Source organism: Micromonospora sp. CNZ280 (assembly GCF_011759515.1).
On the sequence record NZ_JAAOYP010000003.1, the window covers coordinates 115,079 to 172,749 of the forward strand.

The following is a 57,671-nucleotide window of genomic DNA, read 5'->3' on the forward strand; positions in this document are numbered from 1 at the left end:
TGGACCACGCGATAGCCGGCCTGGTCGATGTCGGCGGGCAGCTCCCGCGGCGGACCGCTGACGGTCACCCGCACCGGTACGCCGGCCGCCCGGGTCCGCTCCGCCAGCTCGTCCACCCGGGCCAGCCCGACCCGGTCCCCGTCGGACGGTGCGCGCAGGACGTCCAGCGTCGCCCGCAGTTCCCGCATCGCGGCGCCGCTGGCCTCCTGGATCGCCAGCAGCGCGGCCGACGGTTCCTCGTGGTGCTTGCGGGCCAGGTGCACGGCGATCCCGGCCTGCACCTTGATCACGGAGATGCTGTGGGTCAGCGAGTCGTGCAGGTCGCGGGCGATGCGCAGCCGCTCCTCCCCGGCGCGGCGCAACGCCATCTCCTCGCGGGTGCGTTCGGCCTCGATAGCCCGCTGCTCGACCTGTTCCAGGTACGCCCGGCGCTGCCCCGCGACGAGCCCGGCGACGTTGGCCGCCACGAACCAGCCCAGCAGCAGCGAGGTCCGCTCGACGATCAGCTGCCCGGGCCGGTCGGTGGGCGCGACCGAGACGTCGCGGGCCAGGAAAGCGCCGAGGAAGACGACGCTGGCCAGGACGGCGGCCGCCCGGCGTCCGCGCCAGGCGGCGAGGTAGACGGCGCCGAGGACCGGGAACGAGGCGGCCGCCCCGGGGTGCACCCGGACGTGGAGGGCCAGCATGGCGGCGGTCACCGCGGCCAACGCCACCACCGGGAAGCGCCGGCACACCGCCAGAGCGGCCGCCATGAGCAGGACCAGGGCGACGTCGATCGCCCGCACCGGTGCGGCGTCCGGCGCGAGCGCGGCGTTGCCGAGCAGGAGGCCGCCGAGGGCGAGGCCGCTGAGGGCGTACGGCAGATCCTGGCGCATGATCGAACTGTAGAGCGGCCGTCGTCGGGGAGCATCCTCCTGACGCGGTAGCTGGGGCGTACCGCGGACGCGGTATCGGGAGACGGCCAAGTGTCTGCGGCGGCACGACGCCTTCCCGGTCCGCCGCGGCCAGCATCGAACCCATGACATACCGCTTCTTCACCCCCGCGAGGGCGTCGGCCGCGACCGGTCTCACCGCGGCGGTCTACCGGCAGCTGCGGGACGAGTTCCTCGGGCCGGTGCCCACCTTCCAGGCGCTCTCGCCCGTGCCGGAGGTGCAGGCCGCGACCTGGGCGCTGATGCGCGAGGCGCTGCTCGCCGGGGACGCGTCCCGGGTCGACCGCGAGCTCGTCGCGGCAGCGGTGTCCCGGGCCAACCGGTGCCGGTTCTGCGTCGACGCGCACGTGTTGCTGCTGCACGCCCTCGGCGAGCACGAGCTGGCCGAGATCATCGCCCGGGACGGGACGCCACCGGAGCCGAGGCACGTCGAGTTCGTCGGCTGGGCCGAGGCCAGCCGGAACCCCCGGGCCACCGGCTGGACCAGCCCGTATCGCCCGGAGCTGACCGGCACCCTGCTCGCCTTCCACTTCATCAACCGGGTCGTCTCGGCGCTGCTGGACCCGGATCTGCTGCCCGGTGGCCTGCAACGCTCCCCGCTGGTGCGCTCCGTCGGGGGCCGGCTCTACGCCCGGGCGGCCCGCGAGCCGAAGAAGCCGGGCCGCGGCCTGTCCCTCCTCGCCACCGGCACGACGGCGGCTCCGGCCTGGGCCGGGGACAGCCCGGTCGGCGTCGCGTACGCGGCGTTGCGGGACGCCGCCATCCGGGGCGGAGAGCTGCTGGGCGACGTGGCGCGGCAGACCGTGAAGGCCACCGCGCGGTGGGAGGACGGGCGGTACCCGGCCCGGCCCACGGACTGGGCCGTCGACCTGGTCCGGGACCTGCCCGGCACGGACCGCGTCGGCACCCGGATCGCGTTGCTGGCGGCGTTCGCGCCCAGCGCGATCAGCCCGGGCGACGTCGCCCTGTGGCGGTACTCCCATCCGGACGACGCCGACCTGGTGCGGCTGGTCGCGTACGGCGCGATCACCGCCACCGACCACGTCGCCCAGACCCTGTCCCCGGCTCACCACTAGGAGCTCACCATGCGCAAGGCCTTCGTCATCGTCAGCGTGCTGTCGCTCGTCGCGTTCGGCTTCCAGTTCATCTTCGCCGCCGTGGGCGCGTTCACGAAGCCCGCGGGCGACGACGCGTACGCGCTGCACAGCGTCACCGGGATGGCGGTCATCCCCGTGCTCACCCTGCTCACCATCCTGTTCGCCGTGCTGGCGAAGGCGCCGGGCCGAACCGTCGGACTGGCGGTCCTGCCGCTCGGCCTCGTCGTCGTGCAGGTGCTCCTCGCCGGGCTCGCGAACGGGTTGACCGACGCCGCGGGCGCCAGCACGCCGTTCGGCCTGACCATCGCCGGGCTGCACGCGCTCAACGGCATCATCGCGGTGCACGTGGTGGTCGGCGTCCTCCAGGCCGCGCGGAAGCTGGCCGACCCGACGCCGACCGACCCCGCCCCGGTGGCCGTACCGGAAGGCGAGCCGGCATGACCACCGGCTCGCTGCTCGCGGTCGACCTGGTGATCGCGGTCCTCGCGGCCGCAGGGTGGCTGGGCGCCGGCGGCGCGGCGGCCGCCCGGCGCCGGCCGCTCGCCCTGGGGCTGGCCGCCCTGGCGCTGCTCGCCACGCTCGCCCGGGCCGTCACGGTCACCGCGCTCGCCCGCGCCGGCTGGTGGTTCGCGGCGGAGAAGGTGCTCATCGCCGCGCCGCTGTCGGTCGCGGGCGTGGTCGTCGCCGGGTCGCGGCTGCCGCGGGCCGCGGGCGACGTCCGGTCCGTCGCGGTCCCGCTGCTCTGCGCCGGGTACGCCGCGAGCGCCGGCCTGCTCGTCACGGTCCTGCACGGCTACCCGGCGTCAGCGGGCGTCGGGCTGCTGGCGCTCGCCGGCGTCGTCGCGGCGACCGCGCTCACCTGGCGCCTCCTCGGCGCCCGCCCGTCACCGACGGTGTCCCGGGCGGCCGTCGCGGTGGCGGTCGCGGCGCTGGTGACCGGAACCGGGCTGACCGTCACCCCGGCGCCCGCTCCCGCCGTACCGTATGATCACCAGTACCGGGAGACGCGGACCGCGGGCGAGCCGAACCGGCGGTTCACCCTGACGGCCGGGACCGCCACGGTGACCGTGGGCGGCCGGGACGTGGCGGCGTGGGCGTTCAACGGGCAGGTGCCCGGGCCGGAGCTGACCGCCACCGTGGGCGACGTGCTGGAGGTGACGCTGCGCAACCGGGACATCGGGCGCGGGGTCACTCTGCACTGGCACGGGTACGACGTGCCGAACAGCCAGGACGGGGTGCCGGGCGTGACGCAGGCGGCGGTGCTGCCCGGCCAGGAGTTCGTCTACCGGTTCCGGGCCGACCAGGTCGGGACGTACTGGTACCACACCCACTCGGCGTCCGACGTCGGCGTGCGCAGGGGGCTCTACGGCGTCCTGGTGGTACGCCCGGCGCCGGTGACCGGCGTCGACGTCACCGTGCCGGTGCACACCCTGTCCGGCCTGCCGCTGCCCGCGGCGCGAACGGAGCCGATCCAGCCTGGAGCGCCGGTGCGGCTGCGGCTGATCAACACCGACAGCACGACGCACCGGTACGCCCTGGCCGGCACGCCGTTCCGGGTCGCCGCGATCGACGGTTACGACCTGCGGGGCCCCACGCCGCTGGCGGACACCGCCGTGCTGATCCCGGCCGGGGGCCGCTACGACCTGGTGTTCACCGCACCCGCCACGCCGGTGGCGCTGTTCGTGGACGGACGCCAGGTCTACGCGACCGGGCCGGTGTCGACGGCGACCGACGGGTGGCCGGTGCTTGATCCGCTCGGCTACGGCGTCGCCGTCCCCGTGCCGTGGTCCCGGTTCGACAAGACGTTCACCCTTGTCCTCGACCGCGGCCTCGACCTGCGCGGACTGCTTCCCCGGTACGCGCACACCGTCAACGGCGCGGCGGATCCGGACATCCCGCCGCAGGTCGTCCGCTTCGGCGACGTCATCCGATTCACGATCGTGAACCGGTCCCAGGTCGTGCACCCGTGGCACCTGCACGGGCACCACGTCCTGGTGCTGACCCGGGACGGGAGGCCGGCGACCGGCGGTCCGTTGTGGCTGGACTCCTTCGACGTACGCCCGGGCGAGGTGTGGCAGGTGGCGTTCCGGGCCGACAACCCCGGGATGTGGGCCAACCACTGCCACAACCTGGCACACGCCGACGCCGGAATGACGCTGCACCTGATGTACGCGTGACCCGCGAGCAGTCCCCCCGCGGGTGCGCGCTCGTCGATTTGCGCGGGTGGATGCGGGGCGGGGCACGCCCCGCATCCACCCGCCGGGTCAGCCGATCGGCGTCACCGGCACGTCCCGGCGCACCGTGCCGTACGGCGCGTCGAGTCGGAGCCGCGCGGTGCCGGGGAAGTGACCGGCGGCGTCGACCGCCAGGTCCCAGTCGCCCAGCGGCACCCGCAGCGTGAACGTGCCGCCGGCGTCGGTGACCGCCTCCTCCTCGACCTCCTCCAGCCGCAGGAACTCCACCGTCGCCCCGGCCAGCGGCGCGCCGGTCGTCGCGTCGGTGACGACGCCGGTCACGGTGCCGGGCGGCAGGAACCGCACCGACTGCCCGGAACGCAACCGCTCGTCGTGGTAGCTGTACTCCTGCGCGTGGAAGGAGTCGGCGTCCTCGATGCCGACGGTCGCGCCGTCGCCGCGTCCGGCAGCGGTGTCGGGCAGCAACCGGTGCTGCACGTCGATGCGGCCGTTCTCGTGCAGCACCGCGTCGACGCTGATCCGCTCGCCGTCGAGCAGCATGTCCTGCCAGGAGACCATGAACCGCCGGTTCGGCGCGGTGCCGGCGGTGCCGTGGGTCACCCGGGACGACGCGTCCATGGCCAGGCTGTCCCAGAACGCGTACACCGCGGCGTCCGGGCCGGACGTGCTGGGCAGGAAACTGTTCGAGCCGCTCTGGTGGTCCGACTGCTCGAACGTCAGGTAGCCGTAGCGGGACACGTACGCAGTGCGGTACGGCTGGCCGTACAGCCGGAACTCGAACGGCAGCGCGACCTCGGTCGGCGGCCCGTACTCGCTGGTCGTCACCGTGGTGTCGGCGAAGCTCGGCTCCACCGAGCCCAGCAGGCACTGGTAGCCGTACCCGTCGGCGCCGTCCACCACGCCCATCGGGGCGATCACCGTGATGTCGTTGACGGCGTCGCCGCCGATGATCGTCGGCAGGTAGAGCCGCCCGTCGCGCTGGCAGCCGGGGACGCTGGCGTAGACGTAGGTGGCCACGTCGGACTCGGGGACCTTGGTGAACCGGTACGCCCCGTCCGCGCCGGTGGTCATCCGTACGGTCGGCAGCTCGCTGTGCGCGAGCCAGACATCCGCCCCCCGCACCGGTTGACCGAGCGAGTCCCGGATCACGCCGCTCACCGTGCGCTCGTTGAGCGACAGCCGCACGTCGTGGCGCACCCGCTCGCCGCTGGTGTCCAGCACCACGGTGGACCGGTGGATCCCGAACGTGACCAGCGAGACGTCCACGGTGTACGTGCCCAGCGGCAGGTGCAGCACGTACGTGCCGTCGGCCGCGGCGGTGGTGGTCACCGCGGGCGAGTCACCGGTGACCGCAGAGATCTGCGCGTTGGCGGCCGGTGACCCGTCGGGCTTGCTGACCGTGCCGTACAGCGACCCGGCCGCCCGGAACGTGACCGCGCTGTGCGGGCGCAGCGCCGCCACGTCGCGGGAGTACTCCAACCCGACCGTACCGGTCTGGTTCTCCACGCCCACGCTCGCGCCCGCGCCGCGGGCCACGGCGGCGGAGGTCAGGTCGCCGTAGTACACGGTGACCGCGCCGGTCTCCGACAGTTCGGCGGCGAAGGTGACCCGCTGCGTCTCGTCCTCCCAGAAGGTCACGTTGCGCCACTCGACCACGAACCGCCGGTCCGGCGCGGTGCCGTAGCTGGCGGTCCGCACCGTGGCCTGCGCGTCGACGACCAGGTCGTCCCAGAACGCGAAGACCGACGCGTTCGGCGTGGACGGGTTGGGCACCTCGCGGTTGATGGAGTTGTCAGCGGCCCGGTCGAAGCTGAGGAACCCGTTGGTGGCCACCCACATGGTGGTGTGGTTGCGACCGTAGAACGGCACCGGGAACGGCAGGTTCACCTGCGCCGACTCGTCGTCGCCGGTGAGCGCCAGCGCGGTGGTGCCGGTCGGGAACGGCGCGGTGGTGCCGTTGCACTGGTAGCCGGAGCTGTCCACCTGGGCCGGCGGGTACAGATCGATGGTCTCCGGCCCGTCGACCGTCACCTGCCGGCTGCCCGCGCTGAGGCAACGGCCCGCCCCGAACGTGAGGGTGTACCCGCCGACCGGCACGTTGTCGATCCGGTACGTCCCGTCGGGCCCGGTGACGACCGGGGGCAGCGGCGTGGCCAGCAGCTTCACCGAGATGCCGGCCGCACCCACGCCGCCCGGGTCGCGGACCACCCCGCTGATCGGGTGCCGGGCCAGCGCGACGAGGGTCAGGTCGGCGGTGGCGGTGCTGTCGGCGGTCACGGTGACCGAGGTGGCGCCGTCGCTGAACCCGAACGCCTTGACCGCCACCGTGTAGCCGCCGGGCGGAACGGTGACGGTGTAGCGGCCGGTGGCGTCGGTGGTGGCCACCCGCTCGGTGCGGTTGGGCCCGTTGAGCCGCACCGACGCGCCGACGACCGGTCCGTCGGCCCCCCGCACGACGCCGGTGAGCGTGCCGCGGGGGCCGCGGGGCGCGGCGGCGACCGCGGCGTGCACGTCGAGGCGGCCCTTGCCCCACACCGGGTTGTCGGCCGCGGTGCCGCCGCACTGCGCGTCGGCGACGTCGACCGCGCCGCCGTCGAGCAGGGCCCGGGTCGCCGGGATGTCGCCGATCAGCTCGGGGGTCGCCGACCACAGCAGCGCGACCGCCCCGGAGACGTGCGGCGCCGCCATCGAGGTGCCGTTGTACGCCTCGTAGCGCCCGCCGGGCAGCGAGGAGACCACCGCGACGCCGGGCGCCGCGATGTCGGGCTTGATCTCCGCGGCGGCCGTGCCGCGGCTGGAGAAGTCGGCGATGGCGCCCTCGGCGTCGAACGCCGCCACCGCGTACGCCTGGGTGTAGTCGGCGGGTGATCCGACGGTGTCGCAGTCGGGGCCGCTGTTGCCCGCGGAGAAGACCGGCATGATGCCGACCTCGATCCACCGGCTGACCACCTGGCTGTAGAACGGGTCGCTGTTCGGCGATCCCCACGAGTTGTTGACGATGTGCGGGGCGAGGTCCGGACGGCTGGTGAAGGTGTCGTCGAACGGCGCCATCACCCACTCGCCGGCCAGCAGCAGGGCCAGTTCGGTGCAGCCGCTGCCGACGCAGCCGCGGGCGGCCACCCACCGCGCGCCGGGCGCGACGCCGATCTGGGTGCCGTCGCCGTCGTCGCCGACCATCGTGCCCATGGTGTGCGTGCCGTGGCCGTTGGTGTCGCAGGGCGCGGTGAGGCACTGCCCGTACGGGTCGTACCAGTTGAACCGGTGGTCGAACACGCCGTCGCCGACGTTGCCCCGGTACTGGCGGACCAGCGCGGGGTGGTCGAACTGCACCCCGCTGTCGATGCTGGCGACCACGATGCCCTCACCGCGCACGCCGTACTGCGACCACACCTGCGGCGCCTGGATGCGGTCGATGTTCCACTCGACCGCCGCGGCCGCCTCGGCCCGCTGCACCGGAGTCGGCTCGGGCAGCTGGAAGGTGCGCATGGTGCGTACGGTGCGCACCTCGGGCCGGCGGGCCAGTTCGGCGGCGAGCTTCGCGTCGGCGTCCTCGACGTGGACCGCGTTGACGATCCAGAACGGGCGGTGACCCACCCCGCGCTGGGTGAGCAGCTGCCGGATGCCGCGCTGGCTGCGTTCGGCGAGCGCGGACAGGGTCCGCTGGCCGTACGCGGTGCGCTGGGCGTGGGTGCGCAGCTCGCGGGCCGGGCGCAGGTCGGCGCGCTCGGCCAGCTCGACGATCAGGTCGGCGGTGCGTCCGCCGGCCAGCGCCTGGCGCGCCGCGGGCTGGAGCTTGTCGGCCGCGGCACCGGTCGCGGGAGTGGGAGCGGTGAGCAGTGCCGCGGCCAGCACGCCGGCCACCGCGGCGGCGAGCCGCCGCACGGCCCGGGACCGCGGGGCGGGAAGGGATGGATGCATGGAGGTCCTCGTCTGGGCGTGCGGTGGTGGCGGGCGCGGGTGCGCCCGCCACCACCGGAGAAGGAATCAGCCGACGTGCGTGTCGAGGTACGACAGCGCCTGGTTGGCGGTCAGCCCGGACAGCGCCGGGAAGTTCGCCTTGCCGAGCTCGGTCTCGATGACCGACGCCAGTTCGCCGCCACCGGCCGCCCGGTCGGCTGCCGCGTAGTCGCGCAGCAGCGTCTCCAGCTCGGTGAGCATCGCCGCTGTCACCACGGTGGCGTCACCGTCCAGGGTGCCGACGGTCTGCAGCACCGGTTGCAGCGTCTGCATCGCGTGGGCGGTACGCCGGCGCAGGTCGTCGTCGGCGGTCATCAGCGCGATCGCCCGGTCGCCGCCGTCGGCGTAGATGACCTCGTAGTGCCGCAGCGCCGGGGTGCGCCCGTCGGCGAACAGGTCCCGCACGTGCAGCAGCGCGCCGAGCACCGCGTCCACGCCCGGGCCCTGCGGTTCCAGGCCCTCCGGGCCCACCCCGGTCAGCGAGGTGTCGGCGATGCACAGGCAGTCCTGCCGGTCCTGCTCGTACACGCCGTCGACACCGACAGCGGTCCACGCGGCGGCCGCCTCCTTGGCCTCGGTCGAGCCCTTGCCGTACAGCTTGTTGGCCGACTCGATGAAGCCGACCCGGGAGTCGGTGAACCGGGCCCGCGGGGCCAGGTACGTGGTCAGGGTGCGGTACGCGATCCGGGCCGCCTTCTCGATGCCGATCTTCTGCGACAGCAGGTAGAACGCCTTGTTCTGGATGCCCGAGTTGGTGTGCACGCCACCCATGTCCAGGCAGCTGCGCTCGAAGTCGCGGTAGTGGCCGGGATCGCCGTACGACGGCGGGTCGGCCATGCTGCGCAGCGGGCCGCCTGGGATGCCGGTGCCGACCAGCCAGTCGTTGCTGCCGGTGGCGAACTTCTCCACCGCCTCGGCGAAGATGTCGGAGAAGCTCTCGTTGAGCGCTCCGGACTGGTACATGTACCACAGGTCGGCGGTCTCGAAGGTGACCCCGTGGGTCAGCTCGTGCGCCACCACGTCCAGCTTGGTCATCTCCTCGCCGAACACCATGGTGTCGATGACGTCCGGTATGAACATCGCGTTGCGCATCGGTCGGTCCGGGTTCTGCCGCACCCGCACCAGCGCCCGCAGCTGGCCACCCTCGTCGTCGAAGCTGTCCCGGCCGAAGGTCTGGTGGTAGTAGTCGTAGGTGTGGCCGAGGTTGTCGTACGCCTCGTCCACGTCCTGGATGCCGCTGGGTCCGTCGCCCTCCGCCCGCTTCGGGAACACCGGCACCTTGTCGTCGGAGAGCTTGTTCAGGTCGTAGATGCGCCGGTTCTTGGCGTGCGCGGTGCGCGGCAGCGCGTACACCAGCCGCCCGGTCGCCGCGTCGACGAAGTACGACGTCGACACGCCCTGCCGGGCGTCGGTGAGCCAGACGTGCCAGGCCAGCACGGTCGGCGTACGCCGGCCCGGATCCGCCCCGGCGGGCAGCAGGTACAGCTTCGCCGGCTCCACCAACGACCCGTCGGGCAGCGCGCGGCGGGCGTTCGCCGTCGCGGTCTCCGCGCTGACCGCGGCGCTGACCCGGTCCACGATCAGGTCCGGCTCCAGCGAGTTGGTCAGGAACTCCACCGTGCGGCCGGTGGCGTCCAGGTGCACGCCGACCCGGGAGCCGTAGACCGGCACCCCGCCCACGTGCTGCTCGAACCACACGTGCCGCTCACCGGTCCGCTCGCGCTGCTCGCGCAGCGGCCGTAGCTGGGCGCTCGCGTCGGCCACGCCGAACAGGCCCGAGTTGCGCCGCAGCCAGCCCGGCACGTCCCCGCCCACGCGGCTGGACAGGCTCAGCATCGACGGCGTCCCGCGCCACGGCTCGAACGCGGCGAGCGGTGCCTCGCCCTGCTCGGCGGTGACCCGTGCGAGCGCGGCGGCCACCCCGGCCCGCCGGTAACCGCTGGGTGCGGGCGTCGGGTCGCCCACGAACGGCACCACCCGCTCGGCCGGAGGTCGCGCCGGCTGCGCCGCGGCCGGCTGCCCGACCACCACGCCCGCCGCCACCAGCACCAGGGCGAGCACCCCGGCCCGGGCCGGAGTGGCCAGCGCCCGCGCCCCACGCCGGGGCAGCGCGGCCGCGACCAGCTGGGCGGTCCCGGCCCAGGCCAGGGCGGCCAGCCCGGCGAGCCAGGCCGGCGAGGCGAGGTGCACCAGCGGATCCGTCGCGGTGGCCGCGCCCGCGGCGGACAGGCCCGCGATCAGGGCCGCGTAGCCGCCGGCCGCCAGCGCGGCCGCACCGGGCGAGCGCGGGCGGCGGCGGGCCCGCCAGGCCAGCAACGCCGCCGCGGCCAGCGGGCCGGCCACCAGCAGGGCCAGCTGGGAACCGCTCAACAGCAGGGAGATCGGATACAACCGGCCGCCGGTGGCGCCGATGCTCCAGTCCAGCGGCGCGCCGGTGCTCGCGGCGACCGCGGCGGCCAGGCCGGTCAGGTCGCCGGCCAGATAGGCGCCCACCGGCCCGGCCGCGCCGCCGGCCAGCGACCGCAGCACCAGCCAGCAGACGGCGACGGTCAACGCCGTGGCGAGCAGGGCGTCGCCGCCGGCGACCAGCCACGGTCGCAGGCGGCGTACGAGTACAGGCACGATGAACCTCCCAGTGGACGCGATGGGCAGGTGACGCAGGTTCCCGGACGGATCGATCCTCGTGAGATCCGATCGCGCGAAGGATCATCCCGGCCGGTTGCAGAAAGCCTGCAGACGGCTTGCCGCGCGGCGGCCATAATGGACGGCCGGAGGTGACCAGGTGGAGTTCCGGGTCCTCGGTGCGGTCGAGGCGTACGCCGCCGGCACGTCGATCGATCTCGGCTCCCGCCAGCAGCGCCTGGTGCTCGGGCTGCTCCTGCTGGAACCCGGCCGGCCGGTGACGGTGGACCGGCTCGTCGAGCTCGTCTGGGGGTCCGACCCGCCGGCTTCCGCCCGGGGCACGCTCCAGGCGCTCGTCTCCCGACTACGTGCCGGCCTGCGCCGCGCCCGCGACGCGGCCGACGCCGACCCGCCGGACAGCCGCGAGATCCTGCACACCAGCGGCGGCTACCTGCTGCGGGTGGATCCGGGCGCGGTCGACGTGCACCGCTTCACCGACCTGGTCGCCCGGGCGCGGCAGGCCGACGACGCGCCCGCGGTCGAGCTGTTCGACCGGGCGCTCGAGCTGTGGCGGGGCGACCCGCTGGCCGACGTCGCCCCGACCGACGTACGGGACCGCCTCTGCGCCGGCCTGCGCGAGGTGATGTGGACGGCGGTGGAGGACCGGCTGGAGGCACGGATCCGGCTGGGCCGGTCCCGGGAGGCGCTGGACGAGCTGACCAAGCTGGTCGCCGAGCATCCCTTCCGGCAGCGGCTGCTCGGTCAGCTCATGCTGGTGCTGCACCGGGAGGGACGCACCGACGAGGCCCTGCGGACCTACCGCGACCTGCGGGCCCGGCTGGTCGCCGAGTTCGGCCTCGATCCCACACCGGAACTGCGGCAGCTGGAAGCCGCGATCCTGCGGGCCGACCCCACGCTGGAGGTCGCACCAAGCCGGCCGGCGGGCAGCCGGCCGCGCGGCACCCGCGCCGATCCACCCGTACGGCCGGCCGAGCTGCCACCCGCGCACGGCGTGTTCGTCGGCCGGCGTGCCGAACTCACCACGCTCGACGGCCAGCTCGACGCCGTCCGGCGCGGCGACGGAGCCGGCGTCGTCGTCATCGACGGCATGGGTGGGATCGGCAAGACCGCCCTCGCCCTGCACTGGGGGCACCGGCGCCGGCGCGACTTCCCGGACGGCCAGGTCTACCTGGACCTGCGCGGGTTCAGCCCGGTTGACACCCCGATGCGGCCGGCGGAGGCGCTGCCCCGGCTGCTGCTCTCGCTCGGCGTGCCGGCGGCGGACATCCCGCCCACGGTCGACGCCCAGAGCGGGCGGATGCGCAGCCTGACCGACGGCCGGCGGCTGCTGCTCGTGCTGGACAACGCCTACGACGCCAGCCAGGTCCGGCCGCTGCTGCCGGGGAACCTGGCCGGCCTGGTGGTGGTGACCAGCCGCCGCCGGCTGACCGGGCTCGTGGTGCGCGAGCAGGCGGTGCCGCTCAGCCTGGCGCCGCTGCGGCCGGTCGAGTCGGTGGACCTGGTCGCCGGATGCCTGCGCCGGTCCCGACCCGACGAGCGGGAGGCCCTGGCCGACTACTGCGGGCACGTGCCGCTGGCGATCCGGATCGTCGCCGCCCGCGCGCTGGAGCTGCCGGACCGACCGCTCGGCGACCTGCTGCGGGAGCTGCGGCAGGGACGCCGGCTCGACGCCTTCGCCGGGCCGGACGGTCCGGACGTCAACCTCCGTACCGTCTTCTCCTGGTCGCACCGCTGCCTGTCACCGCCGGCCGCCGAGCTGTTCTGGCGGCTGGCCCTGCACCCCGGCGAGAGCGTCGGCGTCGACGCCGCGGCGGCGCTGGCCGGTCTCGACGTGCCCCGGGTCCGGGAGTTGGCCGCCGAGTTGCACCGGGCCAGCCTCCTTCAGCTGCCGGCCCCGGACCGCTACCAGTTCCACGACCTGGTGGGCGCGTACGCCAGGGAGCTGGCCGAGGCGGCAGAGAACGCGGCGCACCGGCGGCTGGCGTTCGACCGGCTGCTGGACTGGTACCTGCACACCGTCGACGCGGCGGGCCGGGTGCTGCAGCCGCACCGGCCACACTTCGCGCCGCCCGCGCCGGCCCTGGTCGAACCGGTCCGCGTCGGCACCTACCAGGCGGCGTTGAGCTGGTGCGAGAGCGAACGGACGAACCTGCTCCCGGTGGTCCGCGCGGCGGCGTCCGGCGGGGCGTCCGGGCACGCCTGGCGGATCGCGCTGGCCGCCTCGGCGTACTGGTACATCGCCAAGCGCCGGGAGGACTGGCGGGCGGCGACCCGCGTCGGGGTGGCCGCCACCCGTGCCGCCGGTGACCGGCGGGCCGAGGGAGCGCTGCTGGCCAGCCTGGCGACCGCGCTGTGCGAGAGCCGGCGCTACGCCGAGGCCATCGAGCTGTACCAGGAGTCGCTGCGCCTGCACGAGGCCAGTGGCGACCGGGACTGGCGGGCCACCAGCCTGAACAGCCTGGCCGTCGCGCACGCCGAGGCGGGCCGGCCGGACGAGGCGCTGGCGACGTTCGCCCTCGCCCGCGCGGAGCACCGGCTGCGGGGCAACCGGCGCGGTGAGGGTGTGGCGCTGCAGAACATGGCCCAGTGCCACGTCCTGCTGGGCCAGCCCGGGGAGGCGATCGCCCGCCACGAGGAGGCGCTGACGGCGATGCGCGACGCGGGCGACCGGTACGCCGAGGCGATCTGCATCGCCAACCTCGGTGAGGCGCACGCCGAACTGGGCGATCACGACCGGGCGATCCTGCGCTTCCGCGAGGCGGTACGGCTGCACCGGTCCACCGGCAACGAACACGGCAGGGCGCGGACCCTGCTGGCGCTGGGGCGGTCGCTGGGCGAGCTGGGTGACGCCGACCGCGCCCGGTCCTGCTGGCGTCGGGCGCTCGCCGTCTTCGACGAGCTCGGCGACCCGGAGGCCGACGAGATCCGCGCGTTGCTGGGCGGAGCAAGCGAGGTGGTGACGTGACCCTCGACGGCCTCTGTCGGCGGCGGGTGCCGGGCAGAATCGGAGCGAACATGGACGATGCCGAGGATCGAGGAGAGACCGTGGAACGCGTGACGGGTATCGGCGGGTTCTTCTTCCGCGCACACGACCCCGACCGGATCAACCGGTGGTACGCCACCCACCTCGGCGTCGATCTGGCGCCGGAGTCGTACGACGTGTCCTCGTGGTGGCAGGATCGCGGTCCGACCGTGCTGGCGGCAATGCCCTCGGACTCCGAGCATTTCGGCGGCCCGGAGCACTCCTGGTCGCTGAACTTCCGGGTGGCCGACCTCGACGCGATGGTCGCCCAACTGCGCGGTGCGGGCGTCGCCGTCGACGTCGACCCTGAGGAGTACCCGAACGGCAGGTTCGCCAGCCTGCGCGATCCGGAGGGCAACGTGGTCCAGCTCTGGGAGCCGGCAGGGGCCGACAGCCGAGGTCCGTCCTGACCCCACCGTCGGGCCCAGCCGACGACGCCGGAGCGCCACGGCGGGCTGCCGCTTCGTCCGGTGCCTGCCTGGGCACCCCTGGGGCGGGCGCGGTGTTCGTACCCGGCCCTCGGCACGATCACCTCCTCGCGCCAGCCGTGACCTGGCCGCCACGAGACGCTTCACCCACCGCTGAGCCACGGGAGAAGAAGAAATCCGGACGGGCATGTCGAGAACCCGTGGCCGGCTCCGTCCCGGGGGTGAACGCGACCAGAATGGGTCGCACCAGCACCGAGGAGAGAACCAGATGGCCAAGTACCTGCTGCTCAAGCACTACCGGGGCGCCCCGGCCGCGGTCAACGACGTGCCGATGGACCAGTGGACGCCGGAGGAGATCTCGGCTCACCTGAAGTACATGAACGACTTCGCCGCCCGGCTGGAGGAGACCGGCGAGTTCGTCGACGGTCAGGCGCTCGCCCCCGAGGGGACGTTCGTCCGGTACGACGGCGAAGGCCGCCCGCCGGTCACCGACGGCCCGTTCGCCGAGACCAAGGACCTCATCGCCGGCTGGATGGTGATCGACGTCGACAGCTACGAGCGCGCCATCGAGCTGGCCGGGGAGCTGTCGGCCGCCCCCGGTGCGGGCGGGAAGCCGATCCACGAGTGGCTCGAGGTGCGCCCCTTCCTGACCGCGTCGCACACCATCACGGAGTGACCTGATGGACGAGGCCCTGCTCCGGAGCCTCACGCCGACCGTGCTCGGTGTCCTCGTCCGCCGCGGAGCCGACTTCGCGGCGGCCGAGGACGCCGTGCAGGACGCGCTGGTCGAGGCGGTCCGCGTATGGCCGGCCGACCCGCCCCGCGACCCGAAGGGTTGGCTGGTCACCGTGGCCTGGCGCAAGTTCCTCGACGCGACCCGGGCCGACGCCGCCCGCCGCCGCCGGGAGGGCCTCGTCGACGAGGAGCCGGCGTCCGGGCCGGTGCCCGCGGTGGACGACACGCTCCAGCTCTACTTCCTCTGCGCCCACCCGTCGCTGAGCCCCTCGTCCGCGGTGGCGCTCACCCTGCGCGCCGTCGGCGGGCTGACCACCCGCCAGATCGCCCGGGCCTACCTGGTGCCCGAGGCGACCATGGCGCAGCGGATCAGCCGGGCCAAGCGCACCGTGTCCGGCGTACGCTTCGACCAGCCGGGCGACGTCGCCACCGTGCTGCGCGTGCTCTACCTGGTCTTCAACGAGGGCTACTCCGGCGACGTCGACCTGGCCGCCGAGGCCATCCGGCTCACCCGGCAGCTCGCGGCGGCGATCGACCACCCCGAGGTGGCGGGGCTGCTCGCCCTCATGCTGCTGCACCACGCCCGCCGCGACACCCGGACCGCGCCCGACGGCAGCCTGGTGCCGCTCGCCCAGCAGGACCGCCGCCGGTGGGACACCAGGTCGATCGCCGAGGGCGTGCAGATCCTGCAGTCGGCCCTGGCCCGCGACCGGCTGGGCGAGTTCCAGGCCCAGGCCGCCATCGCGGCGCTGCACGCCGATGCGCCCACCGCGGAGGAGACCGACTGGGTGCAGATCGTCGAGTGGTACGACGAGCTCACGCGCCTGACCGACAGCCCGGTCGTCCGGCTCAACCGCGCGGTGGCCGTCGGCGAGGCCGACGGACCGCGCGCCGGGCTCGCGGCGCTCGCGACGCTGGACGACTCACTACCCCGCTACGCGGCGGTGGCGGCGCACCTGCACGAACGCGACGGCGACCTGGCCACGGCGGCCCGGCTCTACGCCGAGGCGGCCCACCGGGCCGCCAACCTCGCCGAGCGTGACCACCTGACCCGCCAGGCCGCCCGCCTCAACACCCGCCGGCGGCGCTGACGTCGACGCTGCCGGTGGTCTCGCCCCGGGCGCGCCGCGGCCTCAGCCCACCGCCGACACCTGCCGGATCGGCTGCCACAGCGGCAGCAGCGCCACCAGCATCAACAGCCCGGCCAGCGGCATGAGGTCCAGGTTCACCGGCGGCAACAGCACCGCGACGAGCAGGGCCACCGGGCTCCACCACGGCAGCCGGCCCGCCCGAGCGGCCAGCGCGGCGACCACCACGATCCCGGCGAAGAAGAACAGTGGCCCGACGTCGTAGATCGCGGGTCGCACCCCGGGCAGCGCGGCGAAGTCCTGCTGCAGGCTCCGCAACTCCTCCTTGTCGGCAGCCATGAACGCGAGCACGATGTCCGCTCCGAACTGGACCACGGATGCCGCCAGCCCGAGCAACGTGGCGCCGACGGCCACGTCGCGGACGGCCCCGGCGGGCACCAGCGCCCGCAGCCCCAGGACCAGCGGCACGAACAGCAGGAAGCCGGCCAGGCCGAGGACGTGGGCGAGTTGCCAGTCGAACCCCGGCCCGTACACGTCGTCGAGCCTGCCGATGGTACGGGCCACGCCGTAGCCGCTCAGCGCGAGCGGCCCGGCGACCAAAGCGAACGTCGCTGCTCTCGTCATGCCGACGATCATGGTCGCGCGCCGGATCCGGGCGCCTCCGGCGGAACCCCGCCCGCGCCCCTGAGAACCCCCGCAGGCGTCGACCCTGACCTTCCAGGAGTCACCCGCGCTCTCATGCCCGCCTTGGGTGCGCGGCGATGGAGTCGCGTCACGTCGTCGCGGTCCGCGTGGTGAGCCGGTGGCTCAGCGTCGTGGCCAGCTGTACGGGCTGGTCAAGTTGGACCAGGTGACCCGCCGCCTCGATCACCTTGAGCTGCGCGCCGGGGATGAGTTCGGCCAGTCGGTGCGCGCGGTCGACCGGTATCCACGTGTCGTCGCTGCCCCAGCCGACCAGAACCGGCAAATCGATGAAGACCTCCGCGTTGTCGCGCACGAGCCGAAAGAAGTGCGTCACGAGGTCGGCGAGCAATTCGCCCTGGACGTCCAACGACACCCGGTGGTCCGCCGACTTCGAGGACTGCCCGTAACCGGGCATGTCCCAGAGGTGGACCGTGAACCGATCGCTCAGCGCCTCGGCGAAGGGGCGCCACAACTGCGAGGACCACGGGGTCCCGTGGCAGAAGACGACGTCCGGGCCGGAACCCGTCCGGCACCGGCGAACCTCACGTCCACGCCACTCGAACTTCTCCGTCAGCATCATCCGCCCAGCCTGTCAGGCGGGCGCGGTAGGTTGACCGGTCATGGCCACGTGCGCGGACGTCCGTCATGAACTCGCCGGCCTCGCCGACCCGGGCCGGGCGGCGGCGGTGAGCCGGTTTCTGCAGATGGTTCCGGGCGGATACGGCGAGGGCGACCGGGCCATCGGCGTCCCCGTGCCGGAACAGCGCAGGGTGGCCGGCCGGTACTGGCGCGACCTCTCCCTGGCCGACACCGGGAAGCTGCTGACCAGCGGCGTGCACGAGGAAAGGCTGACGTCGCTCTTCATCCTGGTGCGCAAGTTCGCCAAGGGGGACGAGAAGGAACGGGGCCGGGTCTTCCACACCGTCCTGGCCAACACCGGCCACATCAACAACTGGGACCTGGTGGACTCGTCCGCGCCGTACATCGTCGGCCCCTGGCTGATCGACAAGGACCGCGGCGTCCTGGATCGGTTGGCCGGGTCGAGCCTGGTGTGGGACCGGCGGATCACCATCATGGCGACCTTCGCCTTCATCAGGGCCGGCGACTTCGACTGGACCTTCCGGCTCAGCGAACAGCTCCTGCGTGACCCGCACGACCTCGTCCACAAGGCGGTGGGCTGGATGCTGCGCGAGGTGGGCAACCGGGACAGAGCGGCGGAGGAAGAGTTCCTGGCGGGACGGTACCGAGCCATGCCACGGGTCATGCTCCGGTACGCGATCGCGAAGTTCGACCCGCAGCGACGCAGGGAGTACCTGTCCGGCGCGGTCTAGGTCCAGCCGGTCACCCGACGAGGAGGAGCACGCTGATCGCCAGCATCACCACCGCGGTGGCGCCGTGGACGCCGTAGACGGCCGCCTTGGGCCCGTTGCTGCGCAGCACGATCAACGCGTCGCCCACGGGTATGCCGGTGGCGGCCAGCATGAACCAGCCCAGCAGGTGGGGCGACCCGTTGGCCAGCAGGATGAGGATGAAGAGCCCGCAGGCCATGTCGCGCACGGCCTTGACGCCCAACCATGCCTGGAAGCTGCGGTCCTCGGTCGGTGTGTCGGGGATGCCGAATCCAGCCGCGGCCTGCGGCGCCCAGAAGGCGCGTGCGCCCATGACGATGACGCCCACGCCGATCAGTCCGGCGAGCACGGTGGCGACGTTGGTGAGCATGGTTGCTTCCTCCCCGGTAGCAGCGCCCAGGAATGCTAGCGGCGCTAGTTGTATTGCCGACGATAGACATACCTTCGACAGGATGTCTAGCGTTGCTAGGATCACATCATGTCCGCCATCAAGCAGCGCCGTGAACGCGAACGCGCTCAGCGTCATCAGCTGATCGTCACCGCAGCCCGCGAACTCGCCGAGGCCGAAGGCTGGGAGGCGGTGACGACGCGAAGGCTCGCCGAACTCGTCGAGTACAGCCAGCCCGTGCTCTACAGCCACTTCAGCGGCAAGGACGCCATCGTCCGCGCCGTCGCGATCGACGGCTTCGGCGACCTCGCCGCCCACCTGCGCCGTGCCCGGCTGGCCAACCCCGAGCCACGGCAGGCCCTGCACGCCGTCTGCCGCGCCTACCTGGAGTTCGCCACCGACCGGCCCGCCCTCTACCAGGCCATGTTCGTCATGCCAACCGACGTGAAGTTCGCGCACGCCGAGACACCACCTCCGCTGCGCGCGGGCTTCGACGAATTCGTCAGCTGCTTCCGCCCGGACAACCCGCGACGCGAACTGTTCGCGGAGGTCATCTGGAGCGCACTGCACGGCATAGCCACCCTGTCGGGCAGTGGCCGTATTCCCGCGGACGGTCAGGAGGAGCGGCTCGAGTTCCTCATCACCCAACTCGCCGACACCCCGGCCTGACCGGCCCACCCCCGAGGTGGGCCGGTTGGATCGCCATCGCTCAGAGCCGAGCCACCAGCCGACCGGCGATCACTTGGCCGGCAGGCCCCGGGCGTAGGTGACGCCCCGGTCGACCCAGCGACGCAGGTCGCCGTCCGCAACGCAGGCCGACGGCTCGACGGTGACCCAGCCGCGCAGGGCCCGGCCGCGCATCCGCGTCGCGTGGGTGCCGGGTTCGGTCAGCAGCCGCTCGGACCGCGCCGGGTCGACCCGGACCATCAGGCCACCCTCGCCGCGGACCACCACGGCCATATTGCCGTTGAGCATCAGCGCCAGGCCGCCGAACATCCGCCGCTCGCCGATCCCGGGCTCACGCCCGAGCAGGCTTCGTACCCGGTTCGCGAGATCCTCGTCGTACGCCATCCCCGCATCCTGGCACCAGGCTGCCCTCGGAGAACGCCGTCCCGGTCCGGGAGGTCTTCCGGCTCCCGTTCCAGCACGCGCAGCTGCGGCTGGTGCTGCTCGCCGTGACGCTGTAGGTGCTCGGCCACTTCGGCGCGTACACCTTCATCCGGCCCTTCGCCGAGGAGCACTCGTCCGCCTCCGCCGCCTTCATCAGCGCGTTGCTCGTCAGGTACGGCGTCGGCGGCGCGGCCGGCAACTTCATCGCCGGCCACACGGTGACCAGGAACCCGCGGCTCAGCTTCGTCATCGCCTGCGCCGGGCTGGTCGCGGCGATGCTGCTGCTGCTCACGGTCGGGCACACCCGGCCCGGGCTGATCCTCGCCGGGGCCCTCTGGGGAGTGTCCTTCGGCGCCGCGAACCTGTGCCAGATCAACCTGATGCTCGGCGCCGCACCCGACAAGTTCGAGGCGGCCATGTCCATCAACACCATGGGATACAACACCTCCATCGCGCTGGGCGCGCAGCACCACCGGACCGACCGGAAAGATCATTTGCCGGGCGGAGCCGGATGACAGTAGGGTCGAATGCGTGACTGCCGGGTCGGCCATGGGCCACGAGCGGACAGGGCACCCGGCTATCTCGTGAGCCGCGGGCGGGCCCGCGGCCCGCCGACCCCGCCGACAGGTCCGCCGCCACGCGCGCATGCTCGCGCGCCGTCCCCGCGCCTCGTGCCGGGTGACCACAACCGTCCTTTCCCTCGCGCCGGCCCGACCACCGGGCGGCGGGCGCGACCTCCGTGCGGCCGCCGATCGGCCCCACGCCCTCGACCGAAAGCAGCGCATGCCCAACGACTTCAACCAGCAGATCATCGACGAGTTCCGGGCCAACTCCGGCCGGGTCGGCGGCCCCTTCGCGGGCAGCCGGCTCATCCTGCTCACCACCACCGGGGCGCGCACCGGAGCCCCGCACACCACCCCGATCGGCTACCTGCCCGACGGCGGGGACCGAATCCTGGTGATCGCCTCCGCCGGCGGCGCGCCGCGGCACCCCGACTGGTACCACAACCTGGTGGCCGACCCGCGGGCCACCGTCGAGGACGGCGTCTTCACCTACCAGGCCCGCGCCGAGGTGCTGACCGGCGCCGACCGCGACAGCGTCTTCGCCCGCGCAGTGGAAGCCGACCCCGGCTGGGCCGCGTACCAGGAGAAGACCACCCGGGTCATCCCCGTGGTGGCGCTGTACCGGGTGGCCGGCGGACCGCCCGACGCCCCGTCCCCCGGCGCCGGCCTCAAGCTGTTGCACGACGCATTCCGGCGGGAACTCGCACTGATCCGCGCCGAGGTGGCCGGCTCCGGACCCCGGCTGGGCGCGCAGCTGCGGATCAACTGCCTGACCGTCTGCGAGGGACTGCACCACCACCACACCATGGAGGACACCGGCTTGTTCCCGGCCCTCGACCAGCAGCACCCCGACCTGGCCGAGACGCTGACCCGGTTGCGGACGGAGCACCGGCGGGTGGCCGATCTGCTGGAACAGCTACGCGGGGTGCTGGCCGACGACACCCTCGACCCGGACGGGCTGCGCCAGCGGGTCGACCAGCTCACCGACGAACTCGAACAACACCTGACCTACGAGGAGGAACAACTGATCCCCGTGCTCGACGGCACCCGCTGAATCCACCGGGCCGAGGCCGACTGCCAGAGGCCGCGGCCCGTGCCCGCGTCGGCCCGTGGATCTGGCGCCGGCGATCTGGACGCCGGCACGCACGACTTTTGCACGTGGAATCGCCGGAAGGGCAAGCCTTCCGGCGATTCCGTGCGTGCTGGGCGCTCAGCTTCCAGCGCAGTAGCTCATCAGGTGGTCGTGGTTGGTCTTGTACTGGTCGTAGATCGAGGAACTGCTGATCTTCAAGAGTGTCTCGTCGTTCGCCCGGAGAGCTCCCCAGCTGTAGTTGTGGCTACCGGTGAAGACGACCTTCCTCCCAGCCTGGCCGGCATATGTGCCGTTGACGAGCAGGTACTTCGAGTGGACACCGATCCCCGCAGACCCCTCATTGCACTCGACCCGCTTGGAGAGCTTCCCGTACACGATGGAGGTAACCGCGCTGTCCATCCCGCCGTCGGTGGCGTCAGAGGCCAGATAGACGGAGCAGCCCGCCTTTTTCAGATCGACCAGCTTCTGCGCGATGTGGGTGCGTTGAAAGATGTACATCGCCACCCGGATCTGGGTGCCGCCGGCGCAGCTGACGTTGTCGAGGATCAGCTTTACCGTGTCCGTGCTCGGGTCGTTTTTGTAGGACGTGCCGGCGGCCTCGCGGCGGGGGAAGAAGTACGTCTTGTACGGGCCACTGGTGAACGTCTTGTAGTAGTGGTCCACCCCGACCGGGGCAGTGCCGTAGGCCACCTGGTCATCGAAGTACGCCTGGTAACTGTTGTAGATGCCGGCGTCTTGCAACGTCACTGCGTTGTTGAAGAGCCTGACCCGTTGCGGAGTCGTCATGTTTGCCGACGTCTGCACCACCACATTGGCGGCTCCATTGATGTTCGAAAACAAAAGGAACTTGTTGTGATTGATACCTTTGTCGCCGTCGTTGTTCAAGTCACGATCAGCGATGCACCCTCGATTCACGGGACAGACCAGGAGCCAGGACGGTTGCGAACGGTCCTCACCAAGGCCCTGACTGAGAGTCGCATACTGACTGGAGCCCAGGGCAAGGTTCTCGGCGTCAATGATCACCCTGACGGCGACGCCCCGCTGCTTCGCCGACACCAGGGCGTTCGCCACATCGCTGTCCGTGATGGTGTACCCGGACATGCGGACCTCAGCGCCCGACACCGTCGCGTCGATGAGGTCGACGACATAATCTCGAATTCGGTTCTGCTCGGCCGTCGTACCGACCGGGTCGTTGAAGATCGCCCCCGGCACGATGGTGACCGCTCCCGCTGGCGGAGGGACAGCGACCGCAGCCACCGGAACGACAACGCTCAACAGCGCCAACCATCGAAGCGTCCAATTACGCATCAAGAACCTCACTTCTGTTAGTAGGTTGAATCAGAAGTCCCCAAATCGCGCAAACTGTATCCGCCATCCGCTCTACTTGCAGTCGCCTCGGATGCACCACGCGCCCACCAAATGCATCACGTCGGGATACCTGCGGAAGCTCATTGGCAATCTCCTCGAGCACACCTGGTCCAGAGAGTGTCGCTATAGCTGCTGCTGATACCCCCGGTGCCAAACAAACCGCCCTCCGGGTTGGTGCTGACCGAGAAATCCCAGTCACTCCAAGCGATCCCATCTCGGTTGGCACCGACGCCAAATCCCCAGCGCCCGACGGAGACAGACGTGCTTTTGTCCTCTCGGCCATGGGAGCGATTGTTGAGCGAGACGGAAGGGAGAAGGTTGCCCCAGGTTGGCAGGCCATTGAAGTTGTTGGTGAAACTCATGATGAGGCTCTGCCGGCCGTTATGTATCTTGTATCGGAAACATACACGCGAACCCGGAACGCAGAGCGACCACGTGAGGCCCACGTGCTTGGAGAGCCAGGGAAAGAGGCCACCATGTCTGGGGATGGGGTCCTTTCCACAGATGCTGATGTACCCCGCGTTTCGGCCCATGCAACGCATCCACTGGTCTTTAAGGAGCGCCTGACGCAACAGTTGGACCAGGGCCCGCTCGTAATCGGCAGCCAACTGACGGCCCTCGGCCCCCCTCCTCATGTTGTCGCAGCCGTCGCAGTAGTGGCCCGTTGCCGAGGAGTATCCACCGCCTCTGCTTCCGCTCCCGTTTATCTCACAGCCGTCACAAAAGTGCGGAGCACTCCCGCCGCCGCCACTCCCGCTGCCGTTTATCTCACAGCCGTCACAAAAGTGCGGAGCACCTCCGCCGCCGCCTCCGCTGCTGCCGCCTCCGCCGCCGCCTCCGCCGCCGCCGCCTCCGCCGCCGCCGCCTGGGTTGTTGGGGCAGTGCACGGATAGGGCGCCGCAGGTGGCCGCGAGGCCGGTGGGGTCGGTGTAGGTGATGGGGTTGTTGGCGGCGTAGGTGTAGGCGGAGATGTTTTGTGGTTCGTAGGGGGTGGCGAGAGGGTCGGGGGTGAGGAAGCGGGCGAGGGTGGGGTCGTAGAGGCGGGCGCCGAGGATGGACAGGCCGGTGGTGTCGTCTTCGGGTTTGCCGAGGAAGCCTCGGTCCATGGTGGTGGGGAGGTTGGTGGTGCGTTGCGCGCCGTAGGGGGTGTAGCGGCGGCGGGTGGTGGTGCCGGTGGTGGCGTCGATGGTGAGTTGGGCGGAGCCTTGTCCGTCGGTGAGGAGCCAGGTGAGGGTGCCGTTGGTGGTTCCTTCGGCGGTTCGTGTGGCGATGGCGGTGCCGGCGGCGGTGTAGTAGCGGGTGGCTTTCGGGGGGCTGCCGGCGGGTTTGTGGATTTCGTGGCCGTCGAGGTAGAGGACGGTTTCGGTGTCGTTACTGCGTTTGAGGATGTTGCCGTCCGCGTCGTAAAGATAGTTGCTGACGGCGGGGCCAGTGACGCTGGTGACGCGGTGTAGTGGATTCCAGCTGAAGATGGTGGTGACGCCGTCCTGGGTGCGGCTGGTCATCTGGCCGGCGTTGTCGTAGAGGTAGCTGCCGGTGGTGGTGTCGCCGCTGGTGACGCTGCCAACCGCGTGGGGTCGCGGGGTGTTGGGGGTGTAGCTCGTTTCGTCGGTGTTGTAGCCGGGGTAGTGGTAGTCGCGGGTGGTGGCTCCGGTGGGGGTGGTGTCGGTGACGGTTTGCAGGTTGCCGATCTGGTCGTAGCTGTAGGTGGTTTGGTAGGGGTCGGGGCCGGTGAAGTCGGATTGCGGGCTGCTGCCGCAGGTGGTGGCGGCGGTGGTCCAGGCCGCGGTGAGCCGGTACAGGTCGTCGTAGGTGTAGCACTGCTGCTGACCGGCGGTGGCCTCGCGTAGGGCGGTAATCTGGCCGGAATTGTCCCGGGTGAATCTGTCGTCCTGCACGGTGTCGGCGCCGCTGGTGGTAGTGATCTTGTTCAACCAACCGGAGCCGTTGGCGTCGGTGTAGGTGAAGGCGCGGGCGACGCTGCCGTCGCCGAGGGTGCGCGTGTGGAGGCGGCCGTAGTCGTCGAACCCGGTGCTGTTGAGGTAGGTGCCCAGGTCGCTGGTGAGTCGGTTGGGTCGGCCGTGACTGGTGTAAGTGAGAGTGAGGGTTTCCGCGGGCAGGCCACCAACAGCGGGATAGGTCACCCTGGTGGGGTGGTCGGCGAGGTCGTAGCCGTAGCTGAAGGTGTAGTCGCCGTTGAGGCCGCTGCCGTCATCAGGGATCGTGATGCGTTTGCCGGTGGCCCGGCCGCGTGGGTCGTAGCCGGTGATGGTGGTGGTGTAGGCCCGTCCACCTGCGAAAGCGGTCGCGGTGGCCGGGTGACCCTTGCCGCCAGGGGCGGTGTCATAGGTCCGCTCGGTCAGCACCGTCGACCCCTGCAGCACCTTGGTCGGCCGGTTCAACGCGTCGTACTGGTAGACGACAGTACTGTCGTTGCCGTCCGTGGCGGTGGCCAGGTTTCCGTTGTTGTCGTAGGTCATTGACGACGAGCCGGCGTCCGGGTCGGTGCTTCTCACCCGCTCCCCAGCCCAGTTATAGGAGTAGTGGGTGTTGTTGCCCAGGGAGTCGTAGACGTCCTTCAGCTGGCCGCTACGGGTGTAGGCGTAGCTGGTGGTGTAGGTGCTCGCACCCTGATGTTCCACCACCTTCACCTTTTGCCCATACACGTCGGTGTAGACGTCGGTCGGACCGCCCGTCGGCGGGGTCACCGTCGTCAACTCCCCACCCGGGTACGCGGTCACCGTGCGGTTCTGCGGCTGCGCCACCCCCATCGACTGTGTCTGTTCGAGAATGGTGCGGCCGGCCCAGTCCGCGACCACATCCGTGTACGACCACATGCTCGACACGGTCGGGTTGACCATTCCCGACCCGACCGGACTCAACGAGTACAACGGGCCGGACGTGCCGGCCACGTTCCCCGACGAGTCGTACCGGGTCACCGCGAGGATCATGCCGGTGCCCGACGGCGCCGGAGTCTGCGTCTCCCGCAGCCGGCCCAATCCGTCCGCGTACGTCACCGACGTCAACACCACACCCGCTGACTGCAGACTTTGGGTGGTCACCTTCAACGGCGTCCCGGTCGCCACATCCGGCACCCCGGTGGATGAGTCCGCGACCGGAATGTCATAGCTGAACGTCAACGACGCCTGCCCGCCCGGATACGCAGCCGCCTCCGTCGGCCGGAACACCTGCGACACTCGACCCACCGCGTCCATCACCACATAGCTGGTGTTACCGTTCGCGTCCACCGTCTTCCAAGGCAAACCGAAGAACCGCGAATAGTAGGTCGTCGTCGACATCGCCGTGCCCGGGCCTGCCCCGTCCGGGTCCGGACCCGTGACCGTCACTCCATTCAGCGGCCACGACGTCGCCGGCTGGTAACTGGTGGTTGTCGCGTTGCCCTTCGGGTCCCACACCTTCACCGTCCGGCCAGCGTCATCGAACTGGCTGCGCACCGCCCGATACTGCCCATCCGCGGTGTAGGTGCGCACCTCCGTCGGATTACCATCGGTCGGCTTGTTCGACGCCAGGCTGGTCGCCCCGTCATAGAACGTGGTCGTGTACCGGTCCTGATGCAACGCCGGGTTCCCGTCCGCCTGATCCGCGGCCTGCTGAGTGCAACTCACCGTGTAATGCCGCACCTCATCGGTCAGCACCATCCACCGCTGCGTACCCGTCGAATCCAGAACGTCGGTGTTGTAGGCGCGCCCGAGCTCGGTGCACTGATTGTCCGACACAGCAGACGCGCCCCAGTCGTCGATCCGCATCGGCAAACCAAACGTCGTACTCGCGGGCTGGTCGTTCTCGAACTCGGTTTGCACCACGTGCTCACGCCACGTCGACAGCGCCGAGCTCGACGTCGACAACTTCATATAAGTACGCGTTTCCTTTTTCCGCACGAACCGGGCATCCGGCAGGCCCACGTACTGGGCGGTGTTGTACACCCAATACTCGTGCCACACCCGTTCCTGCGAAATTCCCTGATCGTCCCGCTTCGAAACCTCCAGAACCCGCCCGGCCAACCAATCCGAATCCGGCCAGTCCTTACCCTCCGAATCCATTACCGAGGCGGTCTTCTTTTTCGACGGGTCGGACTTCGAGGTGCGGTCCCCGTCCAAACCCTGATAGCGCCACGTGTACGTCGAATGCCGGTTCTCATTCGCGCCCGTGGTCACCTCCACCTTCGCGTATCCGCGCCACTCCGACCACGACTCGTCATCGTCATCAACCAGCGGGTTGTTCGTGAACCGCCACCCCGGCGGGCCGTCATAGTTGTAGGTGGTGGTCATCGCCGGGTCACCATCCCCGGCCGTCCCCGGATCCACCACCACCTTCGTCACCACGAACTTCTTGAACCAGCCCGTCTTCGACGTGGTCGTGCCATCCGGCGTCCACTTCTGCCAGAAACACTCGTAACGGTTGTCCGACTGTGCCGGCAGGTTACTCGCGTCGCACTGGCGGCTGACCGTGCCACCCTCATCGGTGGCGTGCCCGTAGGTCACGGACACCGTCGAACCCGTGTCCGTGAACACCTTGTTCACCCGCCGGAAGTTGAGCGTCGTCGACCCGACCGCGTTATCCAGATCCTGGCCGTTGAAGTTGATCGTGGGCAACGTGATGTCAGTACCCGAATAGCCGCGCCGCTGGATGTAGTCCAGCCACAAGGTGCCATCGACAACGCCCGAAGGATTTGTCAGCGCGTACTTCATCTGGTACTGCATCACCAGATCCCACGCGGCCGGATCGTCCTGGTCCTGCACGTAGGTCTTGATGTCCCACAGCATGTCCTTCAGGAAGAACGACGGGGTGTACGTCAACCCGGAAATGCTCTTACAGTGGTTGTCGGCGTGCGTGCCGTCACAAATCAGATCCACCGGCACATCCGGATACGACTCCGGACTTCCGTCCAACGTTGGGCACGTCGGTGCTGAATTGTCCAGCGGATCCTTCTCCGCCATCCGCTCCACACAACGATTCACGTGGGAGAACTCGACCTTCGCCGGCAGCTGCGCCCCCGGGATCTGCGACGACCAGCCGTACTCGATCCGGGTCAGATACGCACCCGAGTCGTACTCGCGGGCCTGATCCGTCGACGTCGCCACCGACCGGTAGTGGTTCTTCTCCTTGTCGTAGAAGTAGGCGGTCTCCACCTCGTTGGCGTCCACCACCCGGTCCAGGCCCCACCGCCACGTCTGCATGCACGGCTGCGGGTACTGCCCGTGGCACGGCTCACCGGAATCATTACCCACCACCGGCACCCGCAACGTCGAGTTCGTCGCCGCACCGGACCGCTGCGCCTTCCCCCAACCGAAGTAGTACCGCGTGCCGTCCTGATGTGAGATGACCCAGTAGTCCTTGGACCAGTCATTCGCATCGTGCGTCAGCCGCTGCACCCGCCAGCCCGGGTCATCCCGCACGTGATATGCGCCATCGCCCGTGTTGTCCTGCACCAACAGCGACGAGACACCGTTCAAACTAATTCGATACACCGCACCCGACGGCTCAGCCGACGAGTTCGGCGAATCCCAGCACAGGTCACCGATGTTCGGCAGACCGTCCTTCGGGCAAGGTTTGTACTCCCGCTCGATGAAACCCACATTCAGATCCCAGCCCATCCCCACCCAGGAGGCCTGGTTGTTGCTCGCCGACGTCCGCCCATCCACCGACTGCGAGTTGTACGAAAGCGCCAACGTCGGGGCCGAACCCATCGGCGGCGCCGGCACCGAAATCGGCACCGAGTAGGTGAACGCCCCCGACCCCTCCGACACGTCCCACGAACCCGCCGGATTCAGCGAACTCGCCCGATAGTCCCCCGCATCCGACGACGCCGTCGACGACAACGTATAGACAGACTCGTCACCGGCCGCCGACGACACCCCCGCCGCTGGATCCGCATCCGCGGTCACCGTCGCCGTCAACACCTGTTGCGACACGTCATTCGAGGACGCCACCACCGAGCCGCGCGCACACCCCGCCACAGTAGGTGTGGTCACCGCACAGGCCGGCAACCGCACCACCTGCAACCGCGAACCGAACGCCCCTCCGAACGCGCTCGCAAAGCCCGAATAGTCGATCGTCACCTGCACCGGCCCGGCCTGGCCCACGCCATCCGCGCGAACCACACGAACCCCGAGACCGACACCCCCAATCGGCGCAACCTGCGTACGGTCCAGCACCTCCACCCGCAACCGGGCGGGCGCAGCCGCCGACGCCTTGCCGCTCCGCTTCGCCGAACCCACCGACACCACCGCATCCGCGTCACGAGCGCCCGACGGCACAACGGCCCGATGCGGGCTCGACGCTGGCAGCGCAATCGTCTGCGTCACCGCACGTGGCCACACCGGCTTCGCGGACTTCGGCATCGACGATTCAGCCGGCTGCTGCGGTGGTTCGCCCAAAGGCTGTGACACCACACTCGGCTTCTTTCCACTCGGCGCCGCCACGGCTGCGATCGCCTCACCCGGCCCCGGCACCGACAGCACTCCGGCCACCAAGGTGCCGCACACCACCGACACCAAGCTTCTGCCGCGCGACGTCACGGGATCTCCCTGGCAACGCAAGGACGTACCGAAGCGACACCTGGCCGCATAAAGGGCCTCCACCGACGCAGAGCGGGCTCCGGGCTGTCCCAGCGCGTCCGGTGCAACGGACCGGTCCCACCACCGGATGAGGCGACGTCCAGGCTGCTGGCGACCAGTGGGATGGTCGTGCTGGCGGCGGCCCCAGACAAAGGGGTCAACGCACCGGCCCACAGCGCCCGAACGGTAAGCAGACCGATCAGGTGATGCAGGCGCGTGTGCCCGGCCCTGGCCGGTGGGGTACGGACTGCCATTGTTGGTCCTCCTAGGCATCGATTGACACCAAGGTGGAGGAGCGGACTACTGGCGGACTATCGCGCCACTACCTCGAACGACGCACTGAGCGGATCACCGACTCCCGCGGTGTACGTGGGCGGGACGGACTCCGGCTGGTCGGCCGTCCGGCGTCGGCCCCGTTACCCGGCTCCAGCCGGGGACCCTCAGACACACCGTTCGTTGCACAGACCCCACGCCGGCGAGTCCGGATCGCTGGCCGAGGACATGGTCCGGCGGGTGTTCGACATCCACGGGGTGCCGCATGTCGTGCACGCCGACCGGGGCACCTCAAGCCGCCGCCAACCGGTACGCGCGACGCGCGAGCGTACGTGGCCATCGCCCGCCCGGCGCATTCCGAGCGGTTCGGCGTCAACCGACTCGTGTCCAGGATCCTCGACCTACTCGAACAGGTCGGGATCAACAACTCCGACCAGCAGCCGGAGCCGCGACCGCTGGTCGCCTAACCACTTGCTCCAATCCCTTGACACGCTCCGCCCGGCCGGTCGCCGTCCGCTCGTACAGGCCGGGATGGACCTCCATGGCTATCCCCCGCAGGCACAACCGCAACAGGTCGGGAAAGCGGTACCGGTCCGGCCCCACCGCCTCAATGATGTGCCGCTGCATCAAGCGGTCGAGCCGCTGCTCTGCGACTGCGAGTGGAATGCGGAGCGTCGCCGCCACGCCCGCTGCGGAGAAGACCGGCGGACCCAGCAGGGCGAGGATGCGCCCCGCACGGTCGGTATCCGGGTCCAGACCGCGGAAACTGAGCGCCAGGCTGGCCCGGACGGAAAGGTCGCCCTGGCAGAGCTCGTCCAGTCGCCGGTTCTCGTCTGCTAACCGGTTCGCGAGGTGGCTCAACGGCCAGTGCGGGCGGGCGGCGAGCCTGGCACCGGCAACTCGGACTGCCAGTGGCGACCGGTCACAGAACGCGACGATCCGTTGGGCGGCCGAAGTCTCGGCCGCGACCCGGTCCGAGCCCACCAACGTGGCGAACAGGGCCAGCGCGTCCTCGGTTGGTAGCGGGCCGAGTTGCAACACCCGGGCGCCCTCAAGGTCAGTCAGCCCCCAACGGCTGGTCACCGCGACGGCGCATCCGGCCCCGCCGGGCAGGAGCGGACGGACCTGCGCAGCGCTGGCCGCATCGTCCAGGACGACAAGGAGCCGGCGCCCCGCCGTGACGGACCGGTAGAGCTGGGCCCGGGCCTCCGGATCACCGGGGATGACCACGGGGTTCACGCCGAGCGCCACGAGCACCTGCTCCAGGATGTCGGACGGATCGGCCGGGCGCTCCTGCCCCCCGCGCAAGGCGACGTCCAACTGGCCGTCGGGGAAGTGGGACTGCAGGAGGTGGCCTACGTGCCGCACGATAGTGCTCTTGCCTACACCCGAGGGTCCGGTGACGACGACGATCGGAACGGCGGTCCGCAGGGATACGTCATCGCCCGCTGCGAGTAGGCTGGTCAACTGCCTTGTCTCGGCAACACGCCCGGTGAAGTCCAGAATATCGGCGGGCAGCTGTGCGGGCGGCACGAACGCGGGGACGGACACCGGTGCGGGATGGTCGACGGCGGGCAGCTGCGCCGGCCGAATGTCGAGTGTCTGACGGGGATCGGTCGGCGGGTGGGCATCGACGGCCATCAGCCCTTCCGCGAGCTCTTCGGTGAGGATGGCACGCTCCAGCTGACGCAGCGAGTGCCCCGGTTCGATGCCGAGTTCCTCGACCATCACCTGACGCCCCGACCGGTAGACCTCCAACGCCTGGGCGGTACGACCAGAGCGGTGCAGGGCCGTCATCAGCAGGCCGCGCAGCCGCTCACAGAACGGGTGCTCGGCTACCAGCTCGGTCAGCCTCGCAATCGTCTGGACCGGCCGACCCAGATCGATCTCACACTGGATCGCGCGTACGACCGCAGACAACCGCAACTCTTCCAGCCGGTGCGCCTCCACGGTGGCGAACGGAGCCGGTACGTCAGCCAGGGCCGGCCCGCGCCACAGCGACAGCGCCTCCTGCAGCACAGTGATCGCGGCCTCGCCGGTCAACCGATCGCGGTCGACCCGGGCGAGCAAACTCTCAAATCGGGAAGCGTCCAGCTGATGGTCCTCAACCCGGAGCAGGTAACCGGGGCTGTTGGTGATCAACAACCGCCGATCGGGGGACACCGCCGTGTCGCCAAGCGCCCGGCGCAACGACGAGACGACGGTGAGCACCTGGGCCCGCGCGGTCGCCGGCCGGTGGTCCCACATCCGGTCGATGATCTCGTCGACCGACACCACCCGATTGGCTCGGGTGAGCAGCAGCGCCAAGAGCGTCCGCCCCCGCGCTGCCGGCAGCGCCACGTCACCGGCGTGTCCGCGGACCTTCAACTGCCCGAGGATGTTGAACGCCGGACCGCCGTACGTCGTTGTTTCCATCGACCCATCCGCCCATCAACTCGCCGTGGGTTGCCCGTCCCCCGCAGAGCGGCGTACGCCAGTTTAAAGATCACGACATCGACGCGGCCGGTAGGTTTGGTTACGCGGAGATAACGCGCCAAGAGGCCGTCGGCACTGGTTGGAGCCTTCGGAAGTCGCTGGTCGACGGCCCGGCCGCGGTGCTCCGTCCGGTCGACCTGGACGGCGACGCCCGACCTGCGGTGCGAGGAAGCCGGGCCCCACCGGCACGATCACCCGGTGGCGTACCTCCCTCGAAGAATCCGATCCCTACCGCCTGACGGCGGCGCATGCCGCGGCATTGCGACGGCTGACCACGGAACGCGGACCGTGCGCCACTGCCCGCGCAGGATCAGCCCTTCCGGACCCGCGGTCAGCCGAGGATGGAATATCCGCCGCCACATGGCGAATCCGAGCAGGCCGTACGGCGCCCCGATGGCGAGCGGTGCGAGCAGGTTCCCATCGCGAGTTGTGGCTTGCCACCAGAAGAACCCGACGATCACGATGGCCATGCCGCCGATCAGCAGCCCGGCCAAGGTCCGCGTCACGAGCCTGGTCGCCATACCCGCACCTCGTCCAAGTCGCTCGGCAACCCCGCCCCTCCATCCATCCGACTCGGCCACAGCACCGGCACACCGTCCCCGTGGCGACATCATCGTCTACCGTCGCTACGTCACGGGGCAGCTGACCGTCGGGGACGGCGGCGCAGCCTCGCCACCAGCCACCAGCCCGCCAGCTCCCAGGCGAGTCCCACCAGCGCCGCGGTGGCCAGGTTGCGTACCGCCGCCAGGGGTACCGGGCCGAGTCCAGCGCTCGACGATGGTTCAGGGCAGCCGCTCGCTCGGCCGAGTCGGCGGAATCTCCACCCAGCGGGCGGCTGCCTCGAAGGTGTCCGCCGGGGTGGTGTTGAAGGCGATCGCCGCATCGGGAGCATGCCGGCGCACCAGGTTGACCACGCGTTCGAACAGTTCCAGCTCGTTGCGGACACCGCCGCCGATGACGACGCATTCCCACGGCTGCGCGCGGAGGGCGGCGATGACGACCGCCTCAATGTCGTCGCTGCCGTCAAGGCCGAACAGTAAGAATTCAGCCCCCACGCCGTGTTCGGTGAAACGGGTCCGCCCGAGGTCGATGCCGTCTGCTATCGGCTTGGGGTCCCATGGCCCGGGCACCCGATACGGATCGAGTCCGATCACGAGCACGCGTGGTGGGAGGGCCAGTGTGTCCACTGCTGAAGACTATCCGCGGTCGGCACCCGGCGGCGGGATCATCCTCGGCAGCAATCCGCTGATCGGGCGTCCGTGGGAGGCGCGACCAGCTGACCGCCTGCGGCGCTGTCACTGGCGTACGGGTGAAGCCGCATGCCGATCGTAACCGCTGCCGCCGCCCAGTCGCGCATCCGATCGGTCGCGACCCGACCGGCAGGGAGGGCGTGTATCCGGGTATCGCAGTCCACGCTGAGACCGGAGAGACGATGGCCCTGACAGCTCTGCGCGCCCTTGCGCCCCTGGCCGTAGAGGAAGACCCACCGGATCGACCCCGCTCACATCAGGTGCGCGGGCCGGTGGGCCACGGCCGGTGTGATCGCCGCCGACCCGCGGATGCAGGGCGACGGCGTGCTGCTGTTCGAGCACTCGGCCGGCGGGTGGAAGGATCTGGGCGAGGGCAGCGCGCTCGAAATGCAGCACGTACGGCATCCCGAAGGAGCTCGGCGACCAGGTCGGCTGTCACGACAACGGCTGAGCCACTACCGGAAGCGACCACCCGGGAGACAGAGGGCGCCGCCACAGCGCCTTCTGCCCTGGGCAACCCGGCGACTTACGGTCAGGATGGGTGCCGTGACCGCCGTTCGTGGCCTTGCCTTCGATGCGTCCCGTGCCCTCGGGGCCATCACGGCACTCCTGACCGGACCGATTCCGTCCGCGGGCAACCCCACCCTCGTCGACTTCGACCCGCACACGGGCGAATGGCTGGCGACCCGCGCCGCCGGCTTCGTCCTCGCTCCGCTGTGGGAGGGACCGGATCTCATTGGCCTGCGGGACCCGGAGTGGACCGCGCAGCTCGAAGCCGGCGACCGACACCTGGCCACCTTGGCCGGGACGTTGGACGGGCAGTGGGGCCCGCACCGCGTCCGCACCATCGACCACCTCATCCGTAACCCGCAGGCGGACCGTCCGCCGGTCTACGCGGCGCTGCTTCGCCAGGATCTCTACGGCGACCTGCACGTCTGGACGCCTGACCCCGGGGAGGGCCGGCGCCTCGCCCTCGTCCTCGGGCACAGCGACGGCGACCAACCCCTCACGCTCGCCGCGCTGGTCACCGCCGGCCCCCTCCCCGAGCTGCCCGGCTGACCGCGAGCTATGGCATCCCGGACGGGCACTGAGGTCGCCCGGGCTGCCGCCCACGCCGACGCGCTCGGCGGCCGGCAGCCAACGGTCGTCGTCTACAGGCTGGCCTCCAGGTCCAGCAGCACCGGCGCGGCCTGGCTCGCGGCCGCCTTCACCGTCGACTCAGCCATCGGAGTCCGCCGGCTTGCCGATGACCGCCTCCAGGTAGTCCATCCGGAGCACCAGCGTGTCGTCACCCGAGACGTCGAACCGCTTGACCACGTCGAGCAGGTCGGCCCGCAGGTCGGCGGCGCGGTCGGCCGCGACCGCGGCGGCGGCCCGGTTGGTCGGGCCGTAGCAGGTGGTGAAGAACTCCACCTGGTGCTCGGCGGACGGGAACCGCCAGCCGAAGCTGCGCCGCGGGGCCGAGATGGTCACGCCGGGGCCGAACAGCTCACGCAGCCGCTCCGCGCTCCCCCACAGCACCGGCGGCCGGAGCCCGGGTGGGGGCGGCACGTACCGACCGATGGTGCGGAACAGCTCACCGACGTAGCTGTCCGGAGTCCAGTTGACCATGCCGATCCGCCCGCCCGGCCGACAGACCCGCAGCAGCTCGCGGGCGGTCTGCTCCTGGTCGGGGGCGAACATGGCACCGCAGGTCGACAGCACCACGTCGAACGAGGCGTCCGGGAAGGGCAGCGACTCGGCGTCGGCCTCTTCGAACGTCACGTCCAGCCCGTCGGCGTCGGCACGTCGGCGCGCCTGGTCCAGCAGGGCAGGGACGAAGTCGACGCCGACGACCCTGCAGAACCGGCGGGCCGCGGCGAGGGCGGCGTTGCCGTTGCCGCATGCCACGTCCAGCACCAGCTCGCCTGCGCGCAGGTCGACGGCCTCACACAGCAGCTCGGCCACCGGCAGCAGCCTCGTCCCGACGGCCGCGTAGTCTCCCGCGGCCCAGGTGGCCTGCTGCCGTTGCTTGATGGTTGCGATGTCCATGGGTGCCCCTCTCTCGCGACCCCTCTGGCGGATCGGTCAGGGTTGACGCTAGGACCGGTCGCCGGGGGCGCGGATCGGGAGCGAATACCTAGCTCTGGCCGTCCGGTTCCCTATCTCTGGCCGGTACGACCCCGAGCCGCCGGGCCGCGGCGGCGGCCTCGTGCCGCGACGCCACGGCGAGCTTGCCCAGCAGCGCTGAGACGTGGTGGCCGACGGTCCTGGTCGACAGCGACAGCCGGCCGGCGATCGCCGCGTCGGTCAGCCCTTCGGCCAGGAGCGCAAGCACGTCGACCTGCCGCGGGGTAAGGCCGGCCGGGTTGGCTGCGGTGGCACGGATCGGGCCGCGCGACACCCGCCGGTGGCCACGGCGCCGCAGGTCCCGGCGTACCCGCAGCGCCGCCTGCCGGGCGCCCAGACCGTCGAGCAGTTCCAGCGCTTCCGACACCGCCTCGTCCCGGTCGCCGTGGGCGAGGACCAGCGCCCGCTGGTAGGGGCAGCCCAACTCGCGCCACGCGTCGGCGGAGGCCTGCCAGTCCCCGGCCAGGAGCAGACGGTACGGCTCGGCCACCGCCGCCGGCGTCTCCGGCAGCGCGCCAACCTGCCACAGCCAGAACGCCAGTTCCCCGGCGAACCAGGGGTGGGCCGCCCGGACGGCACGCTCGAACGAGGCTTTCGCCTCCTCGGCGACCCGGTCGTCGCTGCCGTACAACCAGGCGTACTCGGCCCGTGCCGCGGCCACCGGCGCGGTCCACTGCAACTCGACCGTGGCGAATCCCCGCTCGGTCGCCTCCTGCAGCGTCGCCGCCGCGGCCGGGTCCCCCCGCCGGGCCTGCACCAGCCCCAACGGCACCAGAGCGTCCACCACCCGAGCGCCGCCCGACACCGCGAGGGCCAGCGCCGCTCGCGCGTCCCGCTCCGCGCCGGCCCAGTCCCCCAGCTCCAACCGCAGCCGAGCCCGGTGCCCCTGCACGTGCTGGACGTACCCGGACAGGTCGTGTGCCTGCACGAACGCGAGCGCCCGATCCAGATCCTGGCCGGCGTGGCGGTGGTCGCGCATCACCGCGCTGTCCGTGGACAGGTTGACCAGCGCGCGGGCGGCATCGTCCACCAGCCCGGCGGTCACCGCCACCTCGAACGCCCGCCCCAGGTCCGCCCGGCCGGCCGGGTCGCCGGACAGGATCCGCGCCGAACCGATGTTGGTCAGCGCGTGACTGAGGGTCTGCCGGTCACCGAGCCGCTCGGCCAGCTCGATGGCACGTCCGGCCCAGCGGACCGCCGCACCTAGGCGGTTGTCGAGCATGTCCAGCTGCGCCTGGTTGCTGTACGCCATCGCCAGCTCATGGCCGGGCCCCACGTCCTCCAACACAGCGACGGCCCGCGCGGCGGCCGCCTCCGCCTCCTGCCGGTTGCCGTCCCACCAGTGCAGGCGCGACAACCAGCGCAGTCCCGCGCCGACCCGCTCCCGGTCACCGGCCGCCTCGCGAAGCTCCACCGCCGCCCGGCGGGCCGAGACCGCCTCCACCGACAACCCGGACAGGTAACACTCCACCGAGTACCCCTCGAGCAGCTCGGCGTGCACCGCCGCCGTCAGCCGGTCGGCGTACCCCAGCACCACCCGGTAATGCCCGACCGCCTCCCGATGGGCGCCCACCGCCGCCGCCTGCCGAGCCGCCTTCGGCCCGTACCGCAGCACCGCCTCGACAGCGCCCGCCTCGCGGGCGTGGTGCACCAACCGCGCCACGTCTACGGTCCGGCCATCCGCGCCAGCCAGGACCGCCAGCACGCGCCGGTTCAGCTCGCGGCTGACGACCGCCGACAGCGAACCCTCCACCGCCCGCCGCAGCAACTCGTGCCGGAACCCGACCACCTCCGAGCCGGTCACCAGCAGCCCGGCCGAGACACCCGCGTCGACCGCCGCCAACCCCGGCCCCAACGCCTCCTCCACCAGCCACAGCTCGGCCCGCGTCGGCACCACCGCAACCAGCCGGACCGCCTCCTGCGCCTCCGCCGGCAGGCCACCGAACCGCGCCAACACCAGATCCCGCACGGTCATCGGCACGTCGGCGTCCCCGGCCGCCAGCACCTCGGTCAGCAGCAGCGGATTTCCCCCGGTCAGCGCGTGCAGGCCAACCACCGGCCGGCCGGCCCGTGCGGCCAGCTCCGCGACCGCCGCCTCGGACAGCGGGGACGGCCGCAGACGGCGTACCACCTCCGGCGGCAGCCGACCGACGACCGCCCGCAACGGATGGTCGAGGCCCAGCTCGTCGTCCCGGTACGTGACGATCAGCAGCGTGCGGATCCGCTCGATGCGCCGCCCCAGAAACAGCAGCAGGTCGAGCGTGGCCTCGTCGGCCCAGTGGGCGTCCTCGATGACCACCACCGTTGACCGCGACCGCTGGTCCAGCTCGTCCAGCAGCGTCGCGAACAGCCGTTCCCGCGTGCTCCCGCCGGCCAGCAACTCGGCCAGCCGGCCGCCCAACTCCCGCCCGATGTCGTGCAGCGGACCCAGCGCCCGCGGCGTGAGCAGTGGATCACACGCCCCGTACAGGAACCGTGCCCGGCCCACGTTCCGCCTGGCGAACTCCCGTGCCAACGCCGACTTGCCGATACCAGCCTCCCCCGCGACCAGCACCACCCGGCCAGCCACCGAGGCCTCCTTCAGCACGGCACCGAGCTCGTCCAGCAGCGCGCCCCGCTCCAGCAGATCCACCACGACACGACGCTAACGCCAAAGCCGGAAGTCACGCTCCCCGCGGCGCTCGACCGCCGGCGGCTGCCCCCAACCTGCCTTCCTGCCCCGCTGGCTCGCGGGTAGCGTTTTGATCAAGGGGCCCTGGAAACGACACGGGCGTTCCGTTGATCCTCGAGTGGAACGGGGACGGGTTGGGCACGCGCGGCACCGCCGGCGATCGCATGGCACGGGCGGTTCGACTCGTCGCGGCCGACTCGCCGTCGAGCGTCTGGGCGGTTGGCAGCACGGCCGCCGGCCCGGCCGGGTGCCGTTCCGCGGCGGTGCACGCTGTAGGGGCGCGGCGTTGTCGACGTGATCGCTGGCGGGGAGAAGGGATTTCATCGTTGTTGTCCCTGGTGTCGCGCTCGCGCGAGGAGTGATGGAAGCGATCGGGGTCGGCCCGGGTGGAAGGGGCGGGTCCGATGTCCTGGACCACCGGGACGAGGCCTTCCATTTCGTACTGGTCATGACAAAGCTCCTCCAACAGCGCCGGTTGGTTCCGCGTACGGCCTGGTCTTGCGGGTGGGATGGTCTATGGCCGGGCGAGCTCGTAGAGGTGAGTTCGCCGGACGGGATGGAAGCCGAGGTGCTCGCGTACGGCGAGCAGGTGCAGGTCGTCCTCGGCGGTGACGGTCTCGATCTCCTTGACCTGCGGGTGGGCCTGGCGTAATCGCTGGATCAGGGCCGCGTTGACCCAGAGACCCAGCCGCTGTCCCCGATGGCCGGGGAGCACGGCCGGTCCGTACTGGTGGGCGCGAGCCTTGGAGAGCGCGTCGACGACGGCAACGGCGTAGGCCGCGAGGTCGCCGTCGGCGTCCGCGGCGGTCAGCACGGAGTTACCGGGCCGACTCGGGCTCCGGAGCAGTTCTTCGACCCGGAGCGGGTCGGGCAGATCGCCGGTCCAGTGCGCCAGGCGGTATCCCGGGTGCTCGGCGTCGACCAGCTCACCCAACCAGGCCTGGTGAACATCGCGGTAGGTGAGCAGGTCATGGCGCCTGGATCGAATGCGCCGGAAGCCGTGCCGCAGGCAGAACGCCGCCCCCGGCGAGCCCGCGGCCACGGCGGCGACCAGGCGTGGCTCGGCGGTCCGGTCCCGGACGGTGGCCAGGAGGCGCGAGCCGATCCCGCGACGCCGCCACCTGGGCCGCACGTACAGGCTCAGCTCGGGCGCCCCCGGTAGGGCGGCGGGTCCGGGCGGGATGATCGGCCGGAGGCCGGCCACCCCGGCGACGAAGCCGTGTGGGGTCACGGCCTGCCACCGCGAGACCCCGGGGTGATCCGACACCGTGACGATGTCGATCAAGGCTTCGGTCATGGGACCAACGATCACCGCGATCGCCGGTGCGGAACAATGCCAAAGATCGAACCGCCGGATTAGCCACCGGTTATCGTTCGACGGCTGGCGCTGCCCCCGCGCCGGCGGGCCCTGGCCAGCAGCCGTAAACTTCCGCTTCGCGCTGATCACGGACGGGACCCGGACGCGCGGTGATCGGAGGAGAGACGGCGGGGTGGAGCTACGCGACATCGAGATCTTCCTGACGCTGACCGAGGAGCTCCATTTCGGTCGTACGGCCGAACGCCTGCGAGTGTCCCCGGCGCGGGTCAGTCAGTCGATCAAGCAGCAGGAGCGCCGGATCGGCGGTGCCCTGTTCGAGCGGACCAGCCGCAGCGTGCGGCTCACCCCGCTCGGCGAGCGGCTTCGCGACCGGCTCGGCGCGGGATACCGCGACATCATGGCAGGCATCGACGAGGCCATCACCGCCGCTCGCGGACACATCGGCACCCTGACCGTCGGCACCTTCGACACCCACCACCAGGAGATCGCGGCCGTCCTCGAGCTGTTCCGGCACCGGCATCCGCAGTGTGAGCTGCACATGCGCGAGCTTCTCCCGTCCGATCCGTTCGGCGGGCTGCGCGCCGGCCGGGTCGACGTCGGGCTGCTCTGGCTACCGGTCCGCGAGCCCGACCTCGCCGTGGGGTCGGTGTTGTACACCGAGCAGTTGGTGCTGGCCGTCGCCGCCGATCACCCGCTGGCCAGCCGGGACCAGGTCGAGATGGAGGATCTCGGCGACCACCCCGTGGTGGGGGTGGACGGGCCCATTCCGGACTATGTCTGGGAGGCGCACACCCCGCCGGTGACACCGACCGGGCGGCCGATCCGGCGCGGAGCCGCGGTGGCCACCCTTGAGGAGGCCCTCACCGCGATCGGCACCGGCCGCGTCGTGTCCCCCGTCGGGTCGTACGCGGCCGCCTCCCGACTGCGGCGTGACATCGCCTTCGTGCCCATCGCCGACGGACCTGTCCTGTCGTACGCGCCGGTGTGGCGCAGCGCCGGTGAGACGACGCTGGTCCGCGCCTTCGTCCAGGCCGCCGAGGACACGCAGACCACCGCCTAGCGGCCGTCGGTCTCGAAGGTCCCAGCACCGGGCACGTGACCATGACGGCACCTACTCGGGTCGCGGAACCCTGCGTCGGTTCTCCGCCGAGGTTCCGGCGTAGCCCAACCGGTTCCGGTAGCGCGTGGGGCGTGGCGGCGCGGGCGTTGAGGTAGCGAGGTCCGCTGCGGCTGAGCTGTCACGTGCCGTGATAGCAGTCAGCGGCGTCGGCCGCCGATCCGAGCATCTCGTAGGCGACGGTGAACAGCAGGTTCCGGTGGGCCTGGAAGGTATCGGTGGCGGGGTCGGAGGGTGGTGTCTCCACTGCAGGACCGTCCAATCGATGATCCGTTCAGCGGGCGGCGAGCGCCTGGAGCCGCTGATGACGGGTGTCGTCCCGGAACTTCCAGGTGTAGGAGCCGGGCTTGTGCGCCTCATGTGCCAGGTGCTCGATCAGGCCGGGGAAACTGCTGCTCTTGACCTTCGCGCCGAGGAAGCCGCCGACAGCGAAACCCTTGGCAATGTCGTTTCTCGAAGCGATCTGTACGGTGGCGGCGCCGTGGCCCAGGCTGACGCACTGCCCGAAGAAGCCGATGGCGATGGCCGTGGGTTGTCCGCCCGCGAGACGGGCGAGCACCGTGTCGGCCGCGTGCGCGCCGAGTGGATTGGCCGCCTGGCAGCTCATCCGTAGCGGCATGTCCGACGGTGCGGCCGAGTCCCCAGCGGCGACGATGCGGTCGTCGTCGATGCTGGTGAGTGTCTCGTCGGTCAGGAGGCGTCCGACCGCGTCGGTCGTGAGCCCGCTGCGGGCAGCCAGGTCGGGGACGCTGAACCCGGCCGTCCAGATGGTCACCGTGCTGGCCAGCTCGCGGCCGTCCGCCAGCAGGACGGCGTCGCGGCTCACCGCGGTGACCTTCGCACCAGGACCGTCGATGACGGTCACCCCGAGCTTGGCCAGCCGCTTGGCGAACTTGCGGCGAATCCGGGGGTGCAGATACGGGTGGAGCACCTTGCCGCACACGAGCGTCACGGTGCGGCCCTCCGCTGCCAGCTCGGCGGCAACCTCGATGCCTGTCGCGCCGGCTCCGACCACGGTCACCACGGCCGTCATGGGTGTGGTGTCGAGCACCGCCCGCAGTCGCTGTGCCTCCTCCAGGCTGGCCACATTGTGGGCGTACTCAGATGCTCCGGGCACACTCGGGACGGCGCTGCCGCTGCCCACCGCGTAGATGAGGTAGTCGTAGCCCAGCGTGCTCCCGTTCGCCAACGAAACGGTGCGCTCGGCCGGGTCGATCTGGGTCGCGGTGTCGACCACCAGCCGGACACGGTCGGCCAGGACCTCGTGGTAGCCGACGACCGCGTCGCCGGTTCCGCCGACGAACTGGTACAGGCGAATGCGGTGAACGAAGTCCGGCCGCGGGTTGATCAAGGTCACGGCCACGTCCTCGCGCTGGGTGAGGCGGTTGGCCGCCATGACGCCGGCATATCCGCCGCCGACCACAACCACGCTGATGTTCTCCGTCACGGTGTCTCCCTCGTTCTCGATGTTCGGCCACAAGACACCGCCTGAGGGGCTGGCGTAACAGCGCGTGAGCCGGGTCACTCACCCGGCTCACGCCGGACGTCCGGCAAGCAGCGGGCCGGTGCGTCATCAAGCGCTGTGGTACACGAGATTGGCTGCCACGCTGAGAAGAAAGACGGCCGGCCGTCGGGCTTGCGGGAGCCGACCCACAGACGATCTACCGGTAGTGACCCCCGAAGGGGGCCTCGTCCGGGAAACCGTCGACGAAATCGCGAACCTGGTCGCCGATCACGTCGACTCACCACTGGGTGATGAGCGGCGTGTCGGGTTCGTGCCGCCGCCAGGCTTCGGTGAGGCGGGCGAGGCGGGTGGGGGCGGCGATGCCGTGTACGGCTGCAATCTTGCCGCCGGTGATGTCGAACGTCACGGTGCCGACGACCTGGTCGCCGAGCACGAAGAGGATGGCGGGGGCGCCGTTGACGAGCGCGTAGTGGATGGCGGGCGTGCCGCCGACGAATCGCCGTTTCGCTGCTGCGGGTGTGAAGCCGGCCCGGGCGACGGCGGCGATGCGCTGGGCAGTGTCGTACCGCAGCAGCGTCTCGGTCAGGCCGGCGCCGTCGGAGATTGCGGTCGCGTCGTCGGTGAGCAGCGCCACTAACCGTTCGGTGCGGCCCGAGTAGGCGGCAGCGAGGAATTCCTCGACGATCCTGCGGGCGGACGCCGGGTCGACCTCGCCGCTGCCGCGGCGGCGCGCGGCGGTGATGCGGCGTCGGGCTCGGTGGAGGTGCTGCTGGCTTGCGGACTCGGTGATGTCGAGGATCTCGGCGATCTCGGCATGGCTGTAGGAGAACGCTTCGCGCAGGAGGTAGACGGCCCGCTCGAGGGGTGACAGGCGCTCCATGAGAGTCAGCATGGCCAGGGAGATCGATTCACGTTGTTCGAGAGTGTCGGCCGGGCCGAGCATCGGGTCGCCGTCGAGGAGCGGTTCGGGCAGCCAGGCACCGACGGTGCGTTCGTGGCGCGCTTGTGCCGAGCGGAGCCGGTCGAGGCACAGGTTGGTGACGACCTTGGTCAGCCATGCTTCCGGCACCTTGATCCGCTGCCGGTTGGCGGCCTGCCAGTGCAGGAATGCATCCTGCACGGCGTCTTCGGCGTCGGCGGCGGAGCCCAGCAGCCGGTACGCCAGCGAGGCCAGCCGGTTCCGGCTGGCCTCGAACCGACTGGTGTCGAAGCGATCAGTGGCGGTGCGGTCCACGCGGATCACCCTGGGCGGCTACGCGACCGACCGGACGGATCCTCCCGCACCCGGCCCAGCGACTCGTGCCCCCTTCTCGGCGGACGCATTCGGCGCGACGGCCAGGCGGTGCTTGCGCTTGGGCATTCCGAAGGTCGGATGCGAGATCGTCCACAGCGCGATCCTGTTGATGCCCTCCTTGACCAGCGCAGCCGTTCGGCCGCCCTGGTACTTCGGCTTTGCTCGCCCTTCGTCGTCGATCGTCTGCAGCATCCCGTCCCGCCGCCCCAGGGTGATGTAGTTGTACGTGTAGACGAGCTTGGTGTGCGCAGTCTTGCGGCCGGTCAGCCGTCCCACGATGGCGTCCATGGCCTGCCGGCCGGTGAAGCCGGCCGAGGCGCAGGACATCGGCAGCGGCCGGCCGTTTTCGCCGATGGCGTGGACGCTGTCGCCGATGGCGTAGACGTTCGGGTGCGAGACCGACCGCATGGTGCGATCGACGACGATCTGACCGTTCTCGGTGACCTCCAGCCCGCTGGCGGCGGCGATGGGGTTGACCGCGAACCCGGCCGTCCACACGGTTACGTCGGACGCCAGGGCGGTGCCGTCGGCGCACCGCACCCGCGTCGCTTCGACGGCTTCGACGCTGGTGTGTTCCAGGACGGTGACGCCCAGCCGGGCGCAGGCCTGGCGCAGGTGGCTGCGGGCTCCGGCGGAGAGCCGGGCGCCCAACTCGCCGCGGGCGATCAGCGTCACCGACAGGCCGGGCCGGGCTTCGGCGATCTCGGCGGCGGCCTCGATGCCGGTAAACCCGTCGCCGACGACCACCACACGCCCGCGTGCGCCCCGCCTGTCCAGGCGGTCCAGGCGCTCGCGCAGGCGCAGCGCCGAGGGCCGGCCGGCGACGTCGAAGGCGTGCTCGGCCACGCCGGGGACGCCGCGGTCGTCGACGCGGCTGCCGAGCGCGTAGACGAGCGTGTCGTAGCCGAGCTCACCGCCGCCGTCGGCGTCGGCCACGGCGACGACCCGGCGCTCGGGGTCGACGGCGGTGACCCGGGCCAGGCGCAGCCGGATCCCCGTGCCCGCGAAGGCGTCGGCGAGCTTCAGAGCCTCGATCTCTCGGCCGGCCGCGACCTGGTGCAGCCGCATCCGCTCGACGAAGTCCGGCTCAGCGTTGACCACGGTGATCTCGGTGTCCGCCGGGGACAGCCGGCGGGCCAGGTTACCGGCCACGTAGGCCCCGGCATAACCGGCGCCGAGGACGACGATGCGGTGCTTCATGTGTTGCTCCTGTCGGGTCGCTTGCTCTCGATGAGTTGAGCGGAACAGCGCCCCGCTTGCTGACAGGAACTGCATGTGGCATGGGTCACAGAGCGACACGAGCGCCACCCAACGATGGGCGTCGGTGCGGTCGGGTGTTGCGGCTGGCTGAACAAGTGTTTAATCTGGCGGCGTGGCGTCGGATGGCGTGAGGCTCGGGAGTCTGGGTGGCGAGTTCGCCGCCGCGAGCCGCATCCGTGACGCCGCCATCGAGCGGTTCGGCCGCGACGGTTTCCGGGTCGGATTGCGGACCATCGCCGCCGACGCCGGGGTGACCGCGGGCCTGGTCATCCACCACTTCGGGTCGAAGGACGGGCTGCGCCGCGCTTGCGACGAGCACGTGCTCGATGTCATGCGCCAGGAGAAGACCAAGGCGCTGACGGACGGCTCGGCGGCCATGCTGCTGGCCCACATGGCCGAGGTCGAGCAGTTCGCGCCGATCGTGCAGTACCTGCTGCGCAGCTTGCAGGCGGGTGGGGACTTCGCGCTGAAGCTGGTCGAACAGATGATCGCGGACGCCGAGGAATACCTGGCCGCGGGAGAGGCCGCAGGGGTGGTCCGCCCCAGCCACGACCGCGCCGCCCGGACCCGATACCTCGCCTATCAGGCGGCAGGCGGCCTGTTGCTGTGGTTCACGCTGCACGGTGCCGACGCCACTGCCGAGGACTTCCCTGCCCTGTTCCGGCGGTATGCCGAGGACATCACGCCGCCGGCCCTCGAACTGTTCACCAAGGGGCTGCTCGTCGACCGGTCACTGCTCGACGACTACCTGATGTACGTCCCGGATCCGCCACCGGCAGGCGACGCAGGCACCGCCGCACGCTAGCCACCACGCCTTGGCGTGGCCCTTCCTTCCGCGGTCCTTCCGTGATCGACGACATCAAATCCCCAGTTTGCCCTGGGCTTTTCCTCGAATGAGGCCTAAGACGATGACTGCTGCCATCGATATTCAGAACATCCGCAAGTCTTTTGGCCGGGTCACCGCGCTGGACGGACTCGATCTGCGGGTCGAGACCGGCACCGTGCACGGTTTCCTCGGTCCCAACGGTGCCGGCAAGTCCACCACCATCCGGATCCTGCTCGGGCTGCTACGTGCCGACAGCGGCCGTGCCCGGATGCTCGGCGGCGACCCGTGGGCCGACGCGGTGCAGCTGCACCGCCGGCTCGCCTACGTCCCCGGCGACGTGGAGCTGTGGCCCAATCTCACCGGCGGCGAGGCGATCGACCTGTTCGCCCGCCTGCGCGGCGGCACCGACCCCGTCCGCCGCGACGAGCTGTGTCAGCGCTTCGACCTCGACCCACGCAAGAAGGGCCGGACCTACTCCAAGGGCAACCGGCAGAAGGTCGCCCTGATCGCCGCGCTGGCCAGTGACGTCGAGCTGCTCCTGCTCGACGAGCCCACCGCGGGGCTGGACCCGCTGATGGAGGCGGTGTTCCAGGAGTGCATCCGCGAGGCGAAGGCCACCGGCCGCACCGTCCTGCTGTCCAGCCACATCCTCGCCCAGGTCGAGGTGCTCGCCGACCAGATCTCGATCATCCGACAGGGCCAGATCGTCGAGACCGGCTCGCTGACCGACCTGCGCCACCTGACCCGTACCTCGGTCGACGCGGTCACCGACCGCCCGGCCGACACGCTCGCCGGCCTTGCCGGCGTGCACGGGCTGCGGTCCGAGGACGGCCACGTGCGCTTCGAGGTCGACGGCGATCACCTCGCCGCGGTGGTTCGCCAGCTGGGCGACCTCGGCGTGCAGGGGCTGACCGTCCGACCGCCGACCCTGGAGCAGCTGCTGCTGCGCCACTACGGCGACCAGCTCGTCCACGACGGTGCCGCGGAGGTGGCGTGATGGCCACGGCGACGCTCGACCGTCCGGCGCACGCCGTCTCCGCCAGGGGAAGCGCGGTCACCGGAACCGGCAGGCTCCTCCGGTTCATGCTGCGCCGCGACCGGATCCGCTTTCCCGCGTGGATCCTCGGGCTGACGCTGCTGATGACCTACTTCGCCACCGCGCTGGAGACCCTCGTCAAGAGCCCGGAGGACCTCGAGGGGCTGACCGCGTTCTCCGGCAGCCCGGCCGGCGCGCTGTTCGGCGGCCGGGGCTTCGGCTTCGACGACCTGACCATCGAACGCTTCCTCGCCGGCCAGTACGGCCTCTACGTGGCGATCGGAGCCGGCCTGATGGGACTGCTCACCGTCGTACGGCACACCCGCGTCGAGGAGCGCTCCGGCCGGGCCGAGCTGATTCGCGCCAACGTGGTCGGCCGGCACGCCCAGCTCACCGCCGCGCTGACGCTCGCTACCACGATGGCTGCTCTGGTCGCGCTGCTGATCGGCGCGATGATGATCAGCCGTGGGTACGACACGGGTGGATCGCTGCTGTTCGGCGCGTCCGTCGGCGCGGTGGCGCTGACCTTCGCCGGCATCGCCACAGTGACCGTTCAGCTGTCGGAGTACCCGCGGGCCGCGTCCGGCGCCGCCGGCGCTGTACTCGGGGCCGCGTTCGTGCTGCGCGGACTCGGCGACATGGCGGCGGTGCAGGGCAGCGGCCCGGCCTGGCTGTCCTGGCTGTCACCGATCGGCTGGTCCCAGCAGACCGCGCCGTACGTGCACGACCGCTGGTGGCCACTGGCGATCTCCGTGGCGTTCACGGCGGCCGCCGCAGCGGTGGGTTACGCCCTGTCGGTACGCCGGGACTTCGGCGCGGGCCTGGTGCCACCCCGCCCGGGATCGCCCCGGGCCGCGGCCTGGCTGGCCAGCCCGCTCGCCCTCGCCTTCCGGCTGCACCGGGCCAGCCTGATCGGCTGGAGCGCGGCGTTGCTCGTCGCCGGCCTCGCCTACGGTTCGTTCACCCAGCCACTGCTCGACGGTTTCGCGGACGCACCGGAAGACCTGATCGCGGTCATGGGCGGTTCGGAGAACCTGCTGGCCGGGTTCCTCGGCGTCATGGGTCTGACGATGGCGCTCGCCGTCGGGGTCTACGCCGTGCTTGCCGTGCAGACGCTTCGCGCCGAGGAAGCCGAAGGGCGAGCCGAGTCGGTCCTCGCCACCGCGGTGAGCCGACCGGCCTGGGTCGGCAGCCATGTCGCCGTGGCGGCTCTAGGCGTACCGTGGCTGCTGCTGGTCGCCGGTGCCGGTATGGGCGTCGGGGCCGCGGTGAGTACCGGTGACCCGGGGTTGGTCGGCCAACTGATGCTCGGTCATGTCGCACACACTCCGGCGGTCTGGCTCGTCCTCGCCGCCGCTACGGTGCTGTACGCGGCGGTGCCGCGGGCACTGCCGGTCATCTGGGGAGTGCTCGCCTACGGGCTGATCGTCGGGTTCTTCGCCCCGATCCTCGACATACCCGACACGGCAGTACGGCTGTCGCCGTTCGAGCACATCGGGGAGTATCCCCTGGTCGACATCAGCCTGGTCGCGGTCGTGGTGCTGACGGTGCTCGCCGCGGCAGTCGCCCAGGCGGGCGTGGCCGCGTTCCGCCGGCGTGACCTGGCCGGGGGCGCCTGAGTGAAGCAGCCGCCGGCGCCAGACCTTGATCTGGCGCCGGCGGGCCCTGTCGCGGCTGCGGCCTGTCGGTCCGGTGTCGGCTCCACCTGGTGACTGGCATGTTGGGCAAGGGCGGGTGAGCTGAGGGCGGGGTGCGATGATTCGTTCTATGGGAGTGGCGGTCGGACCCGGTACCCGGATGATCTGTCCCGGTCGTGGTCGACATGTGATTCGCGGGTGAGCGGGTTGCTCGTGCCGCTACTGGGCCGTAGGCCGGTGTGGCAGCGGCGTACCGATCGCTTTCAGCACCCGGCCAAGGTGATCGCCACCGGTTTCGCCGCTGCGGTGGCCGTCGGCACCGCGCTGCTGTCGTTGCCGGTGGCGACGCGTGCCGGCCAGCGGGCCGACCTGGTGGACGCCCTGTTCACCGCCACGTCGGCGGTGTGCGTCACCGGCCTCGTCACGGTGGATACCGGCAGCTACTGGTCCGGGTTCGGCCAGGCCGTGATCCTGCTGCTGATCCAGGCCGGCGGACTGGGCATCATGACTCTGGCGACGCTGTTCACGGTGCTGCTCTCGCGACGGCTAGGGCCAATGCCGGGTAGTTAAGGGTCTGGGCTGGTCGTCAAGGCAGGTCCGGCGAGGATGTTGAGGCTGAGGGTGGCTTGGTAGGTGCGTCGGTCGATGTTCGGGCCGCGGGCGTTGTATTTGGAGATCGCTCGTTTGACGGTGCGGGCGTTGACGCGTAGCCGCCGCTCAGGCAGCAGGTTGTCCAGGACGAGACGGCCGATCTTGCCGACCAGGTCGATGACGGTGCCGGCGATGACGCCGGCGGCGTGGACGACCTGATCACGGGCGGCGTTGAGGGCGATGGTGAAGCTGGCCCGGTCGGGGTCGGTGCCGGTCTGGCTGTTGGTGGCGTCGGTCATCGCGGTGCGCAAGATCTGGTAGGTGACCAGCAGAGCGTGGATTTCCTGGTCGACGCCGGCCGGGGTCCGGGCCCGTAACACCCGGCCGCCGAGGATGCTGGACTTGATCTCCAAGTAGGCGGTCTCGATCTCCCACCGCTCGTGATACAGCCGCAGCATCGCGGTGGCCGGGTAGGCGTCCGGGTCCAGCAGCGTGGTGATCAGGCGGTAGATGCCGGTGACCGTGCCAGTCTTGGTGGCGATGCTGATCTCGGCGTCGATGACCCGGACCGGCTGGCCACCGAACACCGATCGGTAGGAGCCGTCCCGCCAGCGGTGCAGGACCGGCATCTTCGGGCCGCCGCGGCCGGTCTTGGCCCGCACCAGCAGGTGCGCCTGGCGGCCGGTCACGAGCTTGAGTAGGTGCCCGGCGGCGAAGTTACGGTCGGCCAGCAGCAGCACCCCGGCGGGCAGCCGGGCGAGCAGATCCTTGGCGTAGGTGCTCTCCCCGGCGGTGATCGGCCCGAACACCGCGTCCATCACCGACCGGGTACCGCACGCCATGACCGTGACCAGCCGCAGCATCGGATAGCTGGACCCGCCCGTGCGGCCCCCGCGCTGCTTGCTGAACCGGGCCAGGTTCGCCGCGCTGTCCGCGACGCTCAGCGTGGTGCCGTCGATCGCGCAGACCAGCAGGCCGCGCCAGCGTACCGGCCCGGCCAGACTGGCCGCCGGCCCGCGCAGCAGATCGAACAACGCCCGCAACGGCGCCGGACCGACCCGGCGGCGGGCCTTGGTCAACGCGGCCTCGCTCGGGTCCGCGACCGGCAGCCCATCGAGACCGGCGACCAGCCGCTGCCACACCTGCCGATACCCCAACTCGGTGAACAAACAGCCCGCCAACAGCAGATACACCACCACCCGCGAAGGCAGATCCCGCACCCGCCGCTGGGTACAGCGGACCTGCGCGAGAACCGCATCGATCATCTCGAACGGCACCTGCTGGGTCAGCTCACCCAAATGACCCGGCGCGAACGGACCTGCCCCGACCCGGACCACACGCGTAATGACAGACTGAACAGACAGCGGGACTCCCGGCGGTAAGGCATGTCTTGGCGGACGTACCTCTCTACCGGAGTCCCGCTGCCGGTACCTGCACCAACACGCCCTCTTGACCAGCCACCGCCGCGCTTAACTACCCGGCATTGCGGCTAGGGCTGCGTGCTCGGTTCCTGGCCCAGGCGGAGACGAAGAGCCTGGAGCTGACCGACGTGCGCGGGGTGGTTCGTCGGATCGTACTGTTCAGCCTCGCCAGTGAGGCCGTGGTCGCGGTGCTGCTGACCGTCAGGTTCGCCACGGCCTACGACGCGCCGTTCGGCACCGCACTGTACGAGGGGGCTTTTCATGCCATCTCGGCTTTCAACAACGCCGGCTTCTCCACCAACGCCGACAGCCTCATGCGGTACGTCACCGATCCCTGGATCAGTCTGCCGATCGCCGCGGCGGTCATCCTCGGTGGCCTCGGTTTCCCGGTGGTGTTCGAACTGGCCCGCAGCTGGCGACGACCGGCCCTGTGGTCCGTCATGACCCGAATCACTGTCGTCCTGACGGTGTCACTCCTGGCCCTGGGCACGATCGTGTTGGCCCTCGCGGAGTTTTCCAATCCCCGAACGCTCGGCCCCCTGGAGGGCCCGCAAAAGCTCTTGGCCGCGTTCTTTGCCTCGACGATGACCCGGACCGCCGGTTTCAACAGCGTCGACATCGGCGCCATGCGTCCGGAAAGCCTGCTGGCCAGCGACGTGCTGATGTTCATCGGAGGCGGCAGCGCCGGCACCGCTGGCGGCATCAAGGTCACCACCTTCGGGCTGCTGGCCTTCGTGCTCTGGTCGGAGATGCGCGGCGAGACCCAGGTCAATGTCGGTCGGCGCCGGATCCCGCCGAGCAACCAGCGGCAGGCTCTGGCGATCGTGCTGCTGAGCATCGGCGCGGTGGTGGTCGCCACGTTCATCCTGCTGGCCATCACCCCTTACCGGCTGGACACGGTTCTGTTCGAGGTCGTGTCCGCGTTCGCCACCGTCGGTCTGTCCACCGGCATCACCGGTAGCCTGCCGCCACAGGGGAACATCCTGCTGATCCTGCTGATGTTCGTCGGCCGGATCGGACCTCTCACCGTGGCGTCCGCCCTGGCGCTGCGAGACCGCAACCGCCGCTTCGAACTGCCCGAGGAGAGGACGATCGTTGGCTGAAACACACACCGAACCGGTGGTGGTGATCGGGCTCGGACGCTTCGGAAGCGCCCTGGCCCTCGAACTGGTCAGGCGAGGCACGGAAGTGCTCGGCATCGACAACAGACCCAAGATCGTCCAATCCCTTGTCGGCCGGATTCCACACGTGATCACCGCAGACTCCACCGACGTCGAAGCACTCCGACAACTCGGCGTCGCGGAATTCCACCGCGCCGTGGTGGCGATCGGCACTGACATCCAGGCCAGCATCCTCACCACAAGCCTGCTGTCCGAGCTCGGCGTGTCCGACATCTGGGCCAAGGCCGTCACCGGCCAACACGGCAACATCCTCACCCGCGTCGGCGCCCACCATGTCGTCGCGCCTGAGCACGACATGGGCGAACGCGTCGCGCACCTGCTCTCCGGGCGAATCCTCGACTACGTCGAGGTCGATGCCGACTTCGCCGTGATCAAGACCAAACCACCACGCGACGTTGTCGGCATGCCACTGCGCGAGTCGAAGCTGCGCAGTAAATGGGGTGTCACCGTGGTCGCCGTGAAGCCCGAGGCCGGGATCGGCGGGCGACAGCCGAGCTTCACCCATGCCACGCCCGACACCGTACTCACCTATGGCGACCTCATCCTGGTGGTCGGCCCCATCGACAACGTGGAGCGCTTCGCCGCTAGTGAATAGCCCCTTGCCGAAGACCGATCCGGCCCACGGTGTCATCGTCCTTCATGGTCTGAAAGGGAGGATCGCGCACGGAGCAGCATCCCGGCGGCGGCGATCGCGCAGCAGGTCGTGACCGCCGTGAGCAGTGGCCGGTAGTCGCGGGCTGCATGCAGGACGAAGGCAACGGCCAGCGGTGCGATGGCTCGGGAGAGGGTGACGGGCAGAGCGAGGATGCCGGCGATGCTGGCGTAGGCGGTGGTGCCGTATCGATCAGCGAGCAGGGCGGGTGCGGCGAGGCTGGACACGCCGAAGCCGAGTCCGAAGGCGATGACGGCAATGACGGCGCCGGTTCGGTTGGCGGCGAGGACGGGCAGGCATGCGGCGGCAATGGTCTGGATGGCGAAGATCGTGGCGACGATGGTGGCCATCGGGGCGAGCCGGCGAGCTGCGGTGAGGACGATTCGGCCGGTGACGGAGAGGACGCCGAGCAGGCCGGTGACGGTGGCGGCGAAGGTCGCGGGGTGGCCGCGGCTGGTGAGGTAGCTGACCAGGTGGACGACCATGGTGCTGGTGGCGGCGCCGTGGGCGACGAAGGTGACGACGAGGATCCAGAAACGGATGTCGCGGGTCGCGGTCCGGGCTGCAGCCGGCCTTTCCTGCCGCCGGTGCTGCGTTGGTGGGTGAGGTGGCCGTCGGATGGTGATGGCGTGCAGTGGAACGGTGATCAGTCCGTGGATGGCGGCGAGGACGATCAGGGCGGTGCGCCAGCCGAGGTGTTCGACGAGCAGGCCGATGAGCGGCAGGAAGATGGTGCTGGCGAAGCCGGCGACGATGGTGACGACCAGGAGAGCGCTGCTGCGTCGTTCGGTGGTGAACCAGGTGACGATGACGGCGAAGGCGGGCTCATAGAGGACCATCGCGCCGGTGACGCCGATGCCGATCATGACGGCGTAGAGCTGCCAGACGGCGTCGATCTGGGACCATGCCAGGACCAGCACGGTGGCGCTCGCCGAGCCGACGGTCATGAGACCCCGCCCGCCGTGGCGATCGAGCCATCGCCCAACGGGAATGGCCATCAGCGCCCCAGCCAGCACCGACGCGGTCAGGGCACCGGTGACGGCGGTGGTGGACGCGCCGAGAGTGGCCGCCATCGGGGTGAGCAGGACCGCGTAGGCGTAGTACAGGGTGCCGTAGCCGACGGTTTGGGTGATGGCGAGCGCGGCGACGATCCGCCGGCCGTGAGTGGTGAGGTGCCCGCCGACCGCAGGGTCGGCGGGCACCGTCGTGGTGGTGGGCATCAGCTGGCGCAGCAGCCGCCGGTCTGGCCGCCGGCGGGGACGGTGTCGAGGCTGACAAGGTTCAGCGGCGCGGACAGCAGACCACCAGCAATGCCGGTGGCCAAACCGCGTCCAGCCGGCTCGCCGGCGGGAGTAGGCCCGCAGCAACTGTCGCCGCCGGCGGAGTCGGCGGGGTTGCTGTTGCACACGCCGGTCTCCGGCAGGTCGAGCTGCACGTCCCGGGCGGCCGCCCAGTCCCCGTCGAGGGCGGCGACCACGGAGCGGACCTGCTCGTAGCCGGTGGCCATGAGGAACGTCGGCGCCCGGCCGTAACTCTTCATGCCGACGGCGTAGTAGCCGGGCTCGGGGTGGGCGAGTTCGTCGACGCCGTGCGGGGGGACGGTGCCGCAGGAGTGCTCGTTGGGGTCGATCAGCGGGGCGAGCGCCCGGGTGGCGCCCATGATCGGGTCGAGGTCCAGGCGCAGCTCGCTCGCGATGGAGTGGTCGGGCCGGAAGCCGGTGGCCGCGACGATCCGGTCCACCACCATGGACTCCTCGCCGCCGTCGGCGTGCCGAACGACCACGGCCGCCCGACCGTCGGCCGGGGTGAGGGCGTGTACGGAAAAGCCGGTGAGCAGCCGGATCCGGCCGGCCTCGACGTGCTCCCGCAGCCGCGAACCGAGGGCGCCGCGGGCGGGCAGCGCGTCCGCGTCGCCGCCGCCGTAGGTGCGCGCCGGACTCGCCGAGCGGATCGCCCAGGTCACCTCCGTGCCCGCCTCTGCGGCGGCCAGCTCGGCCAGGGAGAGCAGGGTGTTCGCCGCGGAGTGACCGGCACCGACGACGAGGGTGTGCCGGCCGGCGAAACGGTCCCGGTCCGTGCCGAGCACGTCGGGCAGGGCGTGCTCGAGGTACGCGCCGACCTCCTTCTCTCCACGGGCCGGTAGGCCGGAGGCGCCGAGGACGTTCGGGGTACCCCAGGTGCCGGAGGCGTCGATCACCGTCCGGCCCAGGATCTCCTCGCCGTCGGTGAGGCGGATCAGGAACGGCGTCTGCTCGCGGCCGGCGGTGCGCAGCCGGTCCAGGCCGAGCCGGCTGATCGCCTCGACCCGGGCCCGGTAGCGCAGGTGCGGCTTGAGCTGCGGCAGCTCGGCCAGCGGCTGGAGGTAGTCGGCGGCGAGCTCGGCGCCGGTCGGCAGGGCGTCGGGGTCGGGGGCGACCCAGCCGGCCTCGTCAAGCAGCTGCCGGGCGGCCGGGTCGATGTTGTACCGCCACGGGGAGAACACCCGCACGTGCCCCCACTGCCGCACCGCCGCCCCGGCGGTGTCACCGGCTTCGAGGACGGTGAAGGGCAGGCCACGCTCGTGCAGGTGCGCGGCGGCGGCCAGGCCCACCGGCCCGGCGCCGATCACCACGACGGGCAGTTCGTCCAGGACGCTCATCAGGAAACTCCCTTACGTTGATACTTTTCGAAATAGTGCGGTGCACTGGGGCAACCGATGTGGGTTGGGGACGGGTGGAGCAGTAGCGGGACTCATCCGCAGCACCCTTGTCCCGCGGTGACCGCTTCGGCCTTCGCCTCGGCGCCGCAGCAGGAGCCCGCCGCCGCGGCCGCCTCCTGGGTGCCGCAGCACGGGCCAGCCGTCGCCGTGGCGCCAGCGGGCGGCAGGATCGACCCGACCGTTTGTGCGGGACTGCCGCAGCAGGAACCGGAACCGGTGACCGCCAGGGCCGCGGCCGGGTCGCCGATGAATCCGCCGGTCGTCTGGTGTCGGGGTACGGCCTGGAGTGCAGAGCTAGGTACAGCTGATCTTGCAGAGGTGCGCACTGTTTGTCCGTCGTCAGCGGGTGACTGAGGGTGAGGCTGCTCGGGTCGTGATCGGACCGGCGTGGGGCGGCTGGCGGTGGGGGCGTTGGATGAGCAGCGGTGGCTGGATGTGCGCCGGTTCCGGGCGTTGCACGAGGCTGGTGCGAGTGTCTCGGAGATCGCTCGTGAGACGGGCCTGAACTGGCGGACGGTGAAGAAGTACCTGGCTGCTGGTGGCGGTGAGGTGGTGCCGCCGGTTCGGGCGCGGCCGGCTCGTGGGCAGTTGATCGATGTGTTCGCGCATGTGGTCGATGCGTGGTTGCGGGCGGAGTTGCTGCTCAAGGGCACGGTGATCCATGAGCGTCTTGTCGAGCAGTACGGGTTCACCGGTAACTACCAGCGGGTGAAGTTGTATCTGCAGCAGGCCCGGCCGCGGATCGCTGCGGAGTTGGGGATCAGCCCGGATCAGCTGGCGGGGCTGCACCGCCGGTTCGAGGTCGTTCCGGGTGCGCAGGCGCAGGTGGACTGGGGCGACGAGGGCGGCATCCTGGCCCACGTCGGGATCCCGAAGGTGTACTCGTTCCACATGGTGCTGTCGTACTCGCGGGATCCGTTCTGCTGCTTCACCACCAGCCAGGACCTGGCCGCGTTCTGGGAGTGTCACCGGCGGGCGTTCGCGCACTTCGGCGGGGTCCCGGGGGTGATCGTCTATGACCGGACCAAGACCGTGGTCCGTCGGCACGTCGCCCCGGGTCAGGCGGTGCCGCTGCACCCGGAAGCGGTCGCGTTCGCCGGGCACTACGACTTCGACATCGATGTGCTGGCCGCCTACCGTCCGACCGGCAAAGGGCGGGTCGAACGGCAGGTCACCATCGTCCGTGATCATGTCCTGGCCGGGCGGGCGTTTGCGTCGCTGGCCGAACTCGACGCCACGTTCGTGGCCTGGGTGCCGCAGCGGCGGGCCGTGCGGCATCGCACCCACGGTGAGATCATCGGCGTGCGGGCGGTCCGTGACCACGCCGCGCTGCGACCGATCCCGGCCAGGGCGTATGTGGTCGCCGACCGGCATCTGCGGCACGTCGGCAAGGACTGCCTGGTCGCCTACGCCGGCAACCTCTACTCCGTGCCGGCCCGACGGGTCCGCCATCGCCAACTCGTGGAGATCCGGGCGACCGCCGCCACCATCACCATCCACGCCACCGTCGGCGGCCTGGACGGCGCCACGCTGCTGGCCACCCACCAGCGGGCCGTGGGCCGCGGCGCCCGCGTGGTCGATGAGAGCCACTGGGACGGTCTGCCCGACGGACACACCCGTGCCGTCACCACCGGCGACCCCGACAGCCCGCAGTCGACCACACGCCGACCCGCCCGCCTCGACGGCGGCCAGGGACCGCTGCAAGCCCTGCTCAACCGGGCTGCCGCCGCCCAGATCGCCGTCGAGGCCCGCCCGCTGTCGGTCTATGAGCAGATCGCTGCGGCCAGCCCGTTCACCAACCGCCCACACCTGAAGGACGTCTCGAAGTGAGTGAGCTGGTCACCAACCGCATCCACGCCAGCGCCACCAAACTCGGCCTGCCTCACCTGGCCAAGACGCTGCAGGAGCTCACCGGCCGGGCCGACACCGAGGCCATGGGCTACCTCGAGTTCCTCGACCTCGTCCTGCAAGAGGAACTCGCCGTCCGCGACGAACGCCGCTTCCGCGCCGGGCTGCGCCTGTCGAAACTGCCGCACCACAAGACCCTCGACGACTACGACTTCAGCTTCCAACCCGACCTGGACCCCCGCAAAGTCCGCGACCTCGCCACCCTCGCGTTCGTGCAGGCCAAAGCCAACGTCGCGTTCCTCGGCCCGCCCGGCGTCGGCAAGACCCACATCGCGGTGTCCCTCGCGGTCGCCGCCTGCCGAGCCGGGTTCACCGTCTACTTCACCACCCTCGACGACATGGTCCGCCACCTCACCGCCGCCGACGCGATCGGCCGGCTGGCCCGCAAGCTGCAGACCTACCTACGCCCCACCGTCCTGGTCATCGACGAAGTCGGCTATCAGCCCCTCGAACGGCCCGAAGCCAACCTCGTCTTCCAGGTGATCTCGAAACGCTACGAGAAGGGCTCCACCCTGCTCACGTCGAACAAGGGCTTCGGCGAATGGGGCCAAGTCTTCGGCGACGAGGTCCTAGCCACCGCCATCCTCGACCGGCTCCTGCACCACTGCGACGTCGTCCCCATCAACGGCCCCAGCTACCGACTCAAGAACCGCCTCACCGCCATCGAGAACGTCGCCTGATGCCCACCCCGGCCATCCCGGACGAACCTGCGACCACCAGCAACACCCATCACGACGACCTGCTGCAGCTCCTGCTTCAGATCTGCGAGGACTTCCTCGCCAACACCGGGCCGGCGACCCACCACGAGGTCGACATCCATCTCCGCGCCCGCGGCATCACCGGCGGACCCGGATGGCTCATCGACATGCTCGGCCTCACCCGCCTACGCCTGCAGAACGCAACCCACCGTGACGAACAAGGCGCCCACCACGACACCTGACCTCTGCAAGATCAGCCGTACTCACCTCTGCACTCCAACGAGTACCCCGACATCTGGGTGCTCTCGCTCATCGTGGTGGCCTTTCCGTCGCTCCCAAGGACCCCTGTCTTGACGTCCGTCTAAGCAGAGACTTGCACACTGATTAGAGAGATGTCAACCTAGAGGCATGTCAAAACAAGGGGCGCCCCTCACCCTGGTAAACCTGGACGCCGACACGCCCTGCTGCCAGCCGCTGGCGCAGCACCGGGTGCCGGCGGAGACGGCCACCGTCCTCGCCCACGCCTTCAAGGCCCTCGGCGACCCGGTCCGGCTCCAGCTG

The 57,671-nt window shown here is 70.8% G+C and carries 45 protein-coding genes (2 of these 45 running past the window's edge); 23 read left to right on the forward strand and 22 right to left on the reverse strand.

Annotated features, from left to right (window positions below; all coding sequences use genetic code 11):
* Positions 1-875, reverse strand: the 5' portion of a protein-coding gene (locus FHX32_RS22200; RefSeq protein WP_167186653.1) for a sensor histidine kinase. Its footprint begins 256 nt before the window's first position; the window shows 875 of its 1,131 coding nt (coding positions 1-875); it begins with the start codon at positions 873-875; the stop codon falls past the left edge of the window.
* A gap of 143 nt (positions 876-1,018) precedes the next feature.
* On the opposite strand from FHX32_RS22200, the gene FHX32_RS22205 reads away from it, so the two are divergent.
* The 3 genes from FHX32_RS22205 to FHX32_RS22215 are packed head-to-tail and all read left to right on the forward strand — an operon-like array spanning position 1,019 to position 4,206.
* Positions 1,019-2,008 carry a carboxymuconolactone decarboxylase family protein gene (locus tag FHX32_RS22205; RefSeq protein WP_167186656.1) on the forward strand — a complete coding sequence of 330 codons (990 nt, stop codon included), beginning with the start codon at positions 1,019-1,021 and terminating at the stop codon, positions 2,006-2,008.
* 9 nt (positions 2,009-2,017) lie between these two features.
* Positions 2,018-2,470: a DUF6220 domain-containing protein gene (locus tag FHX32_RS22210; RefSeq protein ID WP_167186659.1), complete on the forward strand. Its 453-nt coding sequence runs from the start codon at positions 2,018-2,020 to the stop codon at positions 2,468-2,470.
* Positions 2,467-4,206, forward strand: coding sequence for a multicopper oxidase family protein (locus FHX32_RS22215; protein WP_167186662.1), 1,740 nt, complete (start codon positions 2,467-2,469; stop codon positions 4,204-4,206). Before FHX32_RS22210 ends, FHX32_RS22215 begins: the two co-directional genes overlap by 4 nt.
* A gap of 87 nt (positions 4,207-4,293) precedes the next feature.
* On the opposite strand, the gene FHX32_RS22220 is transcribed toward FHX32_RS22215, so the two are convergent.
* Together FHX32_RS22220 and FHX32_RS22225 are read right to left on the reverse strand one after the other, a co-directional pair.
* Positions 4,294-8,142: a carboxypeptidase regulatory-like domain-containing protein gene (locus tag FHX32_RS22220; protein WP_167186665.1), complete on the reverse strand. Its 3,849-nt coding sequence runs from the start codon at positions 8,140-8,142 to the stop codon at positions 4,294-4,296.
* 66 nt (positions 8,143-8,208) lie between these two features.
* Positions 8,209-10,803: a M4 family metallopeptidase gene (locus FHX32_RS22225; protein WP_167186668.1), complete on the reverse strand. Its 2,595-nt coding sequence runs from the start codon at positions 10,801-10,803 to the stop codon at positions 8,209-8,211.
* 160 nt (positions 10,804-10,963) lie between these two features.
* Between FHX32_RS22225 and FHX32_RS22230 the strand changes: the two genes are divergently transcribed.
* The 4 genes from FHX32_RS22230 (at position 10,964) to FHX32_RS22245 (ending at position 16,100) form a co-directional block, all read left to right on the forward strand.
* Complete coding sequence (locus FHX32_RS22230) at positions 10,964-13,789, forward strand: BTAD domain-containing putative transcriptional regulator (protein ID WP_167186671.1); 2,826 nt, start codon at positions 10,964-10,966, stop codon at positions 13,787-13,789.
* Positions 13,790-13,869: 80 nt separating this feature from the next.
* Positions 13,870-14,256 carry a VOC family protein gene (locus FHX32_RS22235; protein ID WP_167186674.1) on the forward strand — a complete coding sequence of 129 codons (387 nt, stop codon included), beginning with the start codon at positions 13,870-13,872 and terminating at the stop codon, positions 14,254-14,256.
* A gap of 286 nt (positions 14,257-14,542) precedes the next feature.
* On the forward strand, positions 14,543-14,950 hold the full coding sequence (locus tag FHX32_RS22240) for a YciI family protein (RefSeq protein WP_167186677.1): 408 nt from the start codon (positions 14,543-14,545) through the stop codon (positions 14,948-14,950).
* Between the two features lie 4 nt (positions 14,951-14,954).
* Positions 14,955-16,100 (forward strand): DUF6596 domain-containing protein, encoded by a 1,146-nt coding sequence (locus FHX32_RS22245; RefSeq protein WP_167186681.1) that lies wholly within the window; start codon positions 14,955-14,957, stop codon positions 16,098-16,100.
* Between the two features lie 42 nt (positions 16,101-16,142).
* On the opposite strand, the gene FHX32_RS22250 is transcribed toward FHX32_RS22245, so the two are convergent.
* Complete coding sequence (locus tag FHX32_RS22250) at positions 16,143-16,721, reverse strand: hypothetical protein (protein ID WP_167186684.1); 579 nt, start codon at positions 16,719-16,721, stop codon at positions 16,143-16,145.
* Positions 16,722-16,869: 148 nt separating this feature from the next.
* Positions 16,870-17,361 (reverse strand): alpha/beta hydrolase, encoded by a 492-nt coding sequence (locus FHX32_RS22255; RefSeq protein WP_167186687.1) that lies wholly within the window; start codon positions 17,359-17,361, stop codon positions 16,870-16,872.
* A 40-nt stretch (positions 17,362-17,401) separates the two neighbouring features.
* On the opposite strand from FHX32_RS22255, the gene FHX32_RS22260 reads away from it, so the two are divergent.
* Positions 17,402-18,112, forward strand: coding sequence for a DNA alkylation repair protein (locus tag FHX32_RS22260; protein ID WP_167186690.1), 711 nt, complete (start codon positions 17,402-17,404; stop codon positions 18,110-18,112).
* Positions 18,113-18,122: 10 nt separating this feature from the next.
* Here FHX32_RS22260 and FHX32_RS22265 read toward each other — a convergent pair whose 3' ends face one another.
* The gene (locus FHX32_RS22265) at positions 18,123-18,500 is read right to left on the reverse strand and encodes a DUF4267 domain-containing protein (RefSeq protein ID WP_167186693.1); all 378 of its coding nucleotides are present in this window, start codon (positions 18,498-18,500) and stop codon (positions 18,123-18,125) included.
* A gap of 108 nt (positions 18,501-18,608) precedes the next feature.
* On the opposite strand from FHX32_RS22265, the gene FHX32_RS22270 reads away from it, so the two are divergent.
* On the forward strand, positions 18,609-19,187 hold the full coding sequence (locus FHX32_RS22270) for a TetR/AcrR family transcriptional regulator (RefSeq protein ID WP_167186697.1): 579 nt from the start codon (positions 18,609-18,611) through the stop codon (positions 19,185-19,187).
* Positions 19,188-19,256: 69 nt separating this feature from the next.
* On the opposite strand, the gene FHX32_RS22275 is transcribed toward FHX32_RS22270, so the two are convergent.
* Positions 19,257-19,589: a TfoX/Sxy family protein gene (locus FHX32_RS22275; RefSeq protein ID WP_167186700.1), complete on the reverse strand. Its 333-nt coding sequence runs from the start codon at positions 19,587-19,589 to the stop codon at positions 19,257-19,259.
* Positions 19,590-19,705: 116 nt separating this feature from the next.
* Here FHX32_RS22275 and FHX32_RS22280 point away from each other — a divergent pair, with 116 nt between their 5' ends.
* On the forward strand, positions 19,706-20,143 hold the full coding sequence (locus FHX32_RS22280; RefSeq protein WP_167186703.1) for an MFS transporter: 438 nt from the start codon (positions 19,706-19,708) through the stop codon (positions 20,141-20,143).
* A gap of 268 nt (positions 20,144-20,411) precedes the next feature.
* A complete protein-coding gene (locus FHX32_RS22285; protein ID WP_167186706.1) occupies positions 20,412-21,245 on the forward strand; it encodes a nitroreductase/quinone reductase family protein in 834 nt (277 codons plus the stop codon).
* A gap of 156 nt (positions 21,246-21,401) precedes the next feature.
* On the opposite strand, the gene FHX32_RS22290 is transcribed toward FHX32_RS22285, so the two are convergent.
* From FHX32_RS22290 to FHX32_RS22310, 5 genes are all read right to left on the reverse strand, one after another.
* Positions 21,402-22,568, reverse strand: coding sequence for a phospholipase D-like domain-containing protein (locus tag FHX32_RS22290; RefSeq protein WP_208419148.1), 1,167 nt, complete (start codon positions 22,566-22,568; stop codon positions 21,402-21,404).
* A 164-nt stretch (positions 22,569-22,732) separates the two neighbouring features.
* Positions 22,733-29,191 carry an RHS repeat-associated core domain-containing protein gene (locus FHX32_RS22295; RefSeq protein ID WP_167186713.1) on the reverse strand — a complete coding sequence of 2,153 codons (6,459 nt, stop codon included), beginning with the start codon at positions 29,189-29,191 and terminating at the stop codon, positions 22,733-22,735.
* 732 nt (positions 29,192-29,923) lie between these two features.
* Positions 29,924-31,918 (reverse strand): AfsR/SARP family transcriptional regulator, encoded by a 1,995-nt coding sequence (locus FHX32_RS22300; RefSeq protein WP_167186716.1) that lies wholly within the window; start codon positions 31,916-31,918, stop codon positions 29,924-29,926.
* A 251-nt stretch (positions 31,919-32,169) separates the two neighbouring features.
* Positions 32,170-32,499 (reverse strand): PH domain-containing protein, encoded by a 330-nt coding sequence (locus tag FHX32_RS22305; RefSeq protein ID WP_167186720.1) that lies wholly within the window; start codon positions 32,497-32,499, stop codon positions 32,170-32,172.
* Between the two features lie 261 nt (positions 32,500-32,760).
* Positions 32,761-33,165 (reverse strand): 3'-5' exonuclease family protein, encoded by a 405-nt coding sequence (locus tag FHX32_RS22310; protein WP_167186722.1) that lies wholly within the window; start codon positions 33,163-33,165, stop codon positions 32,761-32,763.
* A gap of 609 nt (positions 33,166-33,774) precedes the next feature.
* Here FHX32_RS22310 and FHX32_RS22315 point away from each other — a divergent pair.
* On the forward strand, positions 33,775-34,287 hold the full coding sequence (locus tag FHX32_RS22315) for a hypothetical protein (RefSeq protein WP_167186725.1): 513 nt from the start codon (positions 33,775-33,777) through the stop codon (positions 34,285-34,287).
* A gap of 159 nt (positions 34,288-34,446) precedes the next feature.
* Here the strand turns inward: FHX32_RS22315 and FHX32_RS22320 are convergent, their stop codons facing one another.
* From FHX32_RS22320 to FHX32_RS22330, 3 genes are all read right to left on the reverse strand, one after another.
* Positions 34,447-35,259, reverse strand: a complete 813-nt coding sequence (locus FHX32_RS22320) for a class I SAM-dependent methyltransferase (protein ID WP_167186729.1) — start codon at positions 35,257-35,259, stop codon at positions 34,447-34,449.
* Positions 35,260-35,347: 88 nt separating this feature from the next.
* Entirely contained in the window at positions 35,348-37,972 is a 2,625-nt protein-coding gene (locus FHX32_RS22325) for a helix-turn-helix transcriptional regulator (protein ID WP_167186732.1), read from the reverse strand.
* A gap of 550 nt (positions 37,973-38,522) precedes the next feature.
* On the reverse strand, positions 38,523-39,305 hold the full coding sequence (locus FHX32_RS22330; protein WP_167186735.1) for a GNAT family N-acetyltransferase: 783 nt from the start codon (positions 39,303-39,305) through the stop codon (positions 38,523-38,525).
* Here FHX32_RS22330 and FHX32_RS22335 point away from each other — a divergent pair.
* Positions 39,283-40,386 (forward strand): LysR family transcriptional regulator, encoded by a 1,104-nt coding sequence (locus tag FHX32_RS22335; RefSeq protein WP_486481337.1) that lies wholly within the window; start codon positions 39,283-39,285, stop codon positions 40,384-40,386. The genes FHX32_RS22330 and FHX32_RS22335 overlap by 23 nt on opposite strands.
* Before the next feature lie 178 nt (positions 40,387-40,564).
* Here the strand turns inward: FHX32_RS22335 and FHX32_RS35340 are convergent, their stop codons facing one another.
* From FHX32_RS35340 to FHX32_RS22355, 4 genes are all read right to left on the reverse strand, one after another.
* On the reverse strand, positions 40,565-40,690 hold the full coding sequence (locus tag FHX32_RS35340; RefSeq protein WP_486481264.1) for a hypothetical protein: 126 nt from the start codon (positions 40,688-40,690) through the stop codon (positions 40,565-40,567).
* Between the two features lie 27 nt (positions 40,691-40,717).
* Complete coding sequence (locus FHX32_RS22345; RefSeq protein WP_167186738.1) at positions 40,718-41,890, reverse strand: FAD-dependent oxidoreductase; 1,173 nt, start codon at positions 41,888-41,890, stop codon at positions 40,718-40,720.
* 295 nt (positions 41,891-42,185) lie between these two features.
* Positions 42,186-43,142 (reverse strand): sigma-70 family RNA polymerase sigma factor, encoded by a 957-nt coding sequence (locus FHX32_RS22350; protein ID WP_486481265.1) that lies wholly within the window; start codon positions 43,140-43,142, stop codon positions 42,186-42,188.
* 18 nt (positions 43,143-43,160) lie between these two features.
* Positions 43,161-44,402 (reverse strand): FAD-dependent oxidoreductase, encoded by a 1,242-nt coding sequence (locus FHX32_RS22355; protein ID WP_167186744.1) that lies wholly within the window; start codon positions 44,400-44,402, stop codon positions 43,161-43,163.
* 172 nt (positions 44,403-44,574) lie between these two features.
* Here FHX32_RS22355 and FHX32_RS22360 point away from each other — a divergent pair, with 172 nt between their 5' ends.
* From FHX32_RS22360 to FHX32_RS22375, 4 genes are all read left to right on the forward strand, one after another.
* On the forward strand, positions 44,575-45,267 hold the full coding sequence (locus FHX32_RS22360) for a TetR/AcrR family transcriptional regulator (RefSeq protein WP_486481266.1): 693 nt from the start codon (positions 44,575-44,577) through the stop codon (positions 45,265-45,267).
* A 103-nt stretch (positions 45,268-45,370) separates the two neighbouring features.
* Entirely contained in the window at positions 45,371-46,285 is a 915-nt protein-coding gene (locus FHX32_RS22365) for an ABC transporter ATP-binding protein (RefSeq protein ID WP_167186747.1), read from the forward strand.
* Entirely contained in the window at positions 46,285-47,943 is a 1,659-nt protein-coding gene (locus FHX32_RS22370; protein ID WP_167186750.1) for an ABC-2 transporter permease, read from the forward strand. The genes FHX32_RS22365 and FHX32_RS22370 overlap by 1 nt, the downstream gene beginning before the upstream one ends.
* 216 nt (positions 47,944-48,159) lie before the next feature.
* Entirely contained in the window at positions 48,160-48,531 is a 372-nt protein-coding gene (locus FHX32_RS22375; protein ID WP_486481267.1) for a potassium transporter TrkG, read from the forward strand.
* Here FHX32_RS22375 and FHX32_RS22380 read toward each other — a convergent pair.
* On the reverse strand, positions 48,528-49,889 hold the full coding sequence (locus FHX32_RS22380; RefSeq protein ID WP_486480865.1) for an IS4 family transposase: 1,362 nt from the start codon (positions 49,887-49,889) through the stop codon (positions 48,528-48,530). The genes FHX32_RS22375 and FHX32_RS22380 overlap by 4 nt on opposite strands.
* 146 nt (positions 49,890-50,035) lie before the next feature.
* On the opposite strand from FHX32_RS22380, the gene FHX32_RS22385 reads away from it, so the two are divergent.
* Positions 50,036-51,076, forward strand: coding sequence for a potassium transporter TrkG (locus tag FHX32_RS22385; RefSeq protein WP_167186753.1), 1,041 nt, complete (start codon positions 50,036-50,038; stop codon positions 51,074-51,076).
* Positions 51,069-51,749, forward strand: a complete 681-nt coding sequence (locus tag FHX32_RS22390) for a potassium channel family protein (protein ID WP_167186756.1) — start codon at positions 51,069-51,071, stop codon at positions 51,747-51,749. Before FHX32_RS22385 ends, FHX32_RS22390 begins: the two co-directional genes overlap by 8 nt.
* Before the next feature lie 32 nt (positions 51,750-51,781).
* Here the strand turns inward: FHX32_RS22390 and FHX32_RS22395 are convergent, their stop codons facing one another.
* A complete protein-coding gene (locus FHX32_RS22395; protein WP_486481338.1) occupies positions 51,782-53,026 on the reverse strand; it encodes an MFS transporter in 1,245 nt (414 codons plus the stop codon).
* Complete coding sequence (locus tag FHX32_RS22400; RefSeq protein ID WP_167186759.1) at positions 53,026-54,444, reverse strand: FAD-dependent oxidoreductase; 1,419 nt, start codon at positions 54,442-54,444, stop codon at positions 53,026-53,028. Before FHX32_RS22400 ends, FHX32_RS22395 begins: the two co-directional genes overlap by 1 nt.
* A 462-nt stretch (positions 54,445-54,906) precedes the next feature.
* On the opposite strand from FHX32_RS22400, the gene istA reads away from it, so the two are divergent.
* The 4 genes from istA to FHX32_RS22420 form a co-directional block, all read left to right on the forward strand.
* Positions 54,907-56,334: an IS21 family transposase gene (istA, locus tag FHX32_RS22405; protein ID WP_486481242.1), complete on the forward strand. Its 1,428-nt coding sequence runs from the start codon at positions 54,907-54,909 to the stop codon at positions 56,332-56,334.
* On the forward strand, positions 56,331-57,092 hold the full coding sequence (gene istB, locus FHX32_RS22410) for an IS21-like element helper ATPase IstB (protein WP_109906332.1): 762 nt from the start codon (positions 56,331-56,333) through the stop codon (positions 57,090-57,092). Before istA ends, istB begins: the two co-directional genes overlap by 4 nt.
* A complete protein-coding gene (locus FHX32_RS22415) occupies positions 57,092-57,352 on the forward strand; it encodes a hypothetical protein (RefSeq protein WP_167184858.1) in 261 nt (86 codons plus the stop codon). The genes istB and FHX32_RS22415 overlap by 1 nt, the downstream gene beginning before the upstream one ends.
* A 166-nt stretch (positions 57,353-57,518) precedes the next feature.
* Positions 57,519-57,671 carry the beginning of a metalloregulator ArsR/SmtB family transcription factor gene (locus FHX32_RS22420; RefSeq protein WP_167186762.1) on the forward strand. 225 nt of this gene lie beyond the right edge of the window, so only the first 153 of its 378 coding nucleotides appear in the window; its start codon is at positions 57,519-57,521; its stop codon lies beyond the right edge, outside the window.

Bases quoted from the DNA above. Each gene is read 5' to 3' on its own strand.
- FHX32_RS22205 (WP_167186656.1), top strand. From the start codon at position 1,019: ATGACATACCGCTTCTTCACCCCCGCGAGGGCGTCGGCCGCGACCGGT.
- FHX32_RS22210 (WP_167186659.1), top strand. From the start codon at position 2,018: ATGCGCAAGGCCTTCGTCATCGTCAGCGTGCTGTCGCTCGTCGCGTTC.
- FHX32_RS22215 (WP_167186662.1), top strand. From the start codon at position 2,467: ATGACCACCGGCTCGCTGCTCGCGGTCGACCTGGTGATCGCGGTCCTC.
- FHX32_RS22220 (WP_167186665.1), bottom strand. From the start codon at position 8,142: ATGCATCCATCCCTTCCCGCCCCGCGGTCCCGGGCCGTGCGGCGGCTC.
- FHX32_RS22240 (WP_167186677.1), top strand. From the start codon at position 14,543: ATGGCCAAGTACCTGCTGCTCAAGCACTACCGGGGCGCCCCGGCCGCG.
- FHX32_RS22245 (WP_167186681.1), top strand. From the start codon at position 14,955: ATGGACGAGGCCCTGCTCCGGAGCCTCACGCCGACCGTGCTCGGTGTC.
- FHX32_RS22250 (WP_167186684.1), bottom strand. From the start codon at position 16,721: ATGACGAGAGCAGCGACGTTCGCTTTGGTCGCCGGGCCGCTCGCGCTG.
- FHX32_RS22255 (WP_167186687.1), bottom strand. From the start codon at position 17,361: ATGATGCTGACGGAGAAGTTCGAGTGGCGTGGACGTGAGGTTCGCCGG.
- FHX32_RS22260 (WP_167186690.1), top strand. From the start codon at position 17,402: ATGGCCACGTGCGCGGACGTCCGTCATGAACTCGCCGGCCTCGCCGAC.
- FHX32_RS22265 (WP_167186693.1), bottom strand. From the start codon at position 18,500: ATGCTCACCAACGTCGCCACCGTGCTCGCCGGACTGATCGGCGTGGGC.
- FHX32_RS22270 (WP_167186697.1), top strand. From the start codon at position 18,609: ATGTCCGCCATCAAGCAGCGCCGTGAACGCGAACGCGCTCAGCGTCAT.
- FHX32_RS22275 (WP_167186700.1), bottom strand. From the start codon at position 19,589: ATGGCGTACGACGAGGATCTCGCGAACCGGGTACGAAGCCTGCTCGGG.
- FHX32_RS22285 (WP_167186706.1), top strand. From the start codon at position 20,412: ATGCCCAACGACTTCAACCAGCAGATCATCGACGAGTTCCGGGCCAAC.
- FHX32_RS22300 (WP_167186716.1), bottom strand. From the start codon at position 31,918: ATGGAAACAACGACGTACGGCGGTCCGGCGTTCAACATCCTCGGGCAG.
- FHX32_RS22305 (WP_167186720.1), bottom strand. From the start codon at position 32,499: ATGGCGACCAGGCTCGTGACGCGGACCTTGGCCGGGCTGCTGATCGGC.
- FHX32_RS22320 (WP_167186729.1), bottom strand. From the start codon at position 35,259: ATGGACATCGCAACCATCAAGCAACGGCAGCAGGCCACCTGGGCCGCG.
- FHX32_RS22335 (WP_486481337.1), top strand. From the start codon at position 39,283: ATGTCGATCAAGGCTTCGGTCATGGGACCAACGATCACCGCGATCGCC.
- FHX32_RS22330 (WP_167186735.1), bottom strand. From the start codon at position 39,305: ATGACCGAAGCCTTGATCGACATCGTCACGGTGTCGGATCACCCCGGG.
- FHX32_RS22355 (WP_167186744.1), bottom strand. From the start codon at position 44,402: ATGAAGCACCGCATCGTCGTCCTCGGCGCCGGTTATGCCGGGGCCTAC.
- FHX32_RS22365 (WP_167186747.1), top strand. From the start codon at position 45,371: ATGACTGCTGCCATCGATATTCAGAACATCCGCAAGTCTTTTGGCCGG.
- FHX32_RS22370 (WP_167186750.1), top strand. From the start codon at position 46,285: ATGGCCACGGCGACGCTCGACCGTCCGGCGCACGCCGTCTCCGCCAGG.
- FHX32_RS22395 (WP_486481338.1), bottom strand. From the start codon at position 53,026: ATGCCCACCACCACGACGGTGCCCGCCGACCCTGCGGTCGGCGGGCAC.
- FHX32_RS22400 (WP_167186759.1), bottom strand. From the start codon at position 54,444: ATGAGCGTCCTGGACGAACTGCCCGTCGTGGTGATCGGCGCCGGGCCG.
- FHX32_RS22415 (WP_167184858.1), top strand. From the start codon at position 57,092: ATGCCCACCCCGGCCATCCCGGACGAACCTGCGACCACCAGCAACACC.